Source organism: Clostridium sp. HBUAS56017 (assembly GCF_007115085.1).
Classification (GTDB): domain Bacteria; phylum Bacillota; class Clostridia; order Clostridiales; family Clostridiaceae; genus Clostridium; species Clostridium cibarium.
Genome location: NZ_SULK01000005.1, coordinates 127,556 through 185,226, shown reverse-complemented (window position 1 = coordinate 185,226; position 57,671 = coordinate 127,556). Strand labels below are relative to the sequence as shown.

40 protein-coding genes and 1 pseudogene (1 of these 41 cut by a window edge) are annotated in these 57,671 nt (G+C 31.2%); 37 read left to right on the top strand and 4 right to left on the bottom strand.

Annotated elements, in window-relative coordinates; all coding sequences use genetic code 11:
- From FAY47_RS06965 to FAY47_RS06845, 26 genes are all read left to right on the top strand, one after another.
- Window positions 1-590: the 3' portion of a PDZ domain-containing protein gene (locus FAY47_RS06965; protein WP_143315973.1), read on the top strand. 694 nt of this gene lie to the left of the window's left edge; 590 of the gene's 1,284 nt are visible here — the last part of the coding sequence; its start codon lies beyond the left edge, outside the window; the stop codon is at window positions 588-590.
- Window positions 591-732: 142 nt separating this feature from the next.
- On the top strand, window positions 733-2,700 hold the full coding sequence (uvrB, locus tag FAY47_RS06960) for an excinuclease ABC subunit UvrB (RefSeq protein ID WP_143315972.1): 1,968 nt from the start codon (window positions 733-735) through the stop codon (window positions 2,698-2,700).
- Between the two features lie 29 nt (window positions 2,701-2,729).
- Window positions 2,730-5,558, top strand: a complete 2,829-nt coding sequence (gene uvrA, locus FAY47_RS06955) for an excinuclease ABC subunit UvrA (RefSeq protein ID WP_143315971.1) — start codon at window positions 2,730-2,732, stop codon at window positions 5,556-5,558.
- Window positions 5,559-5,648: 90 nt separating this feature from the next.
- Window positions 5,649-6,086 (top strand): FHA domain-containing protein, encoded by a 438-nt coding sequence (locus FAY47_RS06950; protein ID WP_143315970.1) that lies wholly within the window; start codon window positions 5,649-5,651, stop codon window positions 6,084-6,086.
- Between the two features lie 22 nt (window positions 6,087-6,108).
- Window positions 6,109-7,329 (top strand): FtsW/RodA/SpoVE family cell cycle protein, encoded by a 1,221-nt coding sequence (locus FAY47_RS06945; protein WP_143315969.1) that lies wholly within the window; start codon window positions 6,109-6,111, stop codon window positions 7,327-7,329.
- A gap of 3 nt (window positions 7,330-7,332) precedes the next feature.
- Window positions 7,333-8,799: a penicillin-binding protein 2 gene (locus tag FAY47_RS06940; RefSeq protein ID WP_143315968.1), complete on the top strand. Its 1,467-nt coding sequence runs from the start codon at window positions 7,333-7,335 to the stop codon at window positions 8,797-8,799.
- A gap of 101 nt (window positions 8,800-8,900) precedes the next feature.
- Complete coding sequence (gene uvrC, locus FAY47_RS06935; RefSeq protein ID WP_143315967.1) at window positions 8,901-10,763, top strand: excinuclease ABC subunit UvrC; 1,863 nt, start codon at window positions 8,901-8,903, stop codon at window positions 10,761-10,763.
- A gap of 134 nt (window positions 10,764-10,897) precedes the next feature.
- The gene (gene murB / locus FAY47_RS06930) at window positions 10,898-11,812 is read left to right on the top strand and encodes a UDP-N-acetylmuramate dehydrogenase (protein WP_143315966.1); all 915 of its coding nucleotides are present in this window, start codon (window positions 10,898-10,900) and stop codon (window positions 11,810-11,812) included.
- A 170-nt stretch (window positions 11,813-11,982) separates the two neighbouring features.
- Window positions 11,983-12,861 (top strand): RNase adapter RapZ, encoded by an 879-nt coding sequence (gene rapZ / locus FAY47_RS06925; protein WP_143315965.1) that lies wholly within the window; start codon window positions 11,983-11,985, stop codon window positions 12,859-12,861.
- Window positions 12,858-14,207 carry a gluconeogenesis factor YvcK family protein gene (locus FAY47_RS06920; RefSeq protein ID WP_143315964.1) on the top strand — a complete coding sequence of 450 codons (1,350 nt, stop codon included), beginning with the start codon at window positions 12,858-12,860 and terminating at the stop codon, window positions 14,205-14,207. Before rapZ ends, FAY47_RS06920 begins: the two co-directional genes overlap by 4 nt.
- A gap of 141 nt (window positions 14,208-14,348) precedes the next feature.
- Window positions 14,349-15,296: a DNA-binding protein WhiA gene (gene whiA, locus FAY47_RS06915; RefSeq protein ID WP_143315963.1), complete on the top strand. Its 948-nt coding sequence runs from the start codon at window positions 14,349-14,351 to the stop codon at window positions 15,294-15,296.
- A gap of 23 nt (window positions 15,297-15,319) precedes the next feature.
- Complete coding sequence (locus FAY47_RS06910; RefSeq protein WP_143316002.1) at window positions 15,320-18,904, top strand: DNA polymerase III subunit alpha; 3,585 nt, start codon at window positions 15,320-15,322, stop codon at window positions 18,902-18,904.
- Between the two features lie 422 nt (window positions 18,905-19,326).
- Window positions 19,327-20,286, top strand: a complete 960-nt coding sequence (gene pfkA, locus FAY47_RS06905; RefSeq protein ID WP_143315962.1) for a 6-phosphofructokinase — start codon at window positions 19,327-19,329, stop codon at window positions 20,284-20,286.
- Between the two features lie 86 nt (window positions 20,287-20,372).
- Window positions 20,373-21,791 (top strand): pyruvate kinase, encoded by a 1,419-nt coding sequence (gene pyk, locus FAY47_RS06900; protein WP_143315961.1) that lies wholly within the window; start codon window positions 20,373-20,375, stop codon window positions 21,789-21,791.
- 252 nt (window positions 21,792-22,043) lie between these two features.
- On the top strand, window positions 22,044-23,444 hold the full coding sequence (locus FAY47_RS06895; protein ID WP_143315960.1) for a glycoside hydrolase family 1 protein: 1,401 nt from the start codon (window positions 22,044-22,046) through the stop codon (window positions 23,442-23,444).
- 102 nt (window positions 23,445-23,546) lie between these two features.
- Window positions 23,547-24,254, top strand: a complete 708-nt coding sequence (locus tag FAY47_RS06890; protein ID WP_143315959.1) for a GntR family transcriptional regulator — start codon at window positions 23,547-23,549, stop codon at window positions 24,252-24,254.
- 208 nt (window positions 24,255-24,462) lie between these two features.
- The gene (locus tag FAY47_RS06885) at window positions 24,463-24,822 is read left to right on the top strand and encodes a DUF1540 domain-containing protein (protein ID WP_185966754.1); all 360 of its coding nucleotides are present in this window, start codon (window positions 24,463-24,465) and stop codon (window positions 24,820-24,822) included.
- A 132-nt stretch (window positions 24,823-24,954) separates the two neighbouring features.
- Window positions 24,955-26,322 carry a 23S rRNA (uracil(1939)-C(5))-methyltransferase RlmD gene (rlmD, locus tag FAY47_RS06880; RefSeq protein ID WP_143315957.1) on the top strand — a complete coding sequence of 456 codons (1,368 nt, stop codon included), beginning with the start codon at window positions 24,955-24,957 and terminating at the stop codon, window positions 26,320-26,322.
- A gap of 1,512 nt (window positions 26,323-27,834) precedes the next feature.
- Complete coding sequence (locus FAY47_RS06875) at window positions 27,835-29,991, top strand: radical SAM peptide maturase, CXXX-repeat target family (RefSeq protein WP_143315956.1); 2,157 nt, start codon at window positions 27,835-27,837, stop codon at window positions 29,989-29,991.
- Complete coding sequence (locus FAY47_RS06870; protein ID WP_185966753.1) at window positions 29,984-30,283, top strand: CXXX repeat peptide modification system protein; 300 nt, start codon at window positions 29,984-29,986, stop codon at window positions 30,281-30,283. Before FAY47_RS06875 ends, FAY47_RS06870 begins: the two co-directional genes overlap by 8 nt.
- A 72-nt stretch (window positions 30,284-30,355) precedes the next feature.
- Window positions 30,356-30,481 carry a hypothetical protein gene (locus tag FAY47_RS21175; protein WP_279232044.1) on the top strand — a complete coding sequence of 42 codons (126 nt, stop codon included), beginning with the start codon at window positions 30,356-30,358 and terminating at the stop codon, window positions 30,479-30,481.
- Window positions 30,482-31,115: 634 nt separating this feature from the next.
- Complete coding sequence (locus tag FAY47_RS06865) at window positions 31,116-31,976, top strand: MurR/RpiR family transcriptional regulator (RefSeq protein ID WP_143315954.1); 861 nt, start codon at window positions 31,116-31,118, stop codon at window positions 31,974-31,976.
- 179 nt (window positions 31,977-32,155) lie between these two features.
- Window positions 32,156-33,544 (top strand): 6-phospho-beta-glucosidase, encoded by a 1,389-nt coding sequence (locus FAY47_RS06860; protein WP_143315953.1) that lies wholly within the window; start codon window positions 32,156-32,158, stop codon window positions 33,542-33,544.
- Between the two features lie 273 nt (window positions 33,545-33,817).
- Window positions 33,818-34,888: an HD domain-containing phosphohydrolase gene (locus tag FAY47_RS06855; protein WP_143315952.1), complete on the top strand. Its 1,071-nt coding sequence runs from the start codon at window positions 33,818-33,820 to the stop codon at window positions 34,886-34,888.
- Between the two features lie 16 nt (window positions 34,889-34,904).
- The gene (locus FAY47_RS06850; protein WP_143315951.1) at window positions 34,905-37,751 is read left to right on the top strand and encodes a response regulator; all 2,847 of its coding nucleotides are present in this window, start codon (window positions 34,905-34,907) and stop codon (window positions 37,749-37,751) included.
- A gap of 54 nt (window positions 37,752-37,805) precedes the next feature.
- On the top strand, window positions 37,806-38,168 hold the full coding sequence (locus tag FAY47_RS06845) for a response regulator (protein ID WP_143315950.1): 363 nt from the start codon (window positions 37,806-37,808) through the stop codon (window positions 38,166-38,168).
- A gap of 137 nt (window positions 38,169-38,305) precedes the next feature.
- Here FAY47_RS06845 and FAY47_RS06840 read toward each other — a convergent pair whose 3' ends face one another.
- Entirely contained in the window at window positions 38,306-39,307 is a 1,002-nt protein-coding gene (locus FAY47_RS06840; protein ID WP_143315949.1) for an AraC family transcriptional regulator, read from the bottom strand.
- 235 nt (window positions 39,308-39,542) lie between these two features.
- Here FAY47_RS06840 and FAY47_RS06835 point away from each other — a divergent pair, with 235 nt between their 5' ends.
- The 11 genes from FAY47_RS06835 to FAY47_RS06785 all read left to right on the top strand — a co-directional run bounded on the left by FAY47_RS06835 (window position 39,543) and on the right by FAY47_RS06785 (window position 55,431).
- Window positions 39,543-40,487 (top strand): ABC transporter substrate-binding protein, encoded by a 945-nt coding sequence (locus FAY47_RS06835; RefSeq protein WP_143315948.1) that lies wholly within the window; start codon window positions 39,543-39,545, stop codon window positions 40,485-40,487.
- A complete protein-coding gene (locus FAY47_RS06830; protein WP_143315947.1) occupies window positions 40,474-41,466 on the top strand; it encodes an iron ABC transporter permease in 993 nt (330 codons plus the stop codon). Before FAY47_RS06835 ends, FAY47_RS06830 begins: the two co-directional genes overlap by 14 nt.
- 1 nt (window position 41,467) lies before the next feature.
- The gene (locus tag FAY47_RS06825) at window positions 41,468-42,475 is read left to right on the top strand and encodes an iron ABC transporter permease (RefSeq protein ID WP_143315946.1); all 1,008 of its coding nucleotides are present in this window, start codon (window positions 41,468-41,470) and stop codon (window positions 42,473-42,475) included.
- Window positions 42,476-43,264 carry an ABC transporter ATP-binding protein gene (locus FAY47_RS06820; RefSeq protein WP_143315945.1) on the top strand — a complete coding sequence of 263 codons (789 nt, stop codon included), beginning with the start codon at window positions 42,476-42,478 and terminating at the stop codon, window positions 43,262-43,264. It begins immediately after the preceding gene.
- A gap of 1 nt (window position 43,265) precedes the next feature.
- On the top strand, window positions 43,266-44,498 hold the full coding sequence (locus FAY47_RS06815) for an MFS transporter (protein WP_143315944.1): 1,233 nt from the start codon (window positions 43,266-43,268) through the stop codon (window positions 44,496-44,498).
- 350 nt (window positions 44,499-44,848) lie between these two features.
- On the top strand, window positions 44,849-46,759 hold the full coding sequence (locus FAY47_RS06810; RefSeq protein ID WP_143315943.1) for an acyl-CoA dehydrogenase family protein: 1,911 nt from the start codon (window positions 44,849-44,851) through the stop codon (window positions 46,757-46,759).
- 165 nt (window positions 46,760-46,924) lie between these two features.
- Window positions 46,925-48,124 (top strand): FprA family A-type flavoprotein, encoded by a 1,200-nt coding sequence (locus FAY47_RS06805; protein ID WP_143315942.1) that lies wholly within the window; start codon window positions 46,925-46,927, stop codon window positions 48,122-48,124.
- Between the two features lie 239 nt (window positions 48,125-48,363).
- Complete coding sequence (locus FAY47_RS06800) at window positions 48,364-50,160, top strand: DUF6055 domain-containing protein (protein ID WP_143315941.1); 1,797 nt, start codon at window positions 48,364-48,366, stop codon at window positions 50,158-50,160.
- Between the two features lie 203 nt (window positions 50,161-50,363).
- The gene (locus FAY47_RS06795) at window positions 50,364-51,287 is read left to right on the top strand and encodes an LD-carboxypeptidase (RefSeq protein WP_143315940.1); all 924 of its coding nucleotides are present in this window, start codon (window positions 50,364-50,366) and stop codon (window positions 51,285-51,287) included.
- Between the two features lie 346 nt (window positions 51,288-51,633).
- Entirely contained in the window at window positions 51,634-53,109 is a 1,476-nt protein-coding gene (locus FAY47_RS06790) for a protein adenylyltransferase SelO (protein WP_143315939.1), read from the top strand.
- Between the two features lie 210 nt (window positions 53,110-53,319).
- Window positions 53,320-55,431 (top strand): methyl-accepting chemotaxis protein, encoded by a 2,112-nt coding sequence (locus FAY47_RS06785; protein WP_143315938.1) that lies wholly within the window; start codon window positions 53,320-53,322, stop codon window positions 55,429-55,431.
- Between the two features lie 130 nt (window positions 55,432-55,561).
- Here the strand turns inward: FAY47_RS06785 and FAY47_RS06780 are convergent, their stop codons facing one another.
- The 3 genes and pseudogenes from FAY47_RS06780 to FAY47_RS06770 all read right to left on the bottom strand — a co-directional run.
- Entirely contained in the window at window positions 55,562-56,296 is a 735-nt protein-coding gene (locus tag FAY47_RS06780) for an alpha/beta hydrolase (RefSeq protein WP_143315937.1), read from the bottom strand.
- A 55-nt stretch (window positions 56,297-56,351) separates the two neighbouring features.
- Entirely contained in the window at window positions 56,352-57,356 is a 1,005-nt protein-coding gene (locus tag FAY47_RS06775) for a ketoacyl-ACP synthase III (RefSeq protein ID WP_143315936.1), read from the bottom strand.
- Window positions 57,357-57,671: pseudogene (locus FAY47_RS06770) on the bottom strand (chemotaxis protein); the annotation flags it as partial.

Here is a 57,671-nt window from a genome sequence, read left to right as displayed (position 1 = left end):
TATTGAGCTTATCTCCATTATTCGGAGTGCTAGGATATTCTTCGTTGACATTTACAAGAAGAAAAAGAGAGAAGGCTGTATCTTCGGGGATATTCATATTGGCATATGGAATAATTTTAGTTTTGGTAGCTCAACTTGGAAGTTTAGGTATGATAGGAAAGATTGCAGTAATCATATTTGCTCCCCTAGCCCATGAAGGGATGTTGGTAATTCAACGAAAAATTGAAGAAAAGAGAATACCTTTATTTGTTAGTGATGAAAGTGGAATAGCTATATTAGATGTTGTTCCTTTTTCAAAAGCTCATGAGATAGGATTAAAAGCTGGGGATAGAATAGTATCAGTAAATGATAAGGTAATTGATACTGAAGCTGATATTTATTCGATAATTAAGGAAAGTTTGAATTGTCTAAACCTAAAAATTAAAGATAAAGCTGGAGAAATAAAGGAATTTTCTTTAAAGCAAGAAAATAACAGAAGATTAGGAGTTGTTTTGGTTCCTAAGTTTGTTGATGTGGGAAAAATAGTTTCTTTTGATAATGATAAGTTTTCAGAAGTGTTAAAAAATATAAAAGATAAGAATAAAAAATAAGTTTTTAGAAAAAACTCTTTTGGAGGCAGTAAGTACTGCTTTTAAAAGAGTTTTTGTTATTTCAATTTTCTTGACTATGAAAGTGAGAAAAAGTAAAATAAGAATACGAATATAAGTTCGATTAAAAGAAAAAGGTGATAGTATGGGAAAATTCAGAATACATTCAAAATATAAGCCTACAGGAGATCAGCCACAAGCTATTAATGAATTAGTAGATTCAATAAATGGTAATAATAGGAGTCAGACTTTACTAGGAGTAACAGGCTCTGGAAAAACATTTACTATGGCAAATATAATAGAAAAATTACAAAGACCTACTATAGTGTTAGCTCATAACAAAACACTGGCAGCTCAATTATGTGCAGAATTCAAAGAATTTTTTCCTGATAATATTGTTGAGTATTTTGTATCTTATTATGACTACTATCAACCTGAAGCATATGTGCCTCAGACTGATACTTTCATAGAAAAGGATGCATCAATTAATGATGAGATTGATAAGTTAAGGCACTCAGCAACATCGGCATTATTTGAGCGAAGAGATGTTATAATAGTTGCTTCAGTATCTTGTATATATGGATTAGGTAATCCTGACGAATATAAGAAGTTAACTCTTAGTTTAAGAGTGGGGATGGAAAAAGAAAGAGATGAAATTATTAAAAAACTTATAGAGATTCAGTATGAAAGAAATGATATTGATTTTTCTAGAGGTACTTTTAGAGTGAGAGGGGATTCTTTGGATATAGTTCCCGTTTCATCATCGAATAAAGGTATAAGAATAGAATTTTTTGGAGATGAAATAGATAGAATAAGAGAATTTGATGTGCTTACAGGGACTATTTTAGGAGAAAGAGATCATGTGGCAATTACTCCTGCTTCTCACTTTGCTACTTCTTCAGAAGTTTTAGAAAAATCAATTAGTAAGATAGAGGATGAATTAGAAGAGAGATTAAAAGAGCTTAATGCTCAAGATAAGATATTAGAAGCTCAAAGACTTAGACAGAGAACTAATTTTGATATAGAGATGATTAGAGAAATGGGATATTGCACTGGAATAGAAAATTATTCAAGAGTATTTGATAATAGAGATCCAGGAACTCCTCCAAAAACACTTTTAGATTACTTCCCAGCAGATTATTTAATGTTCATTGATGAAAGTCATGTAACATTACCACAAGTAAGAGCTATGTATGCAGGAGATAGGTCTAGAAAAAATACCTTGGTGGAATATGGTTTCAGATTACCTTGTGCCTATGATAATAGACCTCTAAAATTTCCTGAGTTTGAGAAAAAGATAAATCAAGTTGTGTTTGTAAGTGCAACTCCAGCTCAATATGAATTGGATAATTCATCAGTGGTAGCGGAACAAATAATTAGACCTACAGGTTTATTAGATCCAGAAATTATAATTAAGCCAGTAAAAGGACAGATAGACGATTTATATGGAGAGATAGTAAAGACAACAGAAAGAGGATTTAGGACTTTAATAACAACTTTAACTAAGAGAATGGCAGAAGATTTAACAAAATATCTAACAGAACTTGGTGTGAAAGCAACTTATATGCATTCTGATATTGAAACTATAGAGAGAATGAAAATAATAAGAGAATTAAGGCTAGGAGAACAAGATGTTTTAGTTGGAATTAATCTTTTAAGAGAGGGACTAGATATTCCAGAGGTAGCACTTGTAGCAATATTAGATGCAGATAAGGAAGGATTTTTAAGGTCAGAAACTTCTCTTATTCAAACAATAGGAAGAGCAGCAAGAAATGCAGAAAGTAAGGTAATAATGTATGCAGATAATATTACAGGATCTATGGATAGAGCTATTAAGGAAACTAATAGAAGAAGAAAGATTCAAGAAGAATATAATAATGAACATGGAATCGTACCAACTACGATAATTAAGGATGTTAGAGATGTAATAGAAGCTACAAAAGTATCAGAATCAGAAGAAAATTATGTGGCTGAAGAGGAAACAAAGAAGTTAACTGCAAAAGAAAAGAAAGCTTTAGTTAAAAAATATACAGAAGAGATGATGGACGCAGCCAAGAATCTGCAATTTGAAAGAGCAGCAGAACTTAGAGATTTAATTGAAAAGTATAAATAAAATATAGAAATGTGGAAGGAAACATAAATATGAAAGATAAAATAATTATTAAAGGTGCTAAAGTAAACAATTTGAAAAACGTAGATTTAGAAATTCCTAGAGATAAACTAGTGGTATTTACTGGACTTTCGGGTTCGGGTAAGTCATCGCTAGCTTTTGATACATTATATGCAGAAGGACAAAGAAGGTATGTTGAATCACTATCAGCTTATGCAAGACAATTTTTAGGGCAAATGAATAAGCCAGATGTAGAATATATAGAAGGATTATCACCAGCTATTTCTATAGATCAGAAGACTACAAGTAAAAACCCTAGATCTACTGTAGGAACTATAACTGAAATATATGATTATTTGAGATTACTATATGCAAGAGTAGGAACTCCTTATTGTCCAAAGTGCGGGAAAGAAATAAGTCAACAATCTGTTGACCAAATTGTTGATAAAGTTATTGCTCTTGGGGATAAAACAAAAATTCAAATTTTAGCTCCGATAATTAGGGGAAGAAAGGGTATGCATGAAAAGGTTCTTGATAATATAAAGAAAAATGGATTTATAAGAGCAAGAGTGGATGGGAAAATATATGACCTTACTGAAGAAGAAATAAAGTTAGAAAAAAATAATAAGCATAATATTGAAGCTGTAGTTGATAGAATAGTTGTCAAAGAAGGGATCGAGGGAAGATTAAGTGACTCGTTAGAAACTGCGTTAAAACAGGGGGAAGGATTAGTTTTAATAAATATAGTAGGCGGCGAAGATATCATGTTTAGTGAAAAGTTTGCTTGTCCTGATTGTGGAATAAGTATAGATGAGCTTGCACCAAGATTATTTTCTTTTAATTCACCATTTGGTAAATGTGATTGTTGTGATGGGCTCGGAACTTTATATGAGATAGATGAAGATTTAGTTATACCTAATAAAGAATTAAGTATAATGGAAGGTGCGATAGCAACTTGGGGAGAAGGCAGATTAAAGGAGGAGTCGTGGACTTTTGCTATTTTAAAAGCATTAACAAAAGAATATGATTTTTCTTTACACACTCCGGTTAAAGATTTGTCACCTAGCATAATTGATATATTATTTTATGGGACTAAGGGGAAAAAGCTTAAGGTTGAATATGTGAAAGAAGGAGTGAAATCTGTTTATAATCATGCTTATGATGGTGAAATTAATTCATTAAAAAGAAGATATAACGAGACTAACTCTGATTTGATTAAAACTGAAATAGAACAGTATATGAGTGATAACTATTGTCCTAAATGCCATGGGGATAGACTTAAAAAGGAAGCATTAGCAGTAAGAGTTGGTGGAGTAAACATAAGTGAATTTACTAAATTACCGATAAAAGAAGAATTAGATTTTATAAATGGCATAGAATTTTCTGAAAAGAATAAAATTATTAGTGAACAAATTGTAAAAGAAATTAAAAGTAGATTGCAATTTTTGGTTGATGTTGGCTTAGATTACTTAACTTTAGCGAGAAGTTCAGGAACATTGTCTGGTGGAGAAGCTCAAAGAATTAGGTTAGCAACTCAAATTGGATCATCCTTAATGGGAGTGTTATATATACTAGATGAACCAAGTATAGGCCTTCATCAAAGAGATAATGATAAGCTAATTAAAACTCTTAAAAACTTAAGAGATGTAGGAAATACTGTTGTAGTAGTTGAGCATGATGAAGATACAATGAGAGAATCAGATTATATTGTAGATATAGGTCCGGGAGCAGGAGAGCATGGTGGAAAGATAGTGGCAACTGGAACGCTTCAAGAAATTATGGATAACGAAAATTCTATTACAGGGCAGTATTTAACTGGAAAGAAAAAAATTGAGCTGCCTAATGCTAGACGTAAGGGGAATGGAGAGAAAATAACAATAAAGGGGGCGAAGGAAAACAATTTAAAGAATATTAATGTATCTGTGCCACTTGGAACACTAACTATGGTAACAGGGGTATCAGGATCAGGTAAGAGTACTCTAATTAATGAAATATTATATAAAGGATTAAATAAATTAGTAAATAGGAGCAAGAACCCTGTTGGAAATCATAAGGAGATTTTGGGTTATGAAAATATCGATAAAATTATAGATATAGATCAAAGTCCAATAGGAAGAACTCCACGTTCTAATCCAGCTACTTATACTGGAACATTTGACATAATAAGAGAATTGTTTGCGCAGACACCAGAAGGAAAAATGAGAGGATATAAACCAGGAAGATTTTCATTCAATGTGAAAGGTGGAAGATGTGAAGCTTGTTCAGGTGATGGCATAATTAAAATTGAGATGCAGTTTTTATCTGATGTATATGTTCCATGTGAAGTTTGTAAAGGTAAGCGTTATAATAGAGAAACTTTAGAAGTAAAGTATAAAGGAAAAAATATTGATGATATATTAAATATGACAGTTGAAGAAGGATTAACTTTCTTTGAAAACTTACCAAGAATAAAAAATAAATTACAAACATTATTTGATGTTGGACTTGGGTATGTTAGATTAGGTCAACCTTCAACACAATTATCTGGAGGAGAAGCCCAAAGAATAAAATTAGCTTATGAATTATCTAAAAGAAGTACAGGAAAAACTCTATACATTTTAGATGAACCAACAACAGGTCTTCATATTGATGATGTTAAGAGATTAATAGAAATACTTCAAAGATTAGTTGATGTAGGAAATACTGTTGTAGTAATTGAGCATAATTTAGATATGATAAAGTGCGCAGATTATATTATAGATCTTGGACCAGAAGGTGGAGATAAAGGTGGTACATTAGTGTGTCAAGGAACACCAGAAAAAGTTGCAGAAAACGAAAAATCTTATACTGGAAAGTATCTAAAAAGGATTTTAGTTGATTAATAGGAGATAATTTGTAACATAAGGATTAGGGTTTTACTTAGTTTTGTTGTATAATCTATTTAGGCAAAAAAATAGATTTGAGGTGGAGATATGGATTTTTCGAAATTTTCAGCTATAGTATTTGGTATAGCGTTTATAATAATCTTGTATGTAATAATATATTTTGCACTTAAAATAATGTACAAGGATGTAAAAGGCGGAGGGCGTAGAAAACGACCACAAGGAAAGAAGAGTTACGGAATTGAAGTTTTGGAAGTAGACGGAAATGAGAACTTAAAAAAGGGAACTGTAATACCTGTTAGAGGTGTAGTTACTTTAGGAAGAAAAGATGATAATTCTGTTATTCTATCAGATCAACATGTATCAGGAAATCATGCTAGATTTGTTATAAAAAATAATATTTTATTTATTGAAGATTTAAATAGTACAAATGGAACTTTTGTGAACGGAAGAAAAGTGGCTGGGAAAGCAAAACTTTTTGGTAAAGATGAGATAAAAATAGGATCAACTAGTTTTAAAGTACTATAGAAGCAACAATTGAGGTGATTATATGAAGATGCGAAAAGATGAATTGAAGCTATTATTAATTACTTATATATTTTGTATAGTTCTTTTCGGAAAATTAGCGATAAAAGATAATCCTATTGATAGAAAAGCTCTTATCATGGGAGGAATTTTGTGTGTTGTAATAGGATTATCACACTTTGTAATAAGAAAATTCTATCCAGATGGAGATAAATTTTTGCTTATCTTTGCCTGTATATTATCAGTAGTAGGTATAGCTATGATATATAGACTTGATCAGGATCAGGCAGTAAGCCAAGTCGTTTGGGTTAGTGCAGGTATTACTATTTATATATTATCAGTTATATTATTGCCGGACATGGGGAAACTGTCAAAGTGGAAATATATATATCTAGGAACTACAGCGTTTTTTATGCCATTGGCTCTGCTCTTTGGTACTAAAACTTATGGGGCAACTAACTGGGTTTATATTGGAAGTCACGGATTTCAACCATCGGAATTTGGTAAAATTGCATTAGTTTTATACTTAGCTTCGGTACTCAAAGATTTTGATAATGAGAAAAAAGGATTTGCTCATATAAAACAGTTAATAGAGCCAGCTATTGTAGTTATGTTAGTTCTAGGATGTTTGGTACTGCAAAAGGATTTAGGATCAGCTTTGATATTTTTTGGGGTAGCAGTTTCGGTTCTTTATGTTGCTACATCAAAGAAAAAGTATGTATTTGCATGTTTGGGCTTGTTTGCATTAGGGGCAACTTTAGCATATAAATTATTTTGGCATGTCAGACAAAGAGTTATGATATGGAGAAATCCATGGAAATATTCCAATGAAGATGGGTATCAACTTGTTGAGGGGTTATATTCAATATCATCAGGTGGAATGATTGGATCAGGATTAGGGCAAGGGTATCCGGGGTTTGTACCAGTAGCTACATCAGATTACATATTTGCAGCTATATGTGAAGAATTCGGTATGGTTTTCGGAATAGGTATTATGATATTAATGTTTTTGCTATTTTATAGAGGAATAAGGGTAGCTTTTATAACAGACAATAAGTTTTCTCAAATAACTGCAGTAGGATTAAGTACTATGATAGCTTGTCAGGCTTTAGTTATAATTGGTGGTATATTTGCAATTATTCCGCTTACAGGTATAACACTTCCTTTTGTTAGTTATGGTGGTAGTTCTATTTTGACTGCTTTCTTCGCATTGGGAATATTACAAAAGATTTCAGAGGAGGGCTAGAATATGAATGATTTTAGAAATAGTGTAAAAAAAGTAATGGTAGTATTTCTATTCTTTTTTGTAGCCCTTATTTCATATATAGCCTATTTTCAAGCTTTTCAAGCTCCAGATCTTGCAGCAAGTACTGGAAATAAAAGATTGTGGGCAAAGAGAAATGAGGTTTTAAGAGGAACTATTTATGATAGAAATGGAACTGCGTTAACTACAGGTGAAAAGACTGGAGATTTAACTCAATCTCGTAAATATGTTAATGGAGATTTATATGCTCATGCATTGGGGTATGTAAATCAAAAGTATGGGCTTACAGGGCTAGAGGATGCATATGATGCTGAATTGTCTTCTTATAGCAGTGTTGAAACTGGTCTAAGGACATTTTTAAAAGATTTTAGCATAGATTCATTAAAAGAGGCTTTTAAAACAAGAGGAGCAGAGGAAAAAAAGGTTGGAAATGGAGTTATTACAACATTAGATACTAATATTCAGAAAGTGGCTTATAATTCGCTGGGAGATCGTAAAGGGGCTGTAATCGCACTTGATCCAAAAACAGGAGAAGTATTAGCGATGGTTTCAAAGCCTACATATGATCCTAATAACTTAGATGCAGCAATGGCAGCTGCTAATTCAGGGGCTTCAGAAAATAGTCCTTTTATGAATAGGGCTGTTGCAGGGTTATATCCTCCAGGTTCAACATTTAAACCTATTACTACAGCAAGTGCTCTTCAGAATATATCAGGAATTCAAAGTAGGATATTTAATGATACAGGTAAACTTGTATTTAATTCTAAACAATCCCTTTCTAATGCTCTGGGTGTTGCAAATGGAGATATAAACTTAAAGACTGCTTTTGTTAAATCAAGTAATTTTGTGTTTGGTACTTTGGCTGGAGAACTTGGAAATGATAAGTTGAAAGCTACTGCTGAAAAGTTTGGATTTAATAAGACTATACCAGCAGAAGGATTTCAAATATCACAGAGCAAATTTCCAACATTGAATAATAGTGAAGTTGGAATGATAGCACAATCAGGAATAGGGCAAAGTAGCATACTTGCAACACCTATGCAAATGGCTTTAGTTGCTAGCAGTATTGCAAATGATGGAATAATGATGGAGCCAACTCTAGTTAAAGAAGTGGTAGATAAAAATAAAAATTCAGTGAAGAAAGTTTCAGCAAAGAAGTATGGGCAAGTATTAAGTTCATCTGATGCGGCTACAATAACTGAATATATGAAAGCTTTAGTATCAACTAATTTATCATCTGCTTTTGGAGGATTAAATGCGGCAGGAAAAACAGGAACTGCTGATCATACAGATGCTAATGGGAATCTTGCAACTCCACATTCGTGGTTTATAGGTTTTGCACCAGCTGACAATCCTAAAGTGGTAGTGGCTGTAATAGTGGAAAATGGTAACTGGGGGGCTACATCAGCAGCTCCAGTAGCAGCTGCTGTTATACAAGCTGCTTTAAAATAGTTATAAAGATTTTGGAAACAATCATAAAGGTGGCTGCCTTAAAATAAAATTTATTTTATTTAGGCAGCCTTTAACAATTTTCATAAGGAGGAGGTGTTGTTATGTTTGATTTTGAACATCAATTAAAAATATTACCAGATAAGCCGGGAGTATATTTAATGAAAAATTCTCTTGGAGAAATTATATATGTTGGAAAAGCTAAAATCTTAAAAAATAGAGTGAGGCAATATTTTCAAAATTCGAAAAATCATTCTCAAAAAGTAAAAAGCATGGTGAAAAATATTTCAGAATTTGAATATATAATTACAGATTCAGAAATGGAAGCGTTAATTTTAGAAGGAAACTTAATAAAGAAATATAGACCTAGATATAATATAGCATTAAAAGATGATAAGTTTTATCCTTTTATAAAAGTCACTTTAAATGAGGATTTCCCAAGAGTATTTATGACTAGAAATTTTATTAAGGATGGGAATAAATACTTTGGACCTTATACCAATGTAACAGCAGTCCATGAAACTATGGGATTAATTAGAAAGATATTTCCTATAAGAACTTGTAAGATGAATATTGAAGAAGGAATGAAAGATGTTAGACCTTGTTTAAATTATCATATAAAAAAATGTACAGCACCTTGTGGTGGATATATTTCTAAAGAAAATTACAGTAAGATAATTAATGAAATTGTTGATATATTAAGTGGAAAAGATAGGACTATAGTAAGCAGATTAAAAGAAGAAATGCAAAAAGCCTCTTCGGAGCTAAATTTTGAAAAAGCTGCATCTTTGCGAGATAAAATGTTAGCTATCAATAACTTAGTTGAAAAACAAAAAGTATTCAGGGTTGTTGAAGGCGATGAAGACTTTATTAATTTATATAAGGATGAAAAAGATTCTTGTATCCAAGTATTCTTTATGAGAGAGGGAAAGGTAACTGGTAGAGAACATTATATTATAGAAAATAGTGCAGATGAAGAAGATGGAGAACTTTTATCTCAGTTTATAACTACTTTTTATTCTGGGGCGGCTAAAGTATCAAAAACTATATATGTACCAGTAATTGAGGATATAGAACTGTTAGAAGAGTTTCTTACAATTAAAAGAGGTTCTAAGGTGTGGTTGAAGATTCCTCAAAGAGGGGAAAAGAAAGATCTTTTAGAATTGGTAAAAAATAATGCAAAACTTACATTAGAACAATTTAAAGATAAAATACTTAAAGAAAAAGAAATTAATCGCATAGCTTTAAGTGAACTTGAAGAGGTACTAAATTTAGATGAAGCTCCTTATCGAATAGAGGCATATGATATTTCAAATATTCAAGGAGCTGATTCTGTAGGAACTATGATAGTATTTGAAGATGGAAAAGCGAAGAATAGTGATTACAGGAAATTTAGGATAAAGACAGTAAGAGGTGCCGATGATTATAGTAGTATGAGAGAGGTATTGACTAGAAGATTTGAGCATGGACTAAGAGAAATTGAAGAGATTAAATCTAGAAATTTAGAATTTTCCAAAGGAAAGTTTTCTAATTTCCCGGATCTAATTATGATGGATGGAGGAAAAGGTCAGGTTAATATAGCTCTAGAAGTTTTGAAATCTTTAGATATAAATATAGATGTTTGTGGCTTGGTTAAGGATGATAAGCATCAAACTAGAGGGATTATCTACAATAATGAAGAGATAATGATAAATAGAAATTCAAATTTAATGCAACTTATAAGAAGAGTTCAAGATGAAGTGCATAGGTTTGCTATTACATATCATAGAGTTGTTAGAGATAAAAGAGTATTACATTCTGTATTAGATGATGTGCCTGGAATTGGGGAAAAAAGGAGAATAATGCTTTTGAAGAAATTTGGAAGTGTCGAAAATATAAAAAAAGCTACACTGGAAGAACTTATGGATACACCTAGCATGGATAAGAGATCGTCTGAAAGTATAATAAGTTATTTTAAAGAAAAGTAACAATATTTTAAGTATTTGCTATAATAAATACCAAAAAAGAAAGTTGTACCTTGTTTAATACAATGTTATACTTTATACTTAGTAAATGAAAGTTTTAAATTTTTAAGCTTAATAATAATTTCAAGGAGCTAAATATGAATCAATATTTTAAATTTAAAGATTTTTTTAAAGAGATTTATTTAGAAAATGAGATAAAGATAAATGAAAAAATGAGTGAGCATATATATTTTAAAGTTGGAGGTCCAGCAGATATATTATTAAGTCCAACAACTGTTGAACAATTGGTAAGCTCTATAGAAGTATGCAAAGAGAATAATATTCCTTATTATATTATAGGCAATGGATCTAACCTTTTAGTTAAGGATGGGGGTATAAGAGGCGTAGTAATAAAGTTGACTAACCTAAATAATATCCAGACAAAGGGTAATTTTATTAAAGCAGAAGCTGGAGTATTACTTAAAGACGTATCGGCTAAAGCTTTGGAAAAGTCATTAACTGGATTTGAATTCGCATGTGGAATACCGGGAACTGTAGGTGGAGCTGTATTCATGAATGCGGGAGCCTATGATGGAGAAATAAAAAATGTAATAAAAGAGGCAGAAGTAATTGATAGTAATGGAAACATTATAGTACTTGATAGAGATGAGCTTCAATTAGGGTATAGAACTTCAAAGGTTATGAAGGAAAAGTTTGTTGTCGTGAGTGCTATATTCCAGCTAGAGTTGGGCGAAGAGGAAGCTATTATGAATAGGGTAGATGAACTTACTAGAAGAAGAGAAGAAAAACAACCATTGGAATATCCATCTGCTGGAAGTACATTTAAAAGACCAGAAGGATATTTTGCAGGTAAGTTGGTTCAAGATGCTGGGCTTAAAGGTTATTCTATAGGTGGTGCAGCTGTTTCAGAAAAACATTCTGGGTTTGTTATAAATAAAGGTGGAGCTACAGCCAAAGAAATTTTAGATTTGATAGCTCATGTTCAAGATGAAGTTAAGAAGCAGTTCGGTGTGGAGTTGCATCCGGAAGTTAGAATATTAGGTGAAGATTAAGATTTTAGTTGCTGTCTAAAATAGAGATTCAATTTCTATTTTAGATGGCTTACTTTTTATAAAAAATCAATAAAAATTTAAGAACAAAACATTGATTGTAAATTATGAAATGATTAATAAATATATGATATAATATAACTGAATAAAGAGATAGGATTAGGAGGAAAAGTATGAGATTTATTATAGTTACAGGACTTTCAGGAGCTGGAAAAACTGAAGCAACAAAAAGTCTAGAAGATATAGGATATTTTTGCGTAGATAATTTGCCACCTAAGCTTATTCCTAAATTAGCAGAAGCATGCAGTGGTGGGAATATAGAGAAGGCTGCATTAGTAATAGATATAAGAGGCGGAGTATTCTTTGATGATCTTTTTGAATCATTGATGTATTTGAAGAAGAGTGAGTTTGAGTATGAGATATTATTCCTAGATTCTTCAGATGAAATATTAGTGAAGAGATTTAAAGAGGCAAGGAGAAGTCATCCATTATCTCCAGAAGGTAGAGTTATTAATGGTATTAATGCTGAGAGAAAGAAGCTTAGAGAGGTAAAAGATAGGGCAGATATAATAATAGATACATCTAAATATGCAATAAGGGATTTAAGAGGAAAGATAAACGAATATTTTGGAGATGCAGTAGTGCCAGAAAAGCAACTTTCTGTTACAGTATTAAGTTTTGGATTTAAATATGGCATACCTGTAGATTCTGATTTAGTGTTTGATGTTAGATTTATACCAAATCCATTTTATATACCAGAACTTAAAAAGTATTCTGGAGATGATGAGCCTGTAAAAAAATATGTTTTAGATCAAAAAGAAACAAAAGGATTTATAACAAGATTAGAAGATATGTTAAAGTTTTTAATTCCTAATTATATAAAAGAAGGAAAGAGACAATTAATTATATCAATAGGATGCACAGGAGGAAGACATCGTTCAGTGGCTATAGCTAATGCTGTTCACGAATTGTTATCTAATGATGGATTTGATGCAAAGATAGAACATAGAGATATAAGTGAGGATCTTCATAAAGGGGTAAAGAAACTATGAGGTTTACGGATTGGTTAAAACCTGGTATTAAAGTTAAGCGGTGGATAGTTTTTGGTGTTTTAGGAGTTTTACTTATAGCTTTTGGGTTTACAGAATTAGTGACTCGTAGAGTTTATGATATATATTATCGAGTTTTTTATATTTTTCTTAATATAACAGGGATATTTGTAATATATACTGCTGTTACAGAAACTATGAAATCAATAATAGTTATGATTAATAAAGGTTACTTAAAAGTATCTTTAGATAGCAAAAAGATAGAAAGTCTTATTTATGAAAAAAGACTTTTAGTTAAAGGGCCTAAAATAGTAGTAATAGGTGGTGGAACTGGACTTTCAACCATGCTTAGAGGGTTGAAATATTATACATCTAACATTACAGCCATAGTAACAGTAGGTGATGATGGGGGAGGTTCTGGTGATCTAAGAGAAGACCTAGGGATGCTTCCGCCAGGGGATATAAGAAACTGTATATTAGCTTTAGCAGATACAGAGCCTTTAATGCACGATTTGCTACAGTATAGATTCCAAGATGGGAGATTAAAAAATCAAAGTTTTGGTAACTTGTTTCTAGCAGCAATGGCAGGCATATCAGATAATTTTGAAGATGCTGTACAAAAAATGAGTTCTGTACTGGCAGTAACGGGAAAAGTTTTACCTGTAACACTAGATGATATGCAATTAGTTGCAACACTTGAAAATGGAAAAACAGTTTGTGGGGAATCTCAGATTCCAGAAGAAGCTATTAAACAAAAATCGAGAATAAAAAGGTTAATAATAAATCCGGAAGATGCAGAACCTTTACCAGAAGCTTTGCAAGCAATTAAGGAAGCAGATGCTGTAGTAATAGGACCTGGGAGTCTTTATACTAGTGTTGTTTCTAACTTGCTGGTTAAAAAGATAAGTACAGCAATTAGAAGAAGTGAGGCACTAAAAATATATATTTCAAATATAATGACTCAACCAGGAGAAACCGATGGATTTACTGTTTCAGATCATTTAAAGGTAATAAAAAGGTATGGTGGGCGAGATATAGTAGATTGTGTTATAGCTAATTCCGGCCAGTTATCCGATGATGTTAAAGATCAATATCAGGAGGATAATTCTATACCAGTGAAAGTTGATGAAAAGGAAATTAAAGATTTAGGGGTACATCTAGTTTTATCCAATATAGCAAAAGTTAATAACAATACGGTGAAACATGATTCGGAAAAGTTAGCAGAAGTATTGATAGATACAGTAATGGAAAAGAAATTGCTATATGATAAAAAGAAAATATTTGAATACATGTACTTATCTCAAAGAATTAAAGAAAGAGAAAAAGAAGAAAAGAAGCACGAGAAGTAATGAATTTGTGCTTCTTTTTAGTATTATTGATATGAATATAGGATAAATTTGAATAGTACAAGAATTATTGTTTTATGCTATAATTAAGTGTTATAAAAAGAAATAAATTTGGATATTAAATATAGATTAAAGGAGATTAATATGTCATTTTCAGCTAAAGTTAAGGGAGAAATAGCAAGATATACAGAGCTAAGTAAATCAGAAGCATTAGCACAAATTTCGGCTATAATGAAGGTAAGTGGGACTATTAGTTTTAGTGGGAAGGGATTATCTTTTAAAATTACAACAGAAAATCCTTCAAGTGCAAGGTTGATATTTACTTTGTTAAAAATACATTTTAATATTCACTCTAAGCTAATGGTGAAAAAAAGTAATTCATTAAAGAAAAATAACATTTATATGGTTGTTATTGATGAAGAAATGGGAGTAAGAACTTTACTTCAGGATACAGGAATACTAGCAGAAGTAGATGGTGTTATGAGTTTAAATTATCGAATACAGGAAAGCATGATTAAAGGTGAAGCGGAAAAAAGAGCATATGTTAGAGGAGCTTTTCTAGGGGGAGGAAGTGTAAGCAACCCTGAAAGAACTTATCATTTAGAGTTTGTTACTCATAGTGAAGAGTATGCTTTGGATTTATGTAAACTTATTAATAGTTTTGGTTTAAACTCAAAAGTCATACAAAGAAAAAATTCTTTTATTATTTACATAAAAGAAGGTGAGCAGATAGTGGATTTATTAAATATTCTTGGGGCTCACACTTCATTGTTAGAGTTAGAAAACATTAGAATAATGAAGGAAATGAGAAACAATGTTAATAGACTTGTAAATTGTGAAACAGCAAATCTTTCTAAAACAGTAAATGCAGCAGTTAGGCAAGTGGAGAGTATAAAACTTATACAAAGTCAAATAGGATTAAAGAGATTGCCTAAAAATTTAAGAGAGATTGCAGAACTTAGACTTAATTATCCAGATGAGTCCCTAAAAGAGTTAGGTGAAATGTTAGATCCACCTGTTGGTAAGTCTGGGGTAAATCATAGACTTAGGAAAATAGAAAAGATTGCAGAAGAATTAAGAGCAAGTCAATAGGTATCAATATAGTTAAGGAGATGATGAACTTGGGTGAAAAGAAATTTTGTCATCTTCATCTTCACACAGAGTATAGCTTGTTAGATGGGTCAGGGAAAATTCCTAAACTTATCAAAAAGGCTAAAGAGCTTGGGATGGAAAGTATAGCTATTACAGACCATGGAGTTATGTATGGTTGTGTAGAGTTTTATAAGCAAGCTAAAGAGCAGGGCGTTAAACCAATATTAGGTTGTGAGGTTTATGTAGCAAGTAAATCAATGGATATAAAGCAACCTGATAAAGAAAATCGCACAGCTCATTTAGTGCTTCTAGTGAAGAATGAAGTTGGTTATGAGAATTTAATGAAGATAGTTTCAGAAGCTTCAATTAGAGGGTTTTACTATAAGCCAAGGGTTGATCATGAGTTTTTAAGTAAACATAGTGAAGGGATAATAGCTTTAAGTGCTTGCCTTGGTGGAGAAGTTCAAAATTATTTACTAAGAGATGAATATGATAGAGCAAAAGAAGTTGCTTTATTGTATAAAGACATTTTTAAAGAAGGATTTTATTTAGAAATTCAAAATCATGGCATGGAAGAGCAGAGAAAAGTTAATGAAAATAATATAAAAATATCTAGAGAAACAGGAATCCCTTTAATTGCAACTAATGATGTTCACTACATAAATCAAAAAGATTCAAAATCACATGATATTTTAATGTGTATTCAAACAGGTAAAACAGTTGATGATGAAAATAGAAGAAGATACCCTTCTGATCAATTCTATCTAAAGTCTCCTGAAGAAATGTGGGATATGTTTTCATATGTTCCAGAGGCTTTGGAGAATACAATAAAAATAGCAGAAGAGTGTAATTTTGATTATAAGTTTCATGATTCAAAATTACCTAAGTTCCCGCTGCCTGAAGGGGTAGAAGCCTTTAAATATTTAAGGGACAATTGTTATAAAGGTTTAATTTCTAGATATGACGTATTTCAAGATTTAAATAAAAAAGAATATAACCTAGAAGCAATAAAAAAGTTTGCAGAAAGTAATGAAGAAGCAAAGAGCTATGTTGATAGGCTTGAATATGAACTTGGTGTTATTAAGCAAATGGGATATGTAGATTACTTTTTGATAACTTGGGATTTTATAAGATTTTCTAATGAAAAAGGAATACCTACAGGCCCAGGTAGAGGATCAGCTGCAGGATCTATAGTTGCATTTACTCTTGGCATAACTAAAATTGACCCTATAAAATACAAACTTATCTTTGAGCGTTTTTTAAATCCGGAAAGAGTAAGCATGCCTGATATAGATTCTGATTTCTGCTATGAAAGAAGACAGGAAGTTATAGATTATGTTGTAGAGAAGTATGGGGTAGACGATGTTTCACAAATAATTACGTTTGGTACTATGGCGCCAAGAATGTGTATAAGAGATGTTGGAAGAGCTATGAATTATTCATATGCAGAAGTTGATAGAATATCAAAAATGATACCTACTATGTTGGGAATAACAATAGATAAGGCATTAGAATTAAATCCAGAGTTAAAATTAGTCTATGAGAGTGATGAGAGGGTAAGAAACCTTATAGATATTAGTAAGGATTTAGAAGGGCTTCCAAGGCATTCATCAACTCATGCAGCGGGGGTTGTTATATCATCTAAACCTTTAGTTGAGTATGTACCACTTCAAAAAAATGAGGATATGATAGTAACTCAATTTGGAATGACAACATTAGAAGAACTAGGTCTTTTAAAGATGGACTTTCTTGGACTAAGAACTCTTACTGTTATGAATGATGCAGTTAAGATGATTAAAGAAAATAGAGGTATAGAGATAGATTTAGATAAGATAGACTTTGATGATAAAGAAGTTTATAAAATGATAGGAGAAGGAAAAACAGCAGGTGTATTCCAATTAGAATCTCCTGGGATGACTTCCTTTATGAAAGAGTTAAGGCCAGATAATTTAGAAGATATCATAGCTGGAATATCATTGTATAGACCAGGTCCTATGGCTGAGATACCAAAGTATGTGGAATGTAAAAGAAATCCTAGTAAGGTGCAGTATCTAACTCCTGAACTTGAAAGTGTTCTAGATGTAACATATGGCGTTATGGTATATCAGGAACAGGTTATGGAAATTGTAAGAAAGCTAGGGGGATATTCTTGGGGGAGAAGTGACCTTGTTAGAAGAGCTATGTCAAAGAAAAAACATAAGGTCATGGAAGAAGAAAGAAAGAATTTTATATATGGAATACTTGATGGTGAAGGGAATGTTGAAGTTCCAGGATGTATAAGGAATGGAATTAGTGAAGAAATAGGAAATAAGATATTTGATTCTATGATGGATTTTGCGTCATATGCATTTAATAAGAGTCATGCTGCAGCCTACGCTGTTGTAGGATATCAGACAGCCTACTTAATGAAGTATTATCCAGTGGAAACTATAGCGGCTATGCTTAACTCTGTTATGGGGACAAGTGAGAAAGTAGCTCATTACATAAAGTTTGCTGAAAGCTTAGGAATACAGGTGTTACCTCCTGATATTAATGAAAGTTATTCGAAGTTTACTGTTAAAGGAGATAGTATAAGGTTTGGTTTAGGGGCAATAAAAAATGTAGGATTTAATGCAATTGAAAGTATAGTAAAGGCAAGAGAAGAAAAAGATACTTTTAATTCATTAGAAGATTTTATTGACAAAATAGATATATCATCTGTAAATAAGAGGGCAGTAGAAAGTTTGATTAAAGCAGGAGTCCTTGATAACTTTAATGTTTTCAGATCCAAGTTGCTAGCTGTATATGAGAAGGTAATGGATGGAGTATCAAGTGAAAGAAAAAGAAATATAGATGGACAGATTAGTCTTTTTGGATTAGCAGAAGATACAATAGATTTACCTAAAGTGAATTTCCCAAACATTAAGGAATTTAATAAAAAGAATTTGCTAGCTATGGAAAAAGAGATGACTGGGTTATATTTGTCTGGGCATCCATTAGATGAATATAAAAAAAGTTTAGATTTACAAACTTCAACCAGTATAGAAACTGTGTTTAAGTCTTATGAAATGCTTCAAGAAAGTGTATCCAATGATATTGATGGAGAATTATTAATAGAGGATCCTCCGTTAAATGATAATGATACAGTTATTATTGGTGGGATACTTACAGACGTTAAGCAAAAGGTGACTAGAAACAATACTATGATGGCATTTTTGGTTTTGGAGGATTTAACTGATAGTATAGAAGTTATTGTATTCCCAAGAACTCTGGATAAACTTAGAGACTTAATCCAAGTTGATTCAATAGTTAAAATAAAAGGTAGAATAAGTCTTAAAGAGGATGAATTGCCTAAGTTAATTTGTGAAAATATAGAAGGACTAGAAAAGGTAAATTCTGAAAAAGTTTATATTAAGGTCGAAAATGAAGAGAAAGTTAGAGAAGTTAATAGAGAACTTAAGGGATTAATTGAAGGATTTGAAGGAAATACTGCTATTTATGTATTTGCAGCGGACAAAAAACAATATTATAGGTTGAATAGAGATAAGTGGATCAATTCTGAAAGTGAAGTCGTTGAAATGATAAAAGAAAAGTATGGCATAGAGAATGTGAAAATTGTAGATTTATAATATAATTTATATGACGGGATTTTGTAATTATTACGAAATTCCGTCATTATTTTATGTTGGAAAAATAATGAAAAAATACGGAATTAATTGAAATAATATTAAGAAAAACATTGGTAAAATGCGAAAAAGGTCAAAATTAGCATGTTTAAATTGATAAATACTTAAATGAAAATTATTACAATAATCAATTCGTGAAAAATATATAAATTATCTATAAAATTGCTTTATGTAGGGTATAATATAGTTATGGTAAATAAAACTATAAATTTGTAGTTTTGTGCAAAAACAAGTGTAAAAGTTCTGCAAATTCCATTGATAAATCTTCATAATTTTTGTACAATAGAAGTCGGTAATTAATAAGTGGACAGATTTAACATATATGGGACTTTTGGTGTCCCGGCTGTGTGTAAGGAGGAACAAAAATGAAAAAGATAGCTATTTTAACAAGTGGAGGAGACGCTCCAGGAATGAATGCTGCTATTAGAGCTGTAGTTAGAACAGCTTTAGAGAACGGACTTGAAGTAATGGGCGTTAAAAGAGGATATGCTGGATTAATTAATGGTGAATTATTCAACATGGACAGAACATCAGTATCAGATATTATCCAAAGAGGTGGAACAGTTTTAAGAACAGCAAGATGTCTTGAATTCAAACAAGAAGAAGTAAGAAAAAGAGCTGTTAAGATACTTAAAGCATATGGTGTTGATGCACTAGTTGTAATAGGTGGAGATGGTTCATTTATGGGAGCAAAACTTTTGTCGAAATTAGGAGTTAAGACAGTAGGACTTCCAGGAACCATTGATAATGATTTAGCTTACACAGATTATACAATAGGATTTGATACTGCACTAAATACTGTAATAGATGCAATAAATAAGATAAGAGATACTTCTACTTCTCATGAAAGAGTTTCAATAGTTGAAGTAATGGGAAGACATTGTGGAGATATAGCTGTTCATGCAGGAATTGCAGGTGGAGCAGAAGCTATATTGGTTCCAGAATTAGGTTTTGATAAAGATGCTTTATGCAGAAAGATTTTAGAAGGTAAGGCCGCTGGAAAGATGCATAACTTAATTATTCTTGCAGAAGGAATTGGTGGAGCATTTGATCTTGCTAAAGAAGTAGAAGAAGTAACAGGAATAGAAACAAGAGCAACAATTTTAGGACATACACAAAGAGGAGGAAGCCCAAGTGCTTTCGATAGAGTATTATCTTCAAAAATGGGAGCTAAGGCTGTGGAAGTTTTACTAGAAGGAAAAACTTCAAGAGTTATTGGAATCAGAGATAATAAAATTGTAGATGATGATATAGATGAAGCATTAGCTATTGAAAGAAAGTTTGATGAAGAACTATATAGTATCGCCGAAGTGTTGTCAAAATAATTAGTTATAAATTTAATTTATTATATATTTAATTTATTAATTCTTATAAAAGGTGAATTTGAAAACAAAGAAGGAGTGTAATTTTCATGAGAAAAACTAAGATGATCTGTACAATAGGTCCAGCTAGTGAAAGTGATGAAATTTTATCAAAGGTTATAGAAGCAGGTATGAATGCTTCAAGACATAACTTTTCACATGGAGACCATGCTGAACATGGCGGAAGAATAGAAAAGGTTAAGAGATTATCAAAGAAATATAACAGAGAAATAGCTATAATTCTTGATACTAAGGGACCAGAAATAAGAACTGGAAAGTTTGAACCAAGTAAGCTTGAATTACAAAAAGGAACAGACTTTACAATATATGCAGGAGAAGAAGTTATAGGTGATACTACTAAGTGTTCAGTAACTTATGCAGGTCTTGCAAAGGATGTTAAATCTGGAGACACTATCTTAATAGATGATGGTCTAGTTGGATTAACAGTTAAATCAGTAGAAGGAAATAAAGTTCATTGTGTAGTTAACAACACAGGTCTTGTAGGAACTCATAAAGGAGTTAATGTTCCTGGAGTTTCAATAAAACTTCCTGCTTTAACTGAAAAGGATGCAGCAGATCTTAAGTTTGGTTGTGAAATTGGAGTTACTATGATAGCTGCATCATTCATAAGAAAAGTTGATGATGTATTAGCTATAAGAAAGTTATTAAAAGAAAATGGTGGAGAACACATCCTAATTTGTTCTAAGATAGAAAACCAAGAAGGTGTTGACAATATAGATTCTATATTAGAAGCATCAGATGCAATAATGGTTGCAAGAGGAGATCTTGGAGTTGAAATTCCAATAGAAAATGTACCAGCAGTTCAAAAGATGATAATCCAAAAGTGTAACGCAGCAGGAAAGCCAGTTGTAACTGCTACACAAATGCTTGATTCAATGATTAGAAACCCAAGACCAACAAGAGCAGAAGTATCTGACGTTGCAAATGCTATCTTAGATGGTACAGATGCAATAATGTTATCAGGTGAAAGTGCTAATGGTTCATACCCAGTAGAAGCTGTTCAAACAATGGCTAAGATTGCTGAAGAAACTGAAAAGCAATTAAAGTATGAAGTGGCTGTTTCAACTGCTAAGACTCATAAGCCAGCAATTTCTGGAGTTATTTCAAGAGCTACTTGTAATGCTGCAAATGAATTACAAGCTGCTGCAATAATATCATCAACTCAAAGTGGTGCTACTGCTAAGAGAATATCTCAATGTAGACCAGAATGCCCAGTTATAGCTGTTACACCTTCTGAAAAGGTAGCTAAACAATTAGCATTCTCTTGGGGAGTATTCCCAATCGTTGCTGATAGAATGCAATCAACAGATGATATGATGGAAAAATCAGTATCAATAGCTGAAGAACATGGATTTATAACAAAGGGAGATACAGTAGTAGTAGCTGCTGGAGTTCCAGTTGATAAAATAGGTGCAACTAACTTAATGAAAGTTAGCGTTGTAGAATAATTTATCTTAAAAAGTTCCTGAGAAATCAGGAACTTTTTTTATAATGAAGGAAGTTGAACTATATAAATTTGTTAGTAAAGCTAAGTGGTCTATGTAAGTAAAGTAAAAATAACTAAAAAATGACGAAAAAAGTCTTAAGGAAATCATTTACAAAGGCAAGAAAATACTATAAACTATATTTGTACCTATAAATTATATATATTACAATGAATTTTGTTTATGGGCAAAAATATAGTTAAGGAGGATTAATTGATGAAATTTCCAAAGGATTTTTTATTCGGTGCAGCATCTGCAGCTTATCAAGTAGAAGGTGCATGGGATGAAGACGGTAAAGGCGTTTCAAATTGGGATGTATTCTCTAAGATACCAGGAAAGACGTTTGAAGGAACAAATGGAGATGTTGCTGTTGATCACTATCACAGATATAAAGAAGATGTAAGGTTAATGGCTGAAATGGGATTAGAATCTTACAGATTTTCAGTATCTTGGCCAAGAATTATGCCAAATGGTGATGGAAAAGTTAATCAAAAAGGATTAGATTTTTATAATAACTTAATAAATGAATGCTTAAAATATGGAATTGTACCTTTTGTAACTCTTTATCATTGGGACATGCCTCAAGTATTAGAAGAAAAAGGAGGATGGACGAATAAAGCTACAATAGATGCATTTGTAAAATATGCAGAAACATGTTTTAAAGCTTTTGGTGATAGGGTAAAGCACTGGATTACATTTAATGAAACAATAGTATTTTGTAAATCAGGATATATGAGTGCAGCACATCCACCAGCTATTGAAAATGACCAAAAGAAATACTTCCAAGCAACGCATAATGTATTTGTTGCACATGCTAAATCAGTGGAAGTATATAAAAAGTTAAAACAGTATGGTGAAATTGGAATAACTCATGTATTTAATCCTGCGTTTAGCATTGATAATAATGAAGAAAATGTTGATGCGGCTAAACATGCTAATAATTTTGAATTATATTGGTATTACGATCCTATATTAAAGGGAGAGTATCCAGAATATGTTTCCAACATTTTAAAGGAAAGAAATGTTTTACCAGATATGACTCAAGATGAATTAGATGTATTAAAGAGAAATGCAGATAATAATGATTTCATTGGATTGAACTATTATCAACCAATGAGGGTAGCTAAAAATTATGATATAAATTCAAATGAAAAACAAAGTCCTACTGGAGCTGCTGGTGGAGTGTATTTCGATGGATATTTTAAATCAGTTGTTATGAAAGATAAAAAATATACAAAGTGGGGATGGGAAATATCTCCTGAGGCTTTTGTTGATGGGACCAAAATGCTTAAGGAAAGATATGGCGATATAAAATTATATGTTACTGAAAATGGATTAGGGGACATAGATCTAATTATTGAAGATGAAATTTTAGATGTTCCAAGAGCTAAGTTTATTGAAGAGCATTTAAGAGCTGTTAAGAAAGCAATTAGTGAAGGGGTTAATTTGAAAGGATATTATGCATGGTCTGTAATAGATTTATTAAGCTGGCTAAATGGGTATAAAAAGCAGTATGGATTTATATACGTAGATCATAATAACAATTTGGCAAGAAAGAAAAAGTATTCTTACTACTGGTATAAGAATGTTATAGAGACAAGAGGGGAAGAACTTTAGCATATCTTATGATAAAAAACTCTTTACATAATTTGTGAAGTGTGTTGCAATATAATTATGTAAAAGTTTTAAACTTAATTAGCTATGTAGGAGGAATAATAGGTGGCGATAAAATATAAAGAAATAGGAAATTCAATAGAAGAGAATATAATATCTGGAGTATATGAACAAAGTAAGAAACTTCCTACAGAAGAAGAGCTAATGAGAGAATATAAAGTAAGTAGGAATACTATAAGAAAAGCAATTAGTTTGCTCGCGGATAGGGGATATATATATCAGGTTCAAGGAAGTGGGATTTTTATTAGGGAAACGTCTAAGGAAGGATATATTACATTAGGTAATATGAGAGGATTAACTGGAGATTTTCCATCAAAAAAGATAACTACAAAGCTTCTTGAGTTAAGGGTAGAAGAAGCTAGTGAAGAAATTGCAGAGAAAATGAGGTGTGCTGAGGGGACAAACCTCTATTTTGTAAAAAGACTTAGATTTTTGGATGAGGAAAATTTTGCAGTGGAATACTCCTATTATAATAAGGATATTGTACCTTACTTAAATAATGAGATAGTGGAAAAATCTATATATGAGTATATACGTAAGGACTTAAAACTTAATATAGGTTTTGCGGACAAAATTATTTATTGTGATAAATTAGATGAAGAGCATAGTGAGCTTTTGTGTCTGGATGAAGGGGATCCAGCAACTATAATAGAGGATACTGTGTTCTTAACAAATGGGTTAATATTTGATATATCGAAAGTAATTTATAATTATAAGATGGCTAAGATGCTAAGTTTAGCAAGTTATAAGTAAAGTTAACGAAAAGTTTACAAATAGAGTTAAATATATTAGGATATAATGTATATTACAATATAAAATAAGGTATAATCTTATTATGGAATTAAATGGCAACTGATTCTGTACTTGCACCCGTAAGGGTGCATTTTTTTTGTATTTAAGAATAATTTTTCATAATATGTTTAGACTAAAATATAAAATGAATATATTAGGAGTAAGTGAAATGGTTAAATTAAATTGTACAGCAAGAAGTTGTGTTTATAATGAAGGGGGATTATGTTCCGCTCAAGAAATATTGGTTCAGGGGATAAATTCTAATACAAGTGAGAATACATACTGCTCAAGTTTTAGACTTGATACAGTATCAAATGAATTCAGGGCCATAGGAAGTACAAATTTTCCTGGAGAAGTAATGCAAATTTTTTCTTCACAGGATGAAATAAAATTAAGCCCACTAGTAAATTGCCATGCTAGAAACTGCTTTTATAATGGAGGTGGAATATGTGGGGCAAGGGATATCTCTGTAATGGGAGATGGAGCTAGAGAAGAAACAGAGACAATGTGTGAAACATTTATTAAATAATAAGTTTATGGCTATTATATACAGAAATTTTCTGATTTATAATTTGAATTATATATTATTTACTAACCTAGAATCCAAATTAAAATATATATGATATAATTTATTGAAGTTAAATTTAAAGGGTGATTTTAATTGGTAGAAAAGAATAAGGAATATATTTTAGATATAATAGCTGAAGGGTATGAAGGAGAAGGTATAGCAAAATTAGATGGCTTTCCGATCTTCATAGAAGGCGCATTAGCTGGTGAAAAGGTTCGTGTTAAGATAGTAAAGGTAAAAAAGAGCTACGCATATGGTAAGCTTGAGGAGATAATAGAAAATTCACAAATGAGAGAAGAACCAAAGTGTGATCATTTTAAGAGATGTGGCGGTTGTTCTGTGCAACATATGAACTATAAGAAACAGTTAGACTTTAAGTGGGAAAGGGTAAGAGACTGTGTTTCTAAAATAGGTGGCTTGTCTAAGGAATTAGTTAAATATCCACTAGGAATGGAAAGTAATCCATATAGATATAGAAACAAGGTGCAGCTTCCTATAGGTAGAGTTAATGGAAAGATAGTAGTAGGCTTCTATGCACCAAGGAGTCATAATATAATAGATATAAACAGTTGCTTAATACAAGATGAAGTAGCAGATAGAGTTAGTAGAATAACTAAGGATTGGATTATTAAAAATAATATAGAACCAGCGACTTTAGATGGAGAATATAATCCTAAGGGAATAGTAAGGCATATCATGATAAGGAAAGGTTTTAAGACCGGAGAAGTAATGGTAGTCTTAGTTACAACCAATAAGGATGTACCTAACTTGGATGAATTAAAAAAATTACTTATAGAGTCAATAGAAGGACTTAAAAGTATTGTATTAAATGTAAATCCTAAAAATACTAATGTTATATTAGGTGAAGAATGTAAAACTATATATGGCAGTGACACTATACAAGATTACATAGGTGAATTTAAGTTTAATATTTCACCATTATCATTCTTTCAAGTTAATCCAGTTCAGACAGAAGTTTTATATAATAAGGCATTAGAATTTGCTGGTCTTACAGGAGAGGAAACTGTATTTGATGCTTACTGCGGTACAGGAACTATAACTCTATTTCTATCTCAAAAGGCTAGGAAAGTATATGGTGTTGAAATAATAGAGCCAGCAATTATTAACGCTAGAGAGAATGCTAAGGTAAATAATGTGGATAATGTTGAGTTTACTGTGGGTAAATCTGAAGAAGTTATTCCAGCACTAATCAAAGATGGAGTGAGGGCTGATGTTATAGTTGTTGATCCTCCTCGAAAAGGTTGTGATGCTAAGCTATTATATGCTATAGGAGAAACAAAACCTGAGAGAGTTGTTTATGTTTCTTGTGATCCTAGTACTTTGGCTAGAGATTTAAAGATATTAGATGATGTTGGATATAGGACTGTGGAAGTTCAACCAGTTGATATGTTTCCACAAACGAGTCACGTGGAGAATGTGGTGAAGCTAGAAAGAAAATAGGTAATATTCTTTTATGGTAATATTCTTAAGAATATGCTGGTAGAATGAGGGCTTGCAAAGGTTTTTCTAAAAAACACATGATTTTATAATATGAAAAATAAAATATAAATAAGTTATCAGAGGACAGTAAGTTAATCTTACTGTCCTTGTTTAGTGTGCCCAACATTGGCATGGACTAATATTGATGAAGAGTAGCCCTGCCCCCTCCTTGATGAATTGGAGAACACTTAAACTTTTTAATTGATTCTGTGCATCTTTTGGAAGAGTTGAAATATCTAAGTTTTCTAGATATCTTTTGTAAGGGAAAGATGCACTTTTTATTCTTGATTGAATTAGGTTGTAGTGTCTTATATCATATTCTTTTTGAAGCAAGCTATATAGGAATTTTTCATAGCTTATTTGGTTGCCTTAAAGCATCATTAATGGATTCTCTGCAGGAAGTGTATACATTGTACAAGTAATAATAGTATCTGTAATAGAAACAGTAGTAAGGATAGAAATACAGCTTTCTAGCATAAATTAAACTTTTAAGAGTCTGGCATGGAAGGTAGTATAATTTAATTTATTTGTTAGTTGTATTTGCCGATACAAAAACCTTTGATTGCGATTTCGGCGTCTTATCTTTATATGAGAATAAGTGGCAGAACATGTGGCAAAATCTTACGTGATGGGTAAAAGCGATATTTTACTATTTCATATAGAACATTGATAGTCTTTGCGTATTCACAGTTGAGCGGGTCAAATAAATCTGATAATTATAATAATTAGATATTTGTTGCCTTATTTATCTCGAAAAATGTGGAATTTTGCGTTTAACATAAACTTGACAATGTAAAAAAAAGTAATATAATAAAAAATGTGGAAGCGATAATCCGTGTGAAATAGAAATAGAGTTCTAAAATGTAAAATTAGGTGCATTAAAACTGTTCTCTATTTTATAATTAAACTCAAAAATGAGCAAAACAACCTGATTAAAAAGTGAAGTCTTATCACAGGTTGAACTGGTTAAGATTAAGGCATAGGAAAGCTAACGTAAATCTCAAACTTACGAAAAGTGATTATAGATCATTCCAATTTGGGACAAGCAGTTTGTTTTACTGATTTTAGTTTTCAGTAGGACTGTCCAGATTGAGTGATAACATCAGCTATTATTGTCAGCAAACTGATGTGGGCAATGATATTAAGTTTGGCAACAGAAACTTTATTTCTTATCCACATACGGTTTCAGGCCTGTGTTCTTAAATCTGGAATGGTAACGCTTGCATCCTGTACAGAACGCATAATTCTCCTTGAAATATTTACTGTTACGATTATTGGAAAGTTGCATGGGTATGTGCCAGGATATTGTTGTCAAAGTGTTTCGGAAAACGATTAAAAATCCAGTAAGGATAAATTGTTTCTATAAATTATAGTGATAAAGAAGTTTGTCATACCTTGTAAATTCGCATAAATAATGAGTGTGTGGGATTTTACTAATGGTCAATTTTAGATAAATAGGAAGGTGATTAATTTATGAATTCAAAAAGCAAAGTTATGATGGGAGAGATGAGAGAATCATGGAAAGAAAGCTTAGCTAAAACAATAACTTTTTCAGTTACAGAGGAGTGCAATCTTGCATGTAAATACTGCTATATGACTGGAAAAAACACTAAAAATAAAATGAGCTTTGAAACTGCAAAAAAAACCGTTGATTATATACTTCAGAATAGAGAGATATTTGATGAAGAAGCTGTCGTGTGGGAATTTGTGGGGGGTGAACCATTTTTAGAAATTGATTTGATTGACCAAATAACTGATTATATTAAATTTCAAATGTATATACTTGACCATCCTTGGTTTAATAGTTTCAGGTTTAATTTCTCAAGTAATGGAATTCTATATGATACTCCGGCAGTACAAAAATATATTAAAAAGAACAGAGGACATCTTTCTATAGGGTTAAGTGTTGACGGAAATAAAATAAAGCATGACATGCAAAGGGTAAATCTTCATGGGGATGGGTCATACGATAATGTAATGAAAAATGTTCCTTTGTGGTTAAAGCAATTTCCGGGATCTGTAACTAAGTCAACTTTTGCCCACGAGGACCTCTTATATCTTAAGGATAGTATTATAAGCTTATGGGAAAATGGTATAAAGACTGTTACTGCAAATGTAGTGTTTGAGGATGTTTGGCATGAAGGCGATGATCTGATATTTGAGAATCAGTTAAAAGAACTTGCAGATTATATATTAGAAAAAGATTTATGGAGAGAATATTCAGTAAGATTTTTTTCTCCTTCAATAGGATTCCCTTTAAGAAAAGAGGATTTAAAGAAGAATTATTGCGGGGCAGGTAAAATGCTTGCAATAGACTATCAAGGAAGGTTTTTTCCTTGTCTTAGATTTCTTGATTTTACTTTAAATAATCATAAGGGTTTATGCATAGGGGATATGGATAATGGTATAAATCAGGATATGATAAGACCTTTCCAAGCATTAAATTTAGAGTCTCAGAGCAAAGAAGAGTGCGTGAATTGTGAAGTAGCAAGTGGCTGTGCATGGTGTACAGGTTTTGATTACGATGCGGCAGATACAGATACAATATATCAAAGAGCTACTTTTAACTGTAAAATGCATAAAGCTAATGTTCGAGCTTGTGAATATTTCTGGAATAAATTTGAAAAAGTTACGGGGATTGTATCGCCAAGGAAAAGATATAGAGAAAGCATGAAGGAGACCTATGAAGAAGATTCCAATGCTGCATATATGCAGATAATTACATCAGATGATATTACGCCACACTGTACATATAGAAACTGGCGAAACACATCTAATGTTATGGACAAGCAGATGTTTGATGAAGGACTGAAGTTTTGCGAAAAAAACAACTTCACACCTGTTATACTAGGAACCTTAAAGGATGAAAGTACAGAATGGATTAATATTGTAGATGGAAAAGCAAATAAAATATCGGAAAATACAATTGTTATATGTGACAATAATACAAAAATTCCTACGGGATTTGAAGGAAATTGCATCCTTCTAATATCCAGAGCTAATATAGATAAATTGAATGAATTTGTTAGAAAAATCTATCCAGCTGTTTCAAGGATAAATGTAGTATTAGAAAATATAGATAAATGGGTTACTTGTGATATAGATGTATATAGGGAGCAGTTGGATAACCTTAAAAGTTTTGTAATTGATACTTATAAGAATGAAAATCCTTTAGAAATCAATGTACTTACAGATAGATTGGATTTAAACGATATGTGTAATTGTGATGCAGGGGAAAATACATTTACGCTTGCTCCAAATGGGAAAATTTATATATGTGCTGCATTTTATTTTAACAACCCTGACGACTATATAGGTGATTTAGTTAATGGAATACACATAAAAAATAATTATCTACTTGAGTTAAAGAATGCACCTATATGTTCAAGTTGTGATGCTTACCACTGTAGGAGATGCAAATACCTCAATAAAAAGCTTACAGGGGAGATAAATACTCCATCAAAGATACAGTGTGTAATTAGCAATATTGAAAGAAACAAATCAAGAGAACTACAGTTAGAATTAAACAAACAAAAAATTATATCTAGTGAAGAAATTATTGGACCAATAGACTACATTGATCCTCTTGATAAGTTATTAAATAATGTTAGGAGTGTTGAAGGTGTTTAAAGAAAAACTAGGGAATCTAAAGCTAAATGAGAGGGAAGAAATTTTAATGCTGTTAGAGAGAAAGTGGGCCTTAGAGGAGCTTATGGATGCATTGGATAGCCAACCATATTCGGATGAAGAAAAAAAAGATTTACACATCAGAATAGTAGCTGACCTAGAAAAAAATCAAGTAGCATATAAAAAATGGATGTCTGATATAACTGAAAAATACCATTGGAAGATTGGTGATGAAGCGCGATGTAAGATTGACTTTAATACATCTGAGATTTTTATAGTACAACAAAGTGAGTAAGTTATTTAGTTTTTAACATAATAATGCAGCAAATAGTAGATTGAAAAAGTTATTATAGAAAGGGTGATTTTAATGAAACATTTGTTTAGTAAAAAAATCGGTGAAAAAGGAGAAAGTATAAAAGGACGTGGTTGTATACCTTGTAAGGGTAGTTGTATGTTTTCTTGTTATGGTGGTAATGTCATCGACATTGGTTAATAAAAGTATATAAATTTACGATAATTATTTATAAGAAATAAAATTGTAAAGTAAGTACTACTATTTGTGAGTATTGTTATGTTTAAATAAAAGGAGTGTCGCAAGATTATTAGCGGCACTCCTTTAAAAAACCTTAGATTAATTTAGAGGTGAAGATTCAACAATAATTGGAAGGTGGCAGGTGCATTACAGAGAGTGGAAGCTTGCTGAAAAATTTTTGGTGATAATTCAAGTTCTTAATCGAAAAAGAAATTACCTAAGGTATATAAATTAGGAAAGATGATTTTTTAGTATGTTTTAAAACAAAATACCGTTAGGAAGTAATAGATTCAATAACATTTGAAATTACAATAGTAAAAACGTGAAGATGTAGTTAGTTGAACAAAATTCACACCACAGATTGCAGGAAAGGAAGCAGATCTTATTCAGGCTATGCGTGATTCGAGTTTAAAGAGATTTGATACTTATTATATTGATATGTACTGTGAGAGTCGCCCTGAGCTATAAGTGTAAATAATTTTCCTTGAATTGTACTTTTAAAGTACTTATTATTAAATAAAAGAAAAATATATTGTTTTGTAAATACTAAGCCACAGTGGAAAAACTGAAACAAAATGAATTAGGAGATATAATTATGACAATAGAGAATATGATAAAATGCTGTGATAATTTAACCCCAACAGAAAATCAATTAGCACAATATATTCTGAGAAATAAAGAACAAGTTCAAAAATTGTCTATTCAAGATCTTTCTGAAAAGACTTTTGTATCAAAATCTGCAATTCATAGGTTTTGCAAAAAAATTAGGGTTGATGGATTTAATGAACTTAAAGTAAAGCTTGTTCAAGATATTGTAGAAGATGGGAAAAGGAAAGAAGAAATTGATGTTAATTTTCCTTTTGCATCAAATGATACTCAGGGAATAATAGCTCAAAAGTTATTAAAGCTATATGAAGCCTCAATAACGGATACTTATAATTCTATTAATGTGGAGGAATTGCATAAAGCTGTAGTATTATTACATAATGCAGAAGTTATTGATATATATACTCATGCACATAATATTAATGTAGCAGAGAATTTTCAGGATAAAATGCGTTCAATTGGTAGAATGGTTAATTGTCCAAGATCCTCTTATGAACAGCGTTGTACAGCAACTGCATCAAGTAAAAAACATGTAGCTCTGATATTATCATATTCTGGAAAAGCAACTTTTTTACCTTCTATTGTAGAAGTGTTACATGAAAATGGAGTAGAAGTAATCTGGATAGGAAGAGTGGGAACTAGCGTTGTTCCAAATTACATAAAGTATCATCTGTATATAAGTGATAGAGAAAACTTGAGGAATAGAATATCTCAGTTTTCATCTCATATTGCAATGCAGTATATGCTAGATGTTGTTTTTAGTTGCATTTTTAAAATAGATTATGAAAAAAATATTGATTATATTCAAAAAGTTACTGGTGTGGTTGACGACAGAAAGATTAATGAGTAACTAAATATTATATCTAAGAGATGAGCTTTTTATATTTTAAATGGAAAGTTTCAGAAAGTTTCAAAAAAATATGTTTAGAATAATAATATTTAGAAAAAAGAATCAGAATATTATGCTTCTATAGACGAATAAGACTTTAATAAATATATTATAAGTAAAATAGTTTATGGAGGGATATTATGGAGAAGGCTATAAAAATCGTAACAATTGGAGGAGGAAGCAGCTATACACCGGAACTAATGGAAGGGTTTATTAAGAGATACGATGAACTTCCAATAAGTGAAATATGGTTAGTTGATATAGAAGATGGAAAAGAGAAGTTAGAGATTGTTGGAAAACTAGCTCAGCGTATGTGGGATGCAACTCCTTATAATGTTAAAGTGTTTACAACATTAAATAGAAAAGAAGCATTAAGAGGTGCAGATTTTGTAACAACACAATTTAGAGTAGGATTATTAGATGCAAGAATTAAAGATGAAAGAATACCAGCCCTGCATGGAATGTTAGGTCAAGAAACAAATGGAGCTGGTGGAATGTTTAAGGCCTTTAGGACAATTCCTGTAATAAAAGATATTGTTGAGGATATGGAAGAGTTATGTCCAGATGCATGGCTAATCAATTTTACTAATCCTAGTGGAATTATTACAGAAGCAGTTATTAAACATTTTGGATGGAAAAAGTGTATTGGTCTATGTAATGTTCCAGTAGTTTCAATGATGAGTGAACCCAAAATTGTTGGAAAGGATTTATCACAATTAAATTATCGGTTTGCTGGTTTAAATCATTTCCATTGGCATAAGGTTTTTGATGAAGATGGAAAAGAGATAACAGATAAGTTAATAGAACATATCAACGAAAAGGAAGGGGGAACTCCAGTAAATATCTTTCAAGCTGAATTTTCATTAGAGTTATTACATTCTGTAAATTTATTGCCTTGTGGATATCATCGTTATTACTATTCAGAAAAAGAGATGCTAGAACATAGTATAGAAGATTTCAAAAAAGGTGGAACTCGTGCAGAACAGATGAAAGAGGTAGAGGCAGCACTCTTTGAAGTGTATAGGAATCCAGACTTAAATAAAAAGCCTGAAGAGCTTCAAAAGCGTGGTGGTGCATATTATAGTGACGCAGCTTGTGAATGTATAAGTGCAATATATAATAATAAGAGAATTCATATGGTTGTAAGTACTGAAAATAATGGGGCTATACCTTGTCTTGATTCGGATTCTATAGTTGAAGTTTCTTCATTAATTTCTGCTAATGGGGCAGAACCAATTGCATGGGGAGAGATGGGATCCTTTGAAAAAGGCCAACTTCAAGTTATGAAAGCAATGGAAGAATGCACAATAAGTGCTGCATTATCCGGTGATTATGGAATGGCATTGCAGGCATTTACAATAAATCCATTAGTTCAAAAGGGAAGTGAAGCGATAGGAGTATTAAATGAATTATTAGTAGCGCATGAAAAGTATCTTCCACAATTTAAAGAAAAGATTAGGGAGCTAAAGGCACAAGGCATAGCATCAAAGGATCCTGTTGTAGTAGATTTGATGAAAAACGGGCACTAAAATAGTTTTGTGAGTTTAATTATATTAGTAGTAAAGTAGGTCAATATATATTATCTTAATAGTTAATGTATATTGACCTTTTTTACTCAAGTGGGTAGCGTAAATTAAAAGATATTCACTGTTATAATAGTGGGAACGTATGTTGAACTTATGTAGTAAAAGTTATGGGAATATGCTAATATTTTAATTAAGAATTGATACTTATTGCTCTTAGTTAACTACTTGGTAAGAGCATGACATTTTTTAGCGTAGTTATTACTTATGGAGGTTTATATGAGAATTGTCAGTGTCTCCAGCCTTAAGGGAGATGAAATACTTGGAAGGCAGATTTATGATGAATCAGGCAGAGTTTTACTTGGTGCTAACGTAAAACTTAGGCCTTATTATATTGAAAGAATTAAAGAACTTGGAATTAATTCAGTATATATTGACGATGATATGTCAAAAAATGTAGTTATTGAAGAAAGCATTTCTGAAAAGACAAGGCAAATGGGGAAACATGCGGTTAAGGAAATGGTTGAAAAATATTGTAGGGAAGGAAAAACTGATAATAACAGTGTTATGAATTCGGTAAATTCAGTTATTGAAGATGTACTTTCCAATAAAAATGTTTTGACAAACGTTTCTGAAATAAGTGCAAGTGATAATAATATATATTCACATTCAGTAAATGTTTGTGTGTTGTCTACAATAATAGGAACACATATGGGATACAATATGGTAAAACTTAGAGATATAGCAACAGGTGCATTACTCCATGATATAGGTAAAGTGAAAATTCTAAATGACAAGAAAATTTTATCGCAGTTTAAGACTAAGGAAGAATTAGATCAATATATTGAACTTATGCATCCAAAGGTTGGGTATGATTTTTTAGGAGAGCAATATGTTTGGAATGCATATGTTAAAGTAGCTGCATTAATGCATCATGAGAGAAGTGATGGTAGTGGTTATCCATTTAAGCTAAAGGGTGATGAAATAAATCAAATAGCAAAGATAGTATCCATCTGTGATGTTTTTGATAATTTAATAGCTGGTAGAGGCACGGAGCAATGTCGAACTGTATATGAGGTTATTGAATATCTTGTAGGGATGAGTAATATTTATTTTGATGAAGAAATGGTGAGAAAATTTACAATGAATATAGCTGCTTTTCCAACAGGAAGTGGAGTTATTTTAAGTTCAAAGGAAAAAGGGTTGGTAGTAAAGCAGAATAATTCCATGCCAATGAGGCCTGTAGTAAAAGTTATATATGATAAAGATGGCAATATGCTTTCAGAACCTTATGAAATTGATTTATTAGCGGAATTAACTCTTTTTATTATAAAAAACTGTGATATTTAAGTTTTGGAGGGAGTTTATGAGTAATAGAGGAAGTTATATGAATATAAGACATTCTAGTGATTATTTAAAACTAATTAATAACATTTTTCAGAAGTTTTTTGATGTAGATCGTATTAATTATCATGATGAGTTAAAAAAGACATTAGAAGAAATTGGTTTGTTTTTTAACTTAGATAGAGTTTATATATATTATTTTTCAAAAGATCCTACTTTTATGAAAATAGAATGCCAGTGGAATAGAGAATGTATAAGACCCAAAAGAGAAAGTATGCAAGAAGAAGTTGTTTATGCTCTTCCATGGTTGTTTCGTAAGATTAAGAATAATGATTTTGTCGCAATAGATAGTGTAGAGGAACTTTCTTCTGAAGCAATATTTGAGAAAGAAGCTTTCAGTATAGAGAAAATAAAATCTTTTTTAGCGATTCCATTAAAAAGTGATAAAGAATTAGTCGGGTTTATAGGTTATGAAAGTCTAGAAAAACCTATGAAATGGGAAGAGGAACAAATCAAAATATTAATAAATATTTCAAAGGTTTTTTCATATACAAGAGTAAGGCTGCTAAAGGAAAAAGAATATGAATCAATACTTAATGGACAAGCTATTTTGCTTAATAATTCAGAATCTCAGCTTTGGGCTTTGAAAAATGTTACTTCTTATGCCACTGTTAATGAAGCTCATGCAAAGTTTTTTGGGAAGAAGAAAAGTGATTTAGAATATCAAGACCTATATGATATATTTGATATAGATACTGCAAATAAGTTTTCTGAAGTTAGTTGGAAATTGTTTCAACAGAATGAACCAGCGGAAATGGAACTTGAAGTTAAGAATTGGAAGGGTGAAGATAGAATACTTCAAATTAAGAGTAAACCGCAATGGGATAAAGCAGGTAATATTAAATATCTTATTTGCACTGCTGAAGATATTACTGAAAAACGTTTGGCAGAAATTGAGTTATATAAGGCAAAAGAGCAAGCAGAAGCAGCAAATATTGCAAAGAGCCAATTCCTTGCCAATATGTCTCATGAAATAAGAACACCAATGAATGGGATATTTGGATTTCTTGAGCTTTTACAATCAACTGATTTGTCATTAGAGCAAAAAGAATTTATACGTGAAGCCAAATCTGTTTCAGATGTATTGTTATGTCTTATCAATGATATATTAGACTTTTCTAAGATTGAAGCTAAAAAATTAGTCATGGAACAAATTAAATTTAATTTAAGAACTACTATTGAAGATTCTGTTTCACTTCATGTTCCCCAGGCTACAGAAAAGGGACTAGATCTTTATTCAATGATTGATTCTAAAGTTCCAGAAGAAGTTATTGGAGATCCATCAAGGCTTAAGCAGATATTAAATAATCTTATAAGCAATGCAGTCAAATTTACTGAAAGTGGTGAAATTTCAGTTGCTGTTGATTATTTAGAGGAAGAGAATGAAGTAGCCTTGCTTAATTTTGAAGTGAAGGATACTGGCATTGGAATTCGTACTGAGGATGTCAGTAAGATTTTCAAATCTTTTAGTCAAGCAGATACTTCAACCACTAGGAAATATGGAGGAACTGGATTAGGACTAGCTATATCTAGCGAATTAGTTAAATTGATGGGTGGTGAAATTTCTGTTGAGAGTATACTGGGTGAAGGGTCAGTATTTAAATTTAATGTGAGATTACAGATAGGAAAAAGAGTCTGTAAGCAGAAATTTGATTTCGAAAAGTTTAATAATATAAATATCTTGATTGTTGATGGTAATGGTAATAGCAGAAAAGTTATTAGTTCATATATTCGTGAAACCGGACTTAAAATATTTGAAGCTGAAGATGCTACTAGTGCTATTACTACAATACTTTCAAATGCAAATACAGAAAATAAAATAAATATTGCTGTTATAGATTATCAAATGTCAGGAATGAATGGTTATGAACTTGCAACTACATTAAAAACAATACCATTTGCAAAGGATATTAAACTAATACTTTTAACTTCTTCAACTCAAAGAGGAGATGGCATTGCTGCCAAGAAATATGGCTTTTCGTCTTATTTGACTAAACCAGTTAAAAGAGACGATCTGTTAAATTGTATTGCAATAGCATTAAATTTAAAAAAAGCAGATAAAGAAGATAAAAAGACAGAGAAGTATGTGATTAACGAGGTTAAAGATGAATTAAGACCTAAGATTTTATTAGTTGAAGATAATGAAATGAATCGTAAAATTGTTATAAGCATGCTGAGATCTCGTGGAATGACTTGTGATGTAACGGTGAATGGTAGTGAAGCTGTTAAAGCGGTGAAAGAAAAAGATTATGATGTTGTATTTATGGATTGTCAAATGCCGATAATGGATGGGTATGAGAGTACACGTAAAATAAGGGCTATTGAAGGAAGTGAAAAGCATACTACAATTATTGCCATGACTGCTAATGCTATGGCAGGTGATTATGAAAAGTGTATTGAATCTGGAATGGATAATTATATTAGTAAGCCAATTAACTTTGATATTATGTTTAAGCTAATAGAAGATAATACTAAAGAGAGAGAGTTTGTAGCCGATTATAATAGTATAATAAATAATAATATTGATTACTTTATTGAAGAGACAGGACTTAGTAAAGATGATGCAAAAGAAATATTTGAAGATTACATAAAATGTCTACCAGATATGCTGACAGGTATTAACGATGCCATTAATGAAAATGATTTTGAAAAAGTAGCGAGGTTGACTCATGAGTTAAAAGGATCTGCTGGAACTTTAAGAATAACTTCAATTTATGAGTTGTCCGTAAATCTTGAAAAAGCAGCTGTTAGAAAAGAATTAGATAAATGTATTAAAGGTTTTAGTGAAATAAAAAATCTATTTTATTAAATGGACTTTAGGAAATAAGTAAATAATTTTTGAAAGATATAAAGGGGGACTAGGATGAAGAAGGTACTAATAATTGATGATTCATCATATATGCGAATGTTTTTGAAAAAGATAATAAAAAAAGATGGGCTGTATATGTTTTTTGAGGCATCAACAAAGGAGGAAGCATTAGAAAGTTTTAAGAATGTAAAACCGGATATTGTTACCTTAGATTTAAATATTTCTAATGTTAGAAGAGATGGTATTGATGTATTAACTGAGATAATGAATATTAATCCAGAAGCAGTTGTAATTGTTATATCTGCATCAGGATATGAAAATTATAAAGATGAATGTATGGCATTGGGAGCTAAGAGTTATCTTAAGAAGCCATTTGAAACTGAGACCTTATCGCAGATATTAGAAGAATATAAGTAAAAATATACATATATTTCTTGAAGCAAATTACTATTTATTATGATTATTGGAATATTACTTGGTAGTTAAAAAATATATATTTTGGTTAAGATAATTATTGAAAAACCCTTGTTAATTGACAAAGGGTTTTTAATTTTTTATTTTGTTTTTCTAAATTGTAATGGAGTTTTTCCATAGGTCTTTCTAAACATTTTAGAAAAATTTGCAGAGTAATTGTAACCTACTTTATAAGCTATCTCCTCAATGCTTAGATCTGTTGTAGATAAAAGATTAGCTGCGATAGTCATTCTAATATGATTTGTATATTCACCAATGGACATATGATAGTGTTTTGAGAATCCTGCTTTCAACTTTTGTTCGTTCAAAAATACTAATTTACTCAAATTCTCTATATTGGGTGGATTACAATAATTTTTCGATAAAATATCATGAGCTTTTTGAATAGAATGAATATCAGAGGAAGTTAACTTTATTATTCTGTTATTGCCAATATTAATGTTTCCATAGTTAATTTGATTAGTAAAAGCATTTTCCGGAGATTTAGTAATTTCATTTATTAAAATAGCAATACACTCAAGTATTTTGCTTTCTAAATAAATACTATTTAAAGAATTCTTGTTTGCTAGACTTTGCAACTGGTGAATAATCTCTACAATTTCTAAAGGCAAATAAGTATAGGTATAATTTTTAATTAAAGAATCAAAATCAATGATATTTGGAAAGTTAGGTTTTATTACCTCAGTAAAGTATTTTTCATATATAGTTATTTCGGTTCCATGATAATGTTGTCCTTTTTTCCATTTTTGATGGCCTTTTAAATCTTTTTCAATAACAAAGAAAGAAGAAGGCGTAAAAGAAGACACAGGATTATTTTCAATTTTAAATTCTGTAATTCCTTTATAGACTAGTCCAAAACGCATTAAATGTTCAGGATTAGCAAAAGATAAAGAAAAGTTCTCAGGAATAGTGTAGTCTGCAATACCTAAGTTATAATATCCTTCCCTTGCAAAACTAATCAGGTAACCAAGCTCAGGAGTATTTTTATTTGTATATAAAGTGTAATTTTCTTTTTTGATTTCGTTAAAGCCTAATTTATTTAATACTGCAGACTTAAATTCTTTGCTAGATTTTACGATCATAAAATTTCTCCTTCTATGGTGCCTTAAATTATTATAATAGCATGTAATAGGCAATATATCTAAGACTAGAATAATATAAGTATATTGAATAATTATTGATTTTACAAGTAAAAATAATTAAATAAGATGCAAAAATAATTAAATAAGGTGAATACATTGAATTGATAATGAATATCATGTACAATTTGCTTTGTTAAGAAAAGATAGAATATAAATTCTGAAAGGAAGATAAGATATGGCAAAAAAATCAGTATTAAAAACATTTTTAGTTGCATGTATGACATCAATGCTTTTCGTTGGATGTACGAATACTTCTACAGTAAAGGAAGAAACCAAAACAGTTAAGGTAACTGATGTTAAAGGAGAGGTTGAAATACCAGAAAAGCCAGAAAGAATAGTAGATTTAAGTGGTAATAGTGATACTTTATCCATTTTAGGATATAACGTAATAGGAACTGCTAACAGTGATGCATATGATTATAAAAAACTACCTACATATTTAGAAGATACATTAAAAGATGCTACAATACTTGGCTATAGTATGCAAGATACTATGGATGTAGAAGCAATAATGAATTTAAAACCAGACTTAATCGTAATTTCAACAGTACAAGAAAAAATGTATGATCAATTAAGAGATATTGCTCCTACAGTGATGATTAAGTTAGAAGCATTAGATTGGAAAGAGGATGTTAAGGCTTTAGCGAAAGTATTTAATAAAGAAGAAGCTGCAAATACTTGGTTAGAAAACTATGATAAAAAGGCAAAAGAAGTTGGAGATAAGGTTAAAGAAACTTATGGGAAAGATACAACTTATCTTTCTTTCTTAGCTAGCGGAGGACAATTCTTTGTATTTGATGGAGCAGGATTTGGTAATATCTTATATAGAGATATGGGATTAAGTAGGCCTCAAGGTATGCCAAAACAAAGTGACATTAGTTTACCAGTAGTAACTTATGAAGGTTTAGCAGAAATTAAGGCAGATTATATATTTGTTATAGGAACAGATGAAGATTTAAAGGTTTTAGAAGGAAATGCTATATGGAATAGCTTACCTGCTGTGAAAAATGGTAAAGTTGTTAAGTTACCTTCATCACCTTACTTTAATCAAGGATATAGTTCAGTAGGGAGAGAATTACTTTTAGATGAAGCAATGGAGATGCTAAATGGAAAGAAGTAGTAAAGGTGCAATAACTTTTACAGTTTGTAGTATTTTTATTCTATTAATTGGGTTGTTTCTAGCCGTAAGTCTAGGAGCTACCCAAATTGGAATTTCAGAAATATGGCACAGTATCTTTAATTACAGTGAAAAACTTGATCTTGTACTAATTAGAGATGTGCGTATTCCGAGAGCACTTTCTGTATTACTAACAGGTGGGATTTTAGGAGTAACAGGAGCTATGATTCAAGGTGTTACAAGAAATCCGATAGCAGAACCTTCGCTCCTTGGTGTAAGCCAAGGAGCTACATTAGTTGTAGCTATCTTTTATGCAATCGGAATTTCAATAACTACTACAAATGTTATGATAGCATCGATGATTGGAGCATTAATTAGTGGAATTATAGTTATAGGATTTATATCAAAAAAGGCTAATAATAGTTCAATCACAAAAATACTACTAGCAGGAACTGCTATGAGTACATTTTTTATCTCTCTCACAACTATTGCAGGACTTTTATCAAATAAGTCTCAGTTAATTGCATTTTGGGTAGCTGGAGGCTTTAGAAATGCAACTTGGGCTGATTTTAAATTAGTTGCAGTAGTTGGAACTATAGGACTAATAATAGGAATTTTACTTTCAAATAAAATAAATGTGTTAAGTTTAGGGGATGATGTAGCAATAAGTCTAGGTCAAAATCCAGAACGAATAAGATTAATAACTTTACTTGTTATTATACCAATGTCTGCAGCAGCAGTAGCCGTTGGCAAAAATATTGCATTTGTTGGACTTATAGTTCCCCAAATTGTAAGAAAATTATTAGGAGAAGATTATAGGAAGAATATACCTTGTTCTTTTTTACTAGGAGCGGTAATTTTAACTTATTCTGATATTGTTGCAAGAATGTTCTATAATCCGTATGAAACACCAATCGGAATATTTACAGCTCTAATAGGAGTGCCATTCTTTATAATGGCAGCAAGAAAGGAGAAAGGCTAATATGGCAAAAAGAAACTTCAAAATAATATTCTTAATGTTATTTAGTCTACTGACATTATCACTACTTTTGTATTTAGGCTGGGGAACTTATAAAATATCACCTATAGATATTATAAAAACTATATTAGGACAGGGAACAAAATTTCAAAAATCAGCACTTTTTGATATTAGAATTCCTAGAATGTTAGTTGGAATATCTGTTGGAGTAGCTTTATCTACAGCTGGAGCATTGTTACAGACTATAACAAAAAATGAATTAGCTGATCCAGGGATAATTGGTATAAATGCAGGGGCGGCAGTAGCTGCTGTAATTTTTATTTCATTAAAAACTGCAAATTATTATAGTGAGCTTGGAAACTTATCAATTTATGTATTACCTTTTATGGCTATTTTAGGGGCAGGGATTTCAGCATTTACAATCTATTTCTTATCAAGTAAAGAAAGAATAAGACCAAGAAGATTGCTGTTAATTGGACTTGGAATAAATGCAGGGTTAAATGCCTTTATAACGTTCTTTACATTTAGAGGTGGGGTTAGTGATTATAATAGAGTTTTAGTTTGGATCTCAGGAAGTCTTTGGGGGTCAGGATGGAGCTATGCCAAAATAATAATTCCACTAGTAATTATAATGGTTATATTAACTGTACTAAATTATAAAAAGTTAGATGTATTGAATTTCTCAGATGAACATGCAACTTGTCTTGGACTAAATTTAAATAGAGAAAGAAAAAAGTTTTTAACATATGCGGTTATTCTTGCTGGGGGAGCAACAGCCTTTGCAGGGAATGTAGGATTTATAGGATTAATCTGTCCTCATATGGCAAGAAAATTGGTAGGACCTTATCATAAAAATTTTCTTTTGATATCTGCTTTAATAAGTGTAGTAATAATTTTACTTGCAGATGCAGTTTCAAGAAATTTATTTTCTCCAATTGAAATACCAGTAGGAATTACAATTTCAATATTTGGAGTACCATATTTTATTTATTTAATGATGAAGGAGAAATAAATGGAAGCTATTAGTGTAAAAAATTTATCCGTAGCCTATGAAAGTAATTTAATAATAGATAATATGAATCTTTCAATTCCAAAGGGTGAATTAAGTATAATAATTGGAGCAAATGGATGTGGAAAATCAACATTACTGAAAACTATAGCTAGGATAATAAAGCCTAAAAGTGGTGAAATTTTTATTAATGAGAAAAATATTAAAAAACAAAAAGAAAAAGATATAGCAACTCAAGTTGCATTTTTACCTCAAGGGCCAACTTGCCCAAGTGGAATTACTGTTAAAGAATTAGTTGCATATGGAAGATTTCCACATCAAAGGATGATAGGTGGACTTAATAGTCATGACAAGGAAGTTATTAATTGGGCAATTGAGGAAACTGGTCTTAAAGATTTTGCAGATAGAGAAATAGAAAATTTATCTGGAGGACAAAGACAAAGAGCTTGGATTGCAATGACTTTAGCTCAAGAAACAGACATAATTATGTTAGATGAGCCAACAACTTATTTAGATATGTCATATCAATTAGAAGTATTGGAGGTTCTAGAAAGATTAAATAAAAAGAAAAATATTACTGTTGTTATAGTTCTTCATGAGCTTAATAATGCTTGTAGATTTGCAAGTAATATCATCGGGCTAAAGAGGGGGAAAATTATTTGTAATGGTGCTCCTAAAGAAGTAATAACTAAAGAAAGTTTAAAAGAAATTTATGGGATAGATGCTAAGTTGCAATTAAGCGAAAACAAAAGTTATCCAATTTGCGTAGATTATGAACTTGTAAGGGGATAAAATGAAAAACAAAAATTTTATTATTGTAGTTATTGGACAGATAATTTCTCTATTGGGAAATGCAATTCAAAGATTTTGTATGTCCTTATATATTTTAGAGTTAACTGGCAGTGCTGCAGTTTTTTCAAGAATATTAGCCATTTCAACTATACCATACATAATATTTGCCCCAATTGCAGGGTTATTAGCAGATACTATAAATAGAAAAAAAATAATGATATATCTTGATTTTTTTAGTGCTGCTTTAATGTTTGTATATTCTCTAATAATAATTAATGGAAAAGATAATACAGTAATAGTGGGATTAGTAATGTTCCTATTGTCAATTATTTATACTTTATATAGTCCCTGTGTTACAGCTTGTATTCCTCAAATTGTTCAAAAAGAAAGTTTAGTGAAAGCAAATGGAATAATTCAACAGGTTGGAAATGTAGTAAATTTAGGTGGCCCAATAATAGCAGGTATGTTATATAGTTTGGTCGGTATAAAAGTTGTAGTAATAATAAATGGAATAAGTTTTTTACTTGCAGCTATTTTAGAATTATTTTTAGAAATTCCTGATTTAGGAACGAAAGAAAAGTTTGAAAAGCCAATTAGAAAATCTATTATGGAAATGATAAAGGTATTTAAATATTTAAAGGAAAAAAAGACAGTTATATTAGGTATTATACTTACGTATGCATTAATTAATATTTTTGTGGCGCCAATTTTAAGTATTATATCTCCATATTTTATAAATGTTAATTTAAAAATGCCTTCTAATGTGTATGGATTTATTGAAGCAATATTTGTTTTGGGGATGATAATAGGTGGATTATTAATTACTATAAGGTCTAAATTATTTACTATGAAAGTGTTACATAAAACTATGTACCCTATGATAATAGCTATAATTATTATGGGTATAGCCACTAATTTGAATAAAGAAAAAATATATATTATACTAGGACTTTATTCAATTGGAGGTCTTGGAATAATGTTATCAATATCCCTATCTAACATTATATCATTGACATATATTCAGAATGAAGTAAGACAAGATATGCTAGGGAAAGTTAGTGCTTTTTCTACTGCAGTTGCTACAATAAGTGTATCTCCTGGACAAGTATTATATGGACAGCTTTTAGAATGTGATTATAATCTTTTATATATTTTAATAGGTACAGGGATATTTAGTCTTTTAGTAGTGTGCTTTATAAAATGGAATAGTAGAAAAATTGAATATAATTTATAATATGCTATTAGAGGTATTAATAAGTTGATTAATGCCTCTAATAGCATAATTTTTATTAAAAGGACAACTGGAGTTAAATAATACAAATTATTATTTGATAATGATTTGAAGAGCATTTGCTTTAAAAATCAAGAAAAAGTGTTAAATAAAAATATAGATTAGTTTAATAAGAGATTCTAGTTTATTTAGAGAAAAATAAGAAATATATGGGAATTGAAAAGTATACCTGCTAGGTATACAATTAGATCATAAGGTATAAAAAGTAAAAGTAGTAAAAGATTAAATAGGATTTTTATTTATCAATTAATTATTTAGCTTAATGAGCTATGTAAATTTGAGGAGGTGTATTTATGAGTTTTAAGACAACAGAACAACATGAAAATTTAAGAACAAAAATTAGAACATTTGCAGAAGAGGAAGTTAAGCCAATTGCTTTTATGTTAGATCAGGAAAATAAATTTCCTTCAGAAATAGTGCATAAGTTAGCTGAAATGGGGATGCTAGGAATACCATATACCAAAAAGTATGGTGGAGCAGGATTAGATATAATTAGTTATGCAATTGCTGTTGAAGAGTTATCAAGAGTAGATGGAGGTACAGGAGTAATTCTATCTGCCCATACATCTTTAGGAACATATCCAATTGCTGCATATGGGACAGATGAACAAAAGGAGAAATATTTAGTGCCACTTGCCAAAGGAGAGAAACTTGGTGCTTTTGGACTTACAGAAGAAAATGCAGGAAGCGATGCTGGTGGAACAGAAACTACTGCAGTTTTAGATGGGGACTATTATATTTTAAATGGAGAAAAAATATTTATTACCAATGGTGGTGAAGCAGATATATATGTTGTATTTGCTGTAACAACACCAGGGATAGGAACTCGTGGGATAAGCGCATTTATTGTAGAAAAAGGATGGGAAGGTTTTTCTTTTGGTAAGCATTATGACAAGATGGGAATTCGTTCATCAGCTACTGCAGAATTAATTTTTAATGATGTAAAAGTTCCTAAAGAAAATCTATTAGGAAAAGAGGGAGAGGGATTCAAGATTGCTATGTCCACATTAGATGGTGGTCGTATTGGTATTGCATCCCAGGCTCTTGGTATAGCTCAAGGAGCGTATGAACATGCATTAGAATATTCAAAAGAAAGAATACAATTTGGAAAACCTATTTGTGCGCAACAAAGTATAGCATTTAAATTGGCTGATATGGCTACAAAGTTAAGAGCAGCTAGATTGCTTGTTTATAGTGCAGCAGAGTTAAAAGGAAAACATGAACCTTATAGCATGGAGGCTGCTATGTGTAAGCAATATGCTTCTGATGTTTGCATTGAGATTGTTAATGATGCTCTTCAGATATTTGGTGGAAGTGGATATTTGAAAGGCATGGAAGTTGAACGAGCTTATAGAGATGCAAAAATTTGTACAATTTATGAAGGAACTAATGAAATTCAGAGAGTTGTTATAGCTTCTCATATTATAGGTAAGATGCAAAAAAGCAATAAGGGTGAGGTTAAAAACTTACAATCTGAGCCAGTAACAGGTTATCGTAAGAAGATAATATTGAAAAAAGGAACTCCAGAAGAAAGAGTTAATGAACTTGTTGAAGCTCTTAAAAAGGATGGATATGATTTTACAGTTGGAATTCCAATAGATACTCCAATTAACAAAGCAGAAAGAGTAGTTAGTGTTGGTTTAGGTATAGGTGAAAAAGAAAATATGAAGTTAATAGAAGAACTTGCAGTTCAAGCTGGAGCAGCAATTGGCTCATCAAGACCGGTTGCAGAGACTTTAAAATACCTGCCATTAAACCGTTATGTAGGAATGTCTGGACAAAAATTTAAGGGAAACCTTTATATAGCTTGTGGGATTTCAGGGGCAGGACAACATCTAAAAGGAATAAAAGATGCTACAACAATTGTTGCAATAAATAATAATCCTAATGCAAAAATTTTTAAGAATGCTGATTATGGAATTGTTGGAGATTTAAAAGAGATATTGCCATTACTTACTGCTGCTTTGGATAATGGAGAACCAAAGAAAGGGGCTCCACCAATGAAGAAGATGAAGAGAGCGATTCCAAAGAAAACTGCTCAAACATGGAAACATTATGTGTGTAATGGATGTGGCTATGAGTATGATCCTGGAATAGGAGATAAGGAAGGAGAAATAGCTCCAGGTACATTGTTTGAAAATTTACCTGAAGAATGGACTTGCCCAGCTTGTAGTGAAGAAAAAGCCATGTTTATAGAAGTATAGTTTATCCGATAGCTAGCATCCGTAACACTCCCCCTTCTTCAAGTGGGAGATAACGGCTGCACGTTCCTGGATAAGTTCAACTAAATTCAGCTGGAGTTAAAACTCCACCTGAAAAGTTTCACTTTATATAATTATGTATTTTAAATGTAAAGGAGGATTAAATATATGTATTGTGTTAGAAAAGTAACTGAAGATCTTTATTGGGTTGGAGGTAATGATAGAAGGCTTGCGCTTTTTGAAAATATTCATCCAATTCCAGGAGGAGTTTCATATAATTCGTATTTACTTTTGGATGAAAAAACAGTTTTGTTTGATACAGTAGATTGGTCAATTTGTCGTCAATTTCTTGAGAATATAAGGTCAGTTTTAGCTGATAGAGATTTAGATTATATAATAATAAACCATGTAGAACCAGATCATGCAGCATGTATTGAAGAGATTATTCTTCGTTATCCTAATGTGAAAATTGTATGTACACAAAAGGCTGCTATGTTTATGAGGCAATTTGGATTTAATATCGGAGAGCAGGTGATTGAAGTAAAAGAAGGAGATAGTATGTCCTTTGGAAAACATGAGATGATATTTGTATCTGCTCCAATGGTACATTGGCCAGAAGCGATGGTAACTTTTGACACTACCGATGGAATACTATTTTCAGCAGATGCATTTGGATCTTTTGGATCTTTAGATGGTAAGTTATTTAATGATGAAGTTAATTATGATAGGGATTGGATTGATGATGCCAGAAGGTATTATACAAATATTGTAGGAAAATATGGACCACATGTTCAAAATCTTTTAAAGAAAGCTAGTAAACTTGATATTAAGTATATATGTCCGTTGCATGGATTAGTTTGGAGAAATGATTTTGGATATTTATTAGATAAATATGACAAATGGAGTCGCTATGAGCCAGAAGAAAAGGGAGTAATGATAGTATATGGAACAATGTATGGAGGTACAGAAGCTGCAGCTAATGATTTGGCAACAAGATTAGTGAAAAAAGGAATGACAAATGTAGTGATGTATGATGTTTCAAACACCCATGTTTCATATTTAATTTCTGAGGCATTTAAATATAGTCATGTAGTTTTGGCTTCAGTAACTTATAATTTAAAAATTTATCCACCTATGCTTAATTATATAATGGATATGAAAGCTTTAAATCTTCAAAAGCGTACATTTACTCTTATAGAAAATGGTTCATGGGCCCCTCAATCTGAGAAATTGATGCATGAGCTTTTGGATCAAATGAAAGAAATGACTATTTTAGAGAATGAAGTGTCATTAAATTCCATTATGAAAGAAGATGATTCTGAGCTGATGGAAGCTACTGCTGATAGTATTATTGAATCAATGAAGTAAGGTGAAAAGTATATATAGAAGAACCAACCTAAAAATATAATTTAAAGTTGGTTCTTTTATCATTTTAATTAAATTTGTCAACAAGTAATGGGTTATATTAAATAACTGACATATTGTATTTAGCGGCAAATAGAGGTATGTTTCGTGATTGGTGCTTTTTTACTCTTAAGATTGATTGTTGATTTTAGAAAAAAGCTATAAAATAATAGTAAATAAATCAAATATCTGAGGGGATTTAAATGATTTTAAAAAAAGTGTGTAAAACTTTAGGGATAATTATCTTATCTACTATTATCTTAAGTTCTATGGCTAATACAAATGCAGCAGTATCTAAGATTAATTCACTTCAAAAAAATACTGTAGTAAGTAGCACTTATATTGCTAGAGATTCATTTTATGATTTAAATGAAAAATCAGTTAACAGACTTTCATCAGAACATTTTCAAATTATATGGGGAAGTAATGATGAAACAGGTACTGTTAATGAAGATTTAGTTAGAGGTAATCTTCAAAATTTAGAAACTATTAGAGACTTTTATGTTAATGTAATGGGATTAGATGATACCAGTGTTTCTGTTAATAGTCCTATAAACTCTAGTAGTATTCACTATAAAACAAATCTATATATAAACAAGACAGGTTTATCTAAAATTACAGATGACTGGGCTTATATGTCAAGTGATGGTGATGGCTTTGCTTATTTAGCAGTTGAACCAGGAGCTATGAGAGTTGATGAACCAAGTTGGGTAATTCCTCATGAATATGCTCATGCTATTACGATGCATCAACGTGGGACAATAGCAGCACCTTGGTATGAAACATTGGCAAATTGGTTTAGAGATCAATATTTAGGAAGTACATACTATAGATATGGAGATCGTGTATATGGACCTACTTCAGATTTCTTTCAGCCAGTAGTTTTAAATTCAGATTACTATTTTCCGCATATGAAAAATTATTATGATGCTTGGCCATTTTTATTATATGTAACTGAAAACCCAGATAATATGAATGGGTTAGGGATGGATGTAATGAGAAAAATGCTTCATGATGGTAGTAATGAAATAATGTTTGATAAAATTCAAAGATTATCAGGTACATCTACTAAAGATATGTTAGGTGGATATGCTAGAAGAATGGTAACAATGGATTTTAGAAGACAATCTAGTTATACAAATTATTTAAATGATCTTCTTAAGGATAGTTCGAATTATGACAAGGTATATACAACATTAGAAAATACAAATGATGGATGGCTTAAGGTGACAGATTCAAGAGCGCCACAGCAGGGAGGGTATAATATTATTCCACTTAATATAGATATGAGTAGTAAACAAGTGTCAGTAAACTTCCAAGGAGACAAGTCAGTTTCAGGAGCAGATTTCCGTGCAAGTATTGTAACTAAGACAAGAGATGGTAAAACAAGATATTCAACTATGTGGAATAATGGTATTAACACTTTAAATCTTCAGGGAGATGAAGAAAAAGCGTATCTTGTGGTTTGTGCTACACCTGATGAAATGCTTGATTTAACTTCCTTTGATGTTAATGCAGTAGGAACAAAATATCCATATAAAGTGCAGGTATCAACAAGTGGTAAATCTGATGAAAAAGTTAATATAGCTTCAAAGGCAGTAGTTAGTACGTCATATTGTTCGGAATGGGAAAATATTAGTGCTCTAAATGATAGCTTTGATCCTATAAATTCAAATGATAGATCACATGCTGTTTATGGAAACTGGCCTGAAACTGGAACACAATGGGTTCAATATAAATTTGATAAAAAGTATACTATATCTCAAAGTGATGTATATTGGTTTAAAGATAATGGAGGAATAGATGTTCCAAAATCATATAAGATTCAGTATTGGAACGGAAATAAGTGGGTTGATGTAAAGAATGCCGTAGGTTATGGTACTGCTATAAATCAGTATAATACTACAACATTTACGCCTGTAACCACTAATTCTATAAGAATTCAAGTGGTTTCTAATGGCAGTGCATCTACAGGCATATTAGAATGGAAAGTAGAATGAATTAATAAGTAAAAATACATCACAAGTAATTTTAGCAACTATTTGAATAGTTTCATATAATATTCTAGTAATGATGATTAGGTTTTAGTAATTCTGTAAGTCTAAATTTTTTGCATCTAGATTATATGAGTAGGGGCATTAATAAGTGCAATTTTTGCGGAATTGTAGAGCTCTATCATTAAATGATTTAAAAGGTGATGAGAATGGCGATAAAACCACAAATTTTACGTCCCGGAGATACAATTGGAATAGTTACTTTAGGAAGCCCACTATATCCCGATGTCATTAATGCGGGAATACAAACTCTCGAGAATATGGGATTTAGCGTGCTTCTGGGGAAATATGTATATTCCTATAGTGGCTATATTGCAGCCACAGAACAGCAGAGAGCTGCAGATCTTATGGATATGTTTAGAAATCCAGTTGTGAAGGCTATTATACCTGCAAGAGGAGGAGTAGGCGTTGAAGGTATTATACAATATCTTGATTACTCTGTTATTGCACAGAACCCTAAAATTTTAACAGGGTATAGTGATATAACAATTTTGTTAAATGTTCTGTATATATGGGCTAATTTAATTACTTTTCACAGTCTTCTTTTAATAGACTTTAAACCTACTACCCCTGAATACAATATGGATCAGTTCTTCATGGCAACATCTACACTTACTTCACCAAGGAGGCTTGAAAATCCTTCTGGAAGACCTTTAATAAGCAGAGTGCCTGGAAATGTAACAGGGCCTATAGTTGGAGGTAATCTTGCATCCTTTGTAGGTAGCATTGGAACCCCATTTGAAGTTGATACTAGAGGGAAGATAATATTGATTGAAGAAGTTCATGAACCTGTTAATACAGTATACAGGTATATATATCATCTTATTGCAGCAGGTAAATTTAAAGACTGTGCAGGTATTATCATGGGGCAATGTTCACATTGTCAGCCAGCATATGATAAGACATATGCGGACTTAATTAATGAAGTTATGGTTCCACTTAACAAACCTCTTATGACAAATTTAGCAACAGGGCATGGTACATACAAAATGGCCATACCTATAGGTGCAGAGGCTAACCTTAACACTTATGAGAATACATTGACTATACTTGAACCAACAGTGCGAATATAAAAAGAAAACAATTTTTTTAATTTAAAAAAAATTATTTTTTAGAACTATAATTAGAAAATATAATGTTTGCAAAAACCGTATTATTCATAATTGAATATTACGGTTTTTTTATCTTATTTCAAAAGTTGTACATTGATAACAATAAATGAAGCAGTAAGGACTATTTCCAAAAACTCTATAAGGATAAAAAGAGTATAATAAGCCTTATAGAAGTAGAGACTAAAATGGAAGGTAATATAATAGGTTTATTTAGAATTTAGGTAAGAAAAATATTATGATTATCTGTAATTTTATTTTTTTGAGAAGTTTTAATTTCATATGTAGCAGATAGAAGAAAGGAGATATTATGACAGAGATGAAAGTAATGATAGAAACAGGATGGAATTTGGATAATAGTTATGCTCGTTTGCCTGAATCATTTTTTGCTGATCTTAAGCCAACTCCTGTAAGTTCTCCTAAATTAGTTGCATTTAATGAGAATTTAGCAAGTTCACTTGGATTAAACGTTAAGGAGTTACAAAAAGTTGAAGGGGTAGATGTGTTTGCTGGCAATAGGATTCCAGGAGGTGCTAGACCTCTTGCACAAGCTTATGCAGGGCATCAATTTGGACATTTTACTATGTTAGGTGATGGTCGAGCATTATTAATTGGGGAACATATTACTCCTTTAGGAGAAAGAGTAGATATTCAACTTAAAGGCTCAGGAAGAACACCATATTCTCGTGGTGGGGATGGAAGAGCGGCTCTTGGACCAATGTTAAGAGAATATATAATTAGCGAGGCAATGTATGGACTTGGTATTCCTACTACACGTAGCTTAGCAGTGGTTACAACTGGTGAAACAGTATATAGAGAAACAGAGCAAATTGGTGCAATTCTTACCCGTGTAGCATCCAGTCATATACGTGTTGGAACTTTTCAGTATGCTTCAAAATGGTGTGACACTGAAGAATTACGTGCTTTGGCTGATTATGTATTAAAAAGACATTTTCCAGATGTCAATAGCAAAGAAAATGCTTATCTCCACCTGCTTCAAGAAGTCATTAATGGGCAAGCTTCATTGATCGCTAAGTGGCAGTTGGTTGGGTTTATCCATGGAGTTATGAATACAGATAATATGACTATTAGTGGAGAAACTATTGACTATGGACCTTGTGCCTTTATGGATACATATGATCCCAAAACAGTATTTAGCTCTATTGATATTCGTGGCAGATATGCTTATGGGAACCAACCTAGCATAGCAGAATGGAATTTAGCTAGATTTGCAGAAACACTATTACCATTATTACATCAAGATAGAGAACAAGCTATTAAATTAGCACAGGATTCTCTTTCGGATTTTGCAGAACTTTATAATAAGAACTTGTTATCAGGAATGAGAGATAAATTAGGTATATTTAATGAAGAGGAGCAGGATAAACATCTTATTGAAGGATTACTTAATATAATGGAGAAATATAAAGCAGATTATACTAATACTTTCCGTCAGTTAACTCTAGAAGATTTTGAGGATACGCCTTTATTTAGAAGTGATGAATTTACTAGGTGGTATGAGTTATGGAGAGATAGATTAGATAGACAACAAGAAACAAAAGAGGATTCCAAGCGTTTGATGAAAAATAGTAATCCCGCAGTTATACCTCGTAATTATCGAGTGGAAGAAGCTCTAGAGGCTGCAGTTAAAGCTGGAGATTATAATATTATGAATAAACTACTCAGTGTTCTTTCTAATCCCTTTGCATATTCAGAAGAGCAAAAAGAGTATTCTATTTTGCCAAAGGAATCAACTTGTGGCTATCGAACATTTTGCGGTACTTAATATTAAAGCCATAAAATCAAAAGAAATAGTTTTTAGATCCCGAGTAAGAAAACACTCGGGTTTAATTTTACTTTAAAATTATTAGAAAGATAGGAAAAGTATTTTAAAGAATTGAGAAGTCTTGTCGAATAATATATAATATAATAGGAGTATTTTTTGTTTAAAGTTAAAATAAATAATACGATTTCAAAGATTATGGAGGTATAAAGATTGAAAAAGCTTTTAAAACCAGCAGTAGCATTACTAAGTAGATTAAAATATTCAGCCAAGTTCTTAGTAATTTTATTATGCTTTATGATTCCTTTGATATTTATTCAAATAACTTACTTAAGGGATTTAAATGGAAAAGTTAAGGTTTTGGATAATCAACAAATTGGGTTGGGATTAAATGAAAAGATAACTTCCTTAATAATGTATGTTCCACAACATCGTGGATTATCTTCAACTTATCTTGGTGGAAGAACAGATGTAAAAGGAAAAGTTGATGAGGCACAAAGTCAAATAGACAAAGTAATTGTGGCGATAAATGATGAAATTGCAAAAGATGGAGAAGGGTTCAATCTGAAAGATGAGTGGGGAAAAATAGAGAATCAGTGGTCGACATTAAAAGAAGAAAATTTTAAGTTGTCTCAAGTAGATTCCTTTAAAAAACATACAGAACTAATGGATAGTATAATTAAATTTAATGTGAAGGTAGCAGAAGCAACACAGCTTTCACCAGATTCAAAATTGGAAAAATATTACCTAGTTGATTGTATAATAGATAAATTTCCTGTTGTAACAGAATACATGGGACAAGCTCGAGGTAAAGGCTCAGGGGTATTAGCTCAAAAGTCAATGTCTGATGATGACTATTCATTATTAGTATTTCAAACAAAATCTATAGTAGAAGCATTAAAGGGGTCTTCACAACAACTAAACTATGTATATGAAAAAAATTCAAATGCAAAGAAATCGCTATATGAGTTGGATGAAAATTCGCGAGAAGCAGGAGATAAAGTTGTAAATATACTACAGGAAAACATAATTAAAGAGAAAAACAATTTAACATTTGATGCAACAAAGTATTATGATACAACTACAGTAGCAATTAATGAAGTATTTAAGTTATATAATGAAACATTTAATGTTATCGATGAGATGATTGTAGAAGAAAAAAATGATCTTGCAAGTCAAAAAGCAATTTTATATGTAATTTATTTTAGTACTATAACTATACTTATTTATATATTTGCAGGATTTTATGTGAATATTAGAGATTCTATATTAGACATTCAGTTAGCCACAAGCAAAATAGCAGAAGGTGATTTAACTGCTATGACTAATCTGAATAGCAAGGATGAGATGGGTAAGTTAAGTAAGTATTTCAATAAGATGTCACAGGAATTAAGAGAACTTGTATTGAAGATAAAGCAAGCTTCAAATCATGTAGCATTATCTTCAGAGGAGATGGTGATAAGTGCTGGCAAGACATCAAAAGCAGCAGAAGAAGTATCTCTAACACTGCAAAATGTTGCTGATGGTGCTAGTGAGCAAATTGAAAGTATAAATGAAGCTACTGAATCTATTTCAAAAATGTCTGTAGGTATTAACAAGATATTTGCTAATGGTGAAGAAGTTTCTAGATTATCAGAAAATGCTTATAAAGCATCAAAAAGTGGAACTGAAATAGTTGATTCTGTAGTTAATCAGATGAATGAAATAAGTATTGGAACTCAAGAAACAGCAGGTGTCATAAAGAATCTTGGTAGATATTCAGAAGAAATTGAAAAGATAATTGAGATAATTAAAGATATTAGTGAACAAACAAATCTTTTAGCATTAAATGCGGCTATTGAAGCGGCAAGAGCAGGAGAGTTAGGTCGTGGATTTGCTGTTGTGTCTGATGAAGTAAGAAATCTTGCAGAGCAATCAAGTGTTTCAGCAGAACAGATTTCATCAATAATACGTGATATTCAAAGTGAGATGGCTAAGGCTGTAGCGTCCACAGAAAAAGAAGTAGAAAAGGTTAAAGTAGGTATTGATAAAACGAATTTAGTAAGTAGTGTATTTGAAGATATTGAATATGCTGTATCAAATATGAGCGTGAAAACTAAAGAAATGACAATGTCTATGGAAGAAATTGCTGTTCAAAATAAGCAGGTTATCAAAAATATAGAAGTACTTGAGAAAACAGCAAAAGGAAATGCTAATTCAAGTATAGATACTGCTGCAGCAAGTCAAGAACAATTAGCTGTATTAGAAGAGATAACAAAAGAGGCTAAGGGACTTTCTCAATCAGCTGAGAACTTAAATATGGCAATAACAAAGTTTAATATATAATTGTATACAGAAGGAAAGAATCTATATTAACAATAATTAAAGGTAAATTAATTTCTAATTGTAAAATATAGATAGGTAAAAGCCTGAAGCTAGTTAAAGTATTAGCTTTAGGCTTTTATATTTTAAATATTTATTCTTTTAGCATAAATTCTTTAATAAGTTGGGAAACATAGCTTTTTTTAGCTATTGGTAGCATATGCCTTACTCCAGGAACAATAATTAACTGAGAATCTTTAATTCCATCTTTCATTACGTAGGAGTATTCCGGTATTGTGAGAATATCATCATTACCTACCATAATCAATGTTGGAATATTGATATTGCTCATAACATTTGTTATATCAACTTTTACATTTATATTAAAATCTTTAAGCATAACCTCTGATGGTTCGAGGGTTAGTATAGTTTTTAATACATTTAAATTGGTAAAAGAACCAAGACACTTACAAATATAAATCCAATTTACTTTATTATTATCCACCATATCATAAACTTTCTGATCAAATTTATCAAATTTAGCCCCAGAACTTATAAGAACAAGTTTCTTTATTGTATGAACAGATCTTGCAGCAACACCTAAACATATGGTGCCACCTAGTGAATGACCTATTAGTGTAACATTATCTATATTGACCACAAATTTTTCAACAGCATCTATATATTCTTCTACTTTAGTACAATTCATATTATCTGATTTGCCGTGATCAGGTAAATCTATTAAATAACAATTACAGTTATTTAATTTTTTTGATAGTGGTCTTAAAAAATTATGATTACATCCTGAACCGTGAACGAATACTAAATTTTCTTTTGTTGATGAATTTTCAATTAATTCATAATAAATACCATTAATTTTATCATGCATTAAACAGAGCCCCCTTTATGTACTAATTAGTTTTCTTGATAGGCTTATATGAAAATTAATATGTAAATAGGACACATGCACAAGTTGTACCTGCTCCTACGGACCAAAAAATTATATTATCACCTGATTTGATATCTTCATTTTCAATAGATCTTGCAAGTGCTAAAAATGGACTTGTAGTACCTGTATAACCAAACTCATTACTGATAAACGTAAACTTGTTGATATCTTCATCCATCTCATTGCATACTTGTTCGATGCTTTTTTTAGCAAATTGTGAAATGAAATATCTTTTTATATCTTTTTTAGTGAGGTTATTTCGCTCAAGTAATTCTTCTATAGAAATTTTAGCACTATAGAAAGCACCATCAAAGTTAAATGGAATCCACGTAACTAACTTATCCTTTACTTGTAGTTTACGGTCGTGAATTGTAGATGATAAACCTTTAGCAGGCATAAGGATTTTATCGCAATTACTGGAGTTTGTGTAAAAGTCTGAATCTATAAAACCACGTTCAGTATTTTGAGTGTTTTCCAATACTATTGCACAAGCAGCATCACCAGAAATTGAATAAACTGTAGGTTCATTGAATCTGGAATATTTATTAAGTTGATCTGCCCCAACAATAAGAGCGTACTTTATATTGGGGTTATCTCTCATAGTTCTACTAACTTGATCTAAAGCAACAATCATACCAACACAATTAGCATTTACATCATAAACTGCTGTTTTTTGACCAGCACTTATTGCATTGTGTATTTTCATAGCATTGGTAGGAGAAAGATATTCAGGTGTTCCAGTTGAAAAAACTATTAAATTTAATTCAGATGGTTTAACATTAGTTTTTTTTAAAACTTTATTAACTGCATTAATACCCATTGTAACTATAGTTTCATTAACATCATCTGAAATATATCTAAGATCTGATCCTGTGACAGCAAGGTAGTTTCTAATATCTTCACCTTGTTTTTCAAAATGTTCTATAAAGTAATCATTTCCTACTTGGTTTTCTGGATGATAGTAAGCTATTCCTTTGATAACTGAATTATGAAGTCTCATTTATTTTATCTCTCCTTCATTGTTATTTTTATTTAGTATTTCTGATAGGTGTTGAGTTATATCTTGAACTTTATCTAAGGATTTAATAATATTTTCACAGGTAGCTGCCTGCTCTTCTGTGGAAGCACTAACTTCTTCAGTTGAGGCAGAATACTGCTCAGAAATAGATGCGAGTGTATACATAGATTTTAATAAAGTATCTTTAAAAGCACTGATGTTAGCTAGTTCACTAGATAGCATATTTATCAATTTAATTATATCCTCTGAGGAAAGAACAATATTGTTGAAAGATTCTATTGTAATATCCAATTTGTC

What these genes read in the sequence shown, in the direction of transcription:
- uvrB (WP_143315972.1), top strand. Translation starts at nt 733, where the DNA reads ATGGGAAAATTCAGAATACATTCAAAATATAAGCCTACAGGAGATCAG.
- uvrA (WP_143315971.1), top strand. Translation starts at nt 2,730, where the DNA reads ATGAAAGATAAAATAATTATTAAAGGTGCTAAAGTAAACAATTTGAAA.
- FAY47_RS06950 (WP_143315970.1), top strand. Translation starts at nt 5,649, where the DNA reads ATGGATTTTTCGAAATTTTCAGCTATAGTATTTGGTATAGCGTTTATA.
- FAY47_RS06945 (WP_143315969.1), top strand. Translation starts at nt 6,109, where the DNA reads ATGAAGATGCGAAAAGATGAATTGAAGCTATTATTAATTACTTATATA.
- FAY47_RS06940 (WP_143315968.1), top strand. Translation starts at nt 7,333, where the DNA reads ATGAATGATTTTAGAAATAGTGTAAAAAAAGTAATGGTAGTATTTCTA.
- uvrC (WP_143315967.1), top strand. Translation starts at nt 8,901, where the DNA reads ATGTTTGATTTTGAACATCAATTAAAAATATTACCAGATAAGCCGGGA.
- murB (WP_143315966.1), top strand. Translation starts at nt 10,898, where the DNA reads ATGAATCAATATTTTAAATTTAAAGATTTTTTTAAAGAGATTTATTTA.
- rapZ (WP_143315965.1), top strand. Translation starts at nt 11,983, where the DNA reads ATGAGATTTATTATAGTTACAGGACTTTCAGGAGCTGGAAAAACTGAA.
- FAY47_RS06920 (WP_143315964.1), top strand. Translation starts at nt 12,858, where the DNA reads ATGAGGTTTACGGATTGGTTAAAACCTGGTATTAAAGTTAAGCGGTGG.
- whiA (WP_143315963.1), top strand. Translation starts at nt 14,349, where the DNA reads ATGTCATTTTCAGCTAAAGTTAAGGGAGAAATAGCAAGATATACAGAG.
- FAY47_RS06910 (WP_143316002.1), top strand. Translation starts at nt 15,320, where the DNA reads ATGAACTTGGGTGAAAAGAAATTTTGTCATCTTCATCTTCACACAGAG.
- pfkA (WP_143315962.1), top strand. Translation starts at nt 19,327, where the DNA reads ATGAAAAAGATAGCTATTTTAACAAGTGGAGGAGACGCTCCAGGAATG.
- pyk (WP_143315961.1), top strand. Translation starts at nt 20,373, where the DNA reads ATGAGAAAAACTAAGATGATCTGTACAATAGGTCCAGCTAGTGAAAGT.
- FAY47_RS06895 (WP_143315960.1), top strand. Translation starts at nt 22,044, where the DNA reads ATGAAATTTCCAAAGGATTTTTTATTCGGTGCAGCATCTGCAGCTTAT.
- FAY47_RS06885 (WP_185966754.1), top strand. Translation starts at nt 24,463, where the DNA reads ATGGTTAAATTAAATTGTACAGCAAGAAGTTGTGTTTATAATGAAGGG.
- FAY47_RS06875 (WP_143315956.1), top strand. Translation starts at nt 27,835, where the DNA reads ATGAATTCAAAAAGCAAAGTTATGATGGGAGAGATGAGAGAATCATGG.
- FAY47_RS21175 (WP_279232044.1), top strand. Translation starts at nt 30,356, where the DNA reads ATGAAACATTTGTTTAGTAAAAAAATCGGTGAAAAAGGAGAAAGTATA.
- FAY47_RS06865 (WP_143315954.1), top strand. Translation starts at nt 31,116, where the DNA reads ATGACAATAGAGAATATGATAAAATGCTGTGATAATTTAACCCCAACA.
- FAY47_RS06860 (WP_143315953.1), top strand. Translation starts at nt 32,156, where the DNA reads ATGGAGAAGGCTATAAAAATCGTAACAATTGGAGGAGGAAGCAGCTAT.
- FAY47_RS06855 (WP_143315952.1), top strand. Translation starts at nt 33,818, where the DNA reads ATGAGAATTGTCAGTGTCTCCAGCCTTAAGGGAGATGAAATACTTGGA.
- FAY47_RS06850 (WP_143315951.1), top strand. Translation starts at nt 34,905, where the DNA reads ATGAGTAATAGAGGAAGTTATATGAATATAAGACATTCTAGTGATTAT.
- FAY47_RS06845 (WP_143315950.1), top strand. Translation starts at nt 37,806, where the DNA reads ATGAAGAAGGTACTAATAATTGATGATTCATCATATATGCGAATGTTT.
- FAY47_RS06840 (WP_143315949.1), bottom strand. Translation starts at nt 39,307, where the DNA reads ATGATCGTAAAATCTAGCAAAGAATTTAAGTCTGCAGTATTAAATAAA.
- FAY47_RS06835 (WP_143315948.1), top strand. Translation starts at nt 39,543, where the DNA reads ATGGCAAAAAAATCAGTATTAAAAACATTTTTAGTTGCATGTATGACA.
- FAY47_RS06830 (WP_143315947.1), top strand. Translation starts at nt 40,474, where the DNA reads ATGGAAAGAAGTAGTAAAGGTGCAATAACTTTTACAGTTTGTAGTATT.
- FAY47_RS06825 (WP_143315946.1), top strand. Translation starts at nt 41,468, where the DNA reads ATGGCAAAAAGAAACTTCAAAATAATATTCTTAATGTTATTTAGTCTA.
- FAY47_RS06820 (WP_143315945.1), top strand. Translation starts at nt 42,476, where the DNA reads ATGGAAGCTATTAGTGTAAAAAATTTATCCGTAGCCTATGAAAGTAAT.
- FAY47_RS06815 (WP_143315944.1), top strand. Translation starts at nt 43,266, where the DNA reads ATGAAAAACAAAAATTTTATTATTGTAGTTATTGGACAGATAATTTCT.
- FAY47_RS06810 (WP_143315943.1), top strand. Translation starts at nt 44,849, where the DNA reads ATGAGTTTTAAGACAACAGAACAACATGAAAATTTAAGAACAAAAATT.
- FAY47_RS06805 (WP_143315942.1), top strand. Translation starts at nt 46,925, where the DNA reads ATGTATTGTGTTAGAAAAGTAACTGAAGATCTTTATTGGGTTGGAGGT.
- FAY47_RS06800 (WP_143315941.1), top strand. Translation starts at nt 48,364, where the DNA reads ATGATTTTAAAAAAAGTGTGTAAAACTTTAGGGATAATTATCTTATCT.
- FAY47_RS06795 (WP_143315940.1), top strand. Translation starts at nt 50,364, where the DNA reads ATGGCGATAAAACCACAAATTTTACGTCCCGGAGATACAATTGGAATA.
- FAY47_RS06790 (WP_143315939.1), top strand. Translation starts at nt 51,634, where the DNA reads ATGACAGAGATGAAAGTAATGATAGAAACAGGATGGAATTTGGATAAT.
- FAY47_RS06780 (WP_143315937.1), bottom strand. Translation starts at nt 56,296, where the DNA reads ATGCATGATAAAATTAATGGTATTTATTATGAATTAATTGAAAATTCA.
- FAY47_RS06775 (WP_143315936.1), bottom strand. Translation starts at nt 57,356, where the DNA reads ATGAGACTTCATAATTCAGTTATCAAAGGAATAGCTTACTATCATCCA.